The organism is Streptomyces chengmaiensis, from assembly GCF_029846775.1.
GTDB classification, from domain to species: Bacteria; Actinomycetota; Actinomycetes; order Streptomycetales; family Streptomycetaceae; genus Streptomyces; species Streptomyces chengmaiensis.
Genome location: NZ_JARWBG010000045.1, coordinates 1 through 55,989 on the forward strand (window position 1 = coordinate 1; position 55,989 = coordinate 55,989).

Consider the following 55,989-nt stretch of genomic DNA (forward strand, 5'->3'; position numbering starts at 1 on the left):
CTCCTACCGCGACTACCTCGAACTCCACGGACTGTCCGTCCAACTCGCCGAAGCCCTCGCCGAATACTGGCACGCCCGCGTCCGCGCCGAACTGGGCTTCGCAGGCGAGGACCCCGCCGATGTGGAGGACATGTTCGCGCTGAAGTACCGTGGCGCACGCTTCTCGCTCGGTTACGGAGCGTGTCCGGATCTGGAGGACCGGGCGAAGATCGCCGACCTGCTGGAGCCCGAGCGGATCGGCGTCGAGCTGTCCGAGGAGTTCCAGCTCCACCCCGAGCAGTCCACCGACGCTCTGATCACCCACCACCCCGAGGCGAGCTACTTCAGCACAGGAGGGTCTCGNCCCCGAGCAGTCCACCGACGCCATCGTCATCCACCACCCGGAAGCAAAATACTTCAACGCGCGTTAGCCGTTCGCGACGTACACTGGTCGGTCCAGTGCAGGCCGGTCACCTGTCCCGCCGGGGGAGACTCGTGGGATGGGGTGACCGGCCTCTTCGTCCCTTACGGAGGTGTGCCGGATGACCAGCACGGTCCCCGCGTCCTTGACCCGCATGGCCGAAGGATCCGCCCTGCAGGCGGTCTTCCTCGACATGGACGGCACCCTCGTCGACACCGAGGGCTTCTGGTGGGATGTGGAAGTCGAGGTCTTCGCCGACCTCGGCCATCGGCTGGACGAGGCCTGGCGGGACGTGGTGGTCGGCGGCCCCATGACGCGCAGCGCCGGCTATCTCATCGAGGCCACCGGCGCCGACATCACCCTCGAAGAGCTGACCGTGCTGCTCAACGAGCGCTTCGAGGGCCGCATCGCGCGCGGCGTGCCGATGATGCCCGGTGCGGCCCGGCTGCTGGCGGAGCTGGCCAGGCACAACGTGCCCACCGCGCTGGTGTCCGCCTCCCACCGGCGCATCATCGACCGTGTCCTCGCCTCGCTCGGCCATGAGCACTTCGCGCTCTCGGTCGCGGGCGACGAGGTGCTGCGGACGAAGCCGCACCCCGAGCCGTACCTCACCGCGGCCCAGGGCCTGGGCGCGGAACCCGCGAGATGCGCAGTCATCGAGGACACGGCCACCGGCGTGGCAGCCGCGGAGGCGGCGGGATGCCGGGTGGTGGCCGTACCGTCCGTGGCCCCCATCGCACCGGGCGACGGACGAGTGATCGTCCGCTCACTCGAAGACGTCGACCTGCGCTTTCTTCGCACGCTGATCACCTCGCCGCACTGAAAGCGGGTGGCCTTCCCTACTCCGCGTGAGCTTCGTCACGCTGAGTGCTGCCCGGGTGTTCCGCTTACGTCCGTTCCGGTTCGTCGGACCCTTGTCGAGGGCGACATTGTGTCCGGATTTGTAGAGCCGTGTGTGGATCATTCCGCAGCATGACCATCCGCTCTTCGGCATCACTGATCACTCAGCGGATACATCCCAACTCCGGCCTGGTCATGACCTCCTGGCGACACGACTAGTCTCGTGGCGAGAACTTCGCCGCGTCACCAAGGGGTTCGGACGGCCACCATGCCGCCGGGCGCCGAGGACCGATCGCACTGACCGTCCCGGCCCGATCGCACTGCCCCGACCGGGCGGAAGCGGCGAGGCGTCCACAGGCACGGCCGCAACGCCGTGTCCCGGTGCCGGATGAGGGAGAACGTCCAGGATGAACCGTAAGACTCTGGTGCTGCCGGCCGTGGTCGGCCTGCTCGCCCCCGTGCTCGTCGCCTGCGGCGATGCGAACGGCGGGTCCGGCGGCGGTGATGCCATTGTCGTGGGGACCACGGACCAGTTCACCGCGACGGCGGACGCTCCCGCGCCTCTCGACCCGGCGTACGCCTACGACACCGGGGCCTGGAACGTACTCCGCCAGACCCTCCAGACGCTGATGCACACCCCGCGCGGCGGCGGCGAACCCGCCCCCGAGGCGGCCGAGTCGTGCACTTTCACCGACAACGCCAGCGAAAGCTATCGCTGTACGCTGCGAGACGGCCTCACCTTCGCGGACGGCGCCCCCGTCACCGCCGAAGACGTGAAGTTCTCCATAGAGCGTGTGCTGAACATCGACGCGGACAACGGCACCGCCGGTCTGCTGTCGAACATCGACACCATCGAGACCAAGGGGGAGAAGGAGGTCGTCTTCCACCTCTCCACGCCCGACGCCACCTTCCCGTACAAGCTCTCCACCCCGGCCGCGGGCATCGTCAGCAAGAAGCACTACGCGGCGGACAAGCTCCGCGAGGGCTTCCAGGTGGACGGCTCCGGCCCGTACACCATGAGGGCCGAGACGCGCGACGACAACGTCGTCAGCTTCGTCTTCACCAAGAACGACAAGTACAAGGGCGATCTGACGGTCAACAACGACAAGGTCGAGCTGCGCCCGTTCGCGGACTCCGGCGCCATGGGCCAGGCGCTCGAGGCACGGGACATCGATCTGATGACCCGTACGATGGCGCCCGGGCAGATCAAGGGCCTCAAGGAGAACCCGAAGGAGGGCATCGAACTGACCGAGGTGCCCGGCCTTGAGATCCGCTACCTCGGCTTCAACACCGAAGCCGCGCCCGTGAAGGACAAGGCCGTCCGCCGGGCCATCGCGTCCGTCGTCGACCGCGGCGAGATCGCCGGGAAGGTGTACGGCGTGAGCGCCGAGCCGCTGTACTCGCTCATCCCGTCGAGCATCGCCGCACACACCAACTCCTTCTACAACGAGTACGGCGAGCCCAGCCGGGACAAGGCCGAGCAGATCCTCGCCAAGGCGGGCGTCGAGACCCCGGTGAAGCTCACGCTGAACTTCACCACCGACAAGTACGGAGCGGGCACCGAGAAGGAGTTCGAGGTGCTGCGCGACCAGCTCAACGCCTCCAAGCTCTTCGACGTCTCCATCAAGGGCGTCGAGTGGTCGGCGTTCCGCCCGGCCCAGAAGCGCGGCGACTACGCGGTCTACGGGCTCGGCTGGTTCCCGGACTTCCCGGACCCCGACAACTACACCGCACCGTTCCTCGACAAGGACAACTTCCTCAACTCCCCCTACGTCAATGACAGGGTGCGTGAGCTGATCCCGCAGTCGCGCCGTGAAGCCGACCGGACCGCGGCGTCCGCGGCCTTCACGGAGGTGCAGGAGATCGTCGCCGCCGACGTCCCCGTGCTCCCGCTGTGGCAGGGCAGGCAGCACGTGGCTGCCCGCGACAACATCCGCGGCGTCGAATGGGTCCTCAACGCCAGCTCGGACCTCCAGCTGTGGGAGCTGAGCCGCGGCGACGTCTGACCGCCGCCCCGGTCGGCCGCCGGCACACCGCGTCCGCCGACGGCTGACGCCGACGTCGAACGGCCCCTGATGGCAGATCACCTGCCCTCAGGGGCCGTTCGCCTTCCTCCCGGGTCCGCTCCGCCCGCTACTGCGCGCCCGGGCGCACCAGCCCGCTCTCGTACGCGTACACCGCGGCTTGCACCCGGTCGCGCAGGCCCAGCTTGGTGAGCACATGGCCCACATGCGTCTTGACGGTGGTCTCGCTGACGAAGAGATCCGCCGCGATCTCCGCATTGGACAGCCCGCGCGCCACCAGCTTGAGCACCTCCACTTCGCGCTCGGTCAGCGTGGTCAGCGTGTCGGGGACCGGCTCCTCGCCGGACGGCAGATGATCCGCGTACTTGTCCAGCAGCCGACGGGTGATGCTGGGCGCCAGCATCGCCTCACCCGCCGCCACGACCCGGATGGCCTGCACCAGCTCCTGCGCGGGCGCGTCCTTGAGCAGAAAGCCGCTCGCCCCCGCCTTGAGCGCCTCCACCACATACTCGTCAAGGTCGAAGGTGGTCAGCACCAGCACCTTCGCCGGGCCGTCCCGGCCGGGACCGGTGATCTGCCGCGTCGCCTCCACACCGTCCATCCGCGGCATCCGGATGTCCATCAGCACCACGTCGGGCTGCAGCGCCCGCACCTGATCCAGCGCCTGGAGGCCGTCCCCGGCCTCGCCGACGACCGCGATGTCCTGCTCCGCCTCCAGGATCATCCGGAAGCCGGTACGCAGCAGCGGTTGATCGTCGACCAGTAGCACGCGGATGGCCACGGCAGCTCCTCACATCTAGACCGGGCCCATTCTGCCCTGGCCATCCTCCGCCGACGCGGCCGGGGAAACGCTCAGCGGATACACCGGGGGAGTGCCACCGAATTCGGGACAGAACGACTGATGGTCGCACCAGCCGCACAGCTTCGTCGGCCGCGGCCGCCAGTCACCCGTGCGAGTGGCCCGGCCGATGGCCTCCCACAGCGCCAGCAGCTTGCGCTCCATCCGCTCCAGATCGCCCGGCGCCGGGTCATAGGTGAGCACCTCGCCGCTGCCCAGATACACCAGCTGCAGCCGACGCGGCAGCACCCGCTTCAGCCGCCAGATCACCAGGGCGTAGAACTTCATCTGGAACAGTGCGCCCTCGCTGTACTCCGGGCGCGGGGCCTTGCCGGTCTTGTAGTCGACCAGCCGCACCTCACCCGTCGGCGCCACGTCCACCCGGTCGATGACCCCGCGCAGCCGCAGCCCCGAGTCCAGCTCCGTCTCCACGAACAGCTCACGTTCGGCCGGCTCCAGACGGGTCGGATCCTCCAGCGAGAACCACCGCTCGACCAGCCGCTCCGCCTCGCTCAGCCAGCGCGCCAGCCGCTCGCCCTGCGCATCCTCGGCGAACAGCTCGCCCAGCTCGGGACGCTCCTGGAGCAGCCGGTCCCACTGGGCGGGAACCATGGACCTGGCGCGCACCGCCGTACGGTCCGTCGCGGGGTCGTCGAAGAGCCGCTCCAGCACCGCATGCACCAGCGTGCCCCGCGTCGCCGCCTCACTCGGCTTCTCGGGCAGCCTGTCGATCACCCGGAACCGGTACAGCAGGGGACACTGCATGAAGTCGCTCGCCCGCGAAGGCGACAGCGAATCGGGCCGCTGGCTCTCACTCATGACTCAAGACCCTACGACCCGCCACTGACAGCGATCGGCATACCATCGACGACAGACCTCCGCGCACTGCATGATCGGGCGAACGGGCCGCGCGCCCGCAGCCGTCACCCGGCATCGTCGCAGTCGCGACCGCAACGAAGGGACCCCGTGAACCAGGACGACAGCAGCGGCGAGCGCCGACGGCCGCAGTCCGAGAAAACGGGCGCAGCGGACTCCGACGGCGGCACGTCCCGACGCCCCGACGAGCCCGGCGGCGGCATCCTCATGGGCCGCCCCTTCGGCGTGCCCGTCTATGTCGCCCCCAGCTGGTTCATCGTCGCCGCCCTGATCACCTGGGTCTTCGGCGGCCAGCTCGACCGGGTGCTGCCCGAACTCGGCGGCTTCCGCTACCTGGTCTCCCTCTTCTTCGCCGTCGCCTTCTACGCCTCCGTCCTCGTCCACGAACTGGCGCACACCGTAGCCGCACTCCGCTACAAGCTGCCCGTGCGCCGCATCCAGCTCCAGTTCTTCGGCGGCGTCTCCGAGATCGAGAAGGAGTCCGAGACCCCCGGCCGCGAGTTCATCCTCGCCTTCGTCGGCCCGCTGCTCTCCCTGGTCCTGGCGGGCGTCTTCTACCTCGGCATGCAGGCCGTCGAACCGGGCACGATCCCCGGCGTCCTGCTCGCCGGTCTGATGATCTCCAATCTGATCGTGGCGGCGTTCAATCTGCTGCCCGGGCTGCCGCTCGACGGCGGGCGGATGCTGCGCGCCGTCGTGTGGAAGATCACAGGCCGGCCGATGGCCGGCACCGTCGCCGCCGCCTGGGTCGGCCGGGCCCTCGCCGTCGCCGTCCTGATCGGCCTCCCCCTGCTCACCCACACCGGCGCCCTGGGCAACGCCACCGAGGACATCGGCGGCATGGAGACCGTCACCGACGCCCTGCTGGCCGCGATCCTCGCCGCGATCATCTGGACCGGCGCAGGCAACAGCCTGCGCATGGCCCGTCTGCGCGAGCACCTCCCCCAGCTGGAAGCCCGCACCCTGACCCGGCGGGCCGTGCCCGTGCAGGCCGACACCCCCCTCTCCGAGGCCCTGCGCCGCGCCAACGAGGCCGGCGCCCGCGCGCTCGTCGTCGTCGACGGCCATGGCCAGCCGACCGCTCTCGTCCGCGAGACGGCCATCGTCGCCGTGCCCGAGCACCGCCGGCCCTGGGTGGCCGTCAGCGGTCTCGCACAGGACCTCACCGACGGCATGAAGGTCTCCGCGGAGCTGGCCGGCGAAGCCCTCCTCGACCGGCTGCGGGCCTGGCCCTCGACCGAGTATCTGGTCCTGGAGGAGACCGGCGAGATCTACGGCGTCCTGGCCACGGCCGATGTGGAGCGGGCCTTCGTGCAGGCCATGGCGCGGCCGTCCACCTGACCGCAGGTACTCTGGTCCCATGTCCGAACCGACCGGTGCCGCCCGCCGTCGCGGGCCCTTCAAGGTCGGGGACCAGGTCCAGCTCACCGACCCCAAGGGACGCCACTACACGTTCACGCTCGAGGCCGGGAAGAACTTCCACACCCACAAGGGTTCCTTCCCGCACGACGAGCTGATCGGCGCTCCTGAGGGCAGTGTCGTCCGTACCACGGGAAACGTCGCCTACCTCGCGCTGCGCCCCCTGCTCCCCGACTATGTCCTGTCCATGCCCCGCGGAGCCGCGGTGGTCTACCCGAAGGACGCGGGGCAGATCCTCGCCTTCGCCGACATCTTCCCCGGTGCGCGGGTCGTCGAGGCGGGTGTGGGCTCAGGCTCGCTCAGCGCCTTCCTGCTGCGCGCCATCGGCGACGAGGGCATGCTGCACTCCTATGAGCGGCGTGCCGACTTCGCCGAGATCGCCCAGCAGAACGTGGAACGCTACTTCGGCGGACCGCACCCGGCCTGGCAGCTCACCGTCGGCGACCTCCAGGACAACCTGAGCGACTCCGACGTTGACCGGGTCATCCTGGACATGCTCGCCCCCTGGGAGTGCCTGGAGGCCGTCTCCAAGGCCCTCGTGCCCGGCGGCATCCTCTGCTGCTACGTGGCCACGACCACCCAGCTGGCGCGGACCGTGGAGTCCATCCGCGAGATCGGCTGCTTCGCCGAGCCGCAGCCCTGGGAGTCGATGATCCGCAACTGGCATGTGGAAGGGCTGGCCGTCCGCCCCGACCACCGGATGATCGGCCACACCGGCTTCCTGGTCACCGCCCGCCGCCTCGCCGACGGCGTGGAGCCGCCGATGCGCCGCCGCCGCCCGGCGAAGGGCGCGTACGGCGAGGACTACGTCGGTTGGGGCGGAGGGAAAGAAGGAGCCCCCAGCAAGGGTTGACTGCCGCACAGACGGGGGCTGAACGCCCGGCCGACGCCCCCTGACCCACAACGCCTCGACGCCGCCGCACAGTTCCCGGACGTCATCGGAGAACTGCGCGGCGGCCTCTTTGCGTTCGCAGCGCCAGATGCTTACCGAGCTGTTGCCGACCCTCCTGTTCCCGCCCGCTGTGACCTGTGGCACCATGCTGGCCACCCCCACTGGCACAGCCCTCACAGGAGACCCCTCGCGTGCAGACCTCCGACCTCCCGGACCTCGCGCACACCCACGCCGGCCCGATGCACTGGCTCGCCACGGCGGTGGCGATGGCGGCGGTCGTGGCGGCCGCGGGCGTGTTGCAGCCGGATGCGGCGACCGCCTCACAGCCCGGCGACCAGCCGCGTACCGCGGTGGCAGCCCCCGGGCCCGCCCCGGACGTGGCTGCGGCAGAGCTTCCGCTGCAGTGCGGCGCCGTGCAGAGCGTGGTCACCGAGGAGGCCGCCGGCGACCTCGACGGCGACGGCAGGCCGGAGACCGTGGCGGCCGCCCGCTGTGACGCGGGCTCCGGCACCCCGCCCAGCGCGGTCTATGTGCTGACCGCGGGCCCGGGGAAGGCGCCGCGTGTCGTGGCGACGTTGCTGCTGCCCACGCAGGGACAGAGCGTCGGTGAGCTCGCCGTCCGTGACGGCGCGGTCACCGCGACGCTCCTCGGCTACTCCTCCGCCGACGTGCCGAGCTGCTGCCCCGATCTGCGTGAGAGGGTCGAATGGCGTTGGCAGGGCGGGAAGTTCGTCCGCTCGCCGCAGGCCGCGGCGCTGGGTGTGTGATCCGTCACTCGGCGTCGGGGCCGTAGACCTCGACCCTGTCCGAAACCCGGCGTACGTGGATGCAGTCGCCGGGACACTCCTTCGCGGAGTCCACGACGTCCCGCAGCAGCGGCAACGGCACCGGCGTGGTCGCCCCCGGCTCCTGCAGCAGCTGGTCGTCCCCGCTCTTCACATAGGCGAGTCCGTCGATGTCGAGCTCGAAGACCTCGGGGGCGTACTGGGCGCAGATCCCGTCCCCCGTGCAGAGGTCCTGGTCGATCCACACCTCCAGGGCCTCGCCGCCTTCGGTGGGGACCTTGTGCTGCGCGGTCATATCTCCTGCCGTTTCCTTCGCCGGTGACGCCAGGAGAAGCAAGTCGTGCCAGCCCTGACGGGTGTTGAACGCCTCGACGATACAACCGCCCGCTTTCCGATGTTGTTGGGTGGGTATTCCCCTGAGGTGAGGGAGAGCGCAAGGGTGAAGATCGGACACGCCCCTACCGTCTTTGTGATCTAGGGGTTTCAATCACCCCCCGCCCAGGTAGGGTCAGGAAGCGTCCAGCTCCCCTTGGAGGAGGTGAGGACCGTGGCAGCCCACGACGACGACATCAACCGCGGCATCCGGCCGGGGCGGGGGTCTGAGGACCCAGCCGGCCAGGTTGCCTATCTCGAGCAGGAAATCGCCGTCCTGCGCCGCAAGCTCGCCGACTCTCCGCGTCATACGAGGATTCTCGAAGAGCGGATCGTCGAGCTGCAGACGAACCTGGCCGGCGTGTCCGCACAGAACGAGCGACTGGCGAACACGCTCCGTGAGGCCCGTGACCAGATCGTGGCCCTCAAGGAGGAGGTCGACCGGCTCGCGCAGCCGCCGGCCGGCTTCGGTGTCTTCCTGCAGGCGAACGAGGACGGCACATGCGACATCTTCACCGGGGGCCGCAAGCTCCGGGTGAACGTCAGCCCCAGCGTCGAGCTCGACGAGTTGCGGCGCGGCCAGGAAGTGATGCTCAACGAAGCGCTCAACGTGGTCGAGGCCATGGAGTTCGAGAGCGCCGGGGACATCGTCACCCTCAAGGAGATCCTCGAGGACGGCGAGCGCGCCCTGGTGATCGGGCACACCGACGAGGAGCGGGTGGTCAGGCTCGCCGAGCCGCTGCTGGACATCAACGTGCGTCCCGGCGACGCCCTGCTGCTCGAACCGCGCTCCGGTTACGTCTACGAGGTGATCCCCAAGAGCGAGGTCGAAGAGCTCGTCCTGGAAGAGGTCCCGGACGTCGACTACGACAAGATCGGCGGTCTGGGCAACCAGATCGAGCTGATCCGCGACGCGGTCGAGCTGCCCTACCTCTACCCGGACCTCTTCAAGGAGCACGAACTGCGTCCGCCGAAGGGCATCCTGCTCTACGGCCCGCCGGGCTGCGGCAAGACGCTGATCGCCAAGGCCGTCGCCAACTCCCTCGCCAAGAAGGTCGCCGAGGTGACCGGTCAGCCCGCGGGGAAGAGCTACTTCCTGAACATCAAGGGCCCCGAACTCCTCAACAAGTACGTCGGCGAGACCGAGCGGCATATCCGCCTCGTCTTCCAGCGTGCCCGGGAGAAGGCCGGTGAGGGCACCCCCGTCATCGTCTTCTTCGACGAGATGGAGTCGCTCTTCCGCACCCGCGGCTCCGGCGTCAGCTCGGACGTGGAGAACACCATCGTCCCGCAGCTGCTCGCCGAGATCGACGGCGTCGAGGGCCTGGAAAACGTGATCGTCATCGGCGCCTCCAACCGCGAGGACATGATCGACCCGGCGATCCTCCGGCCGGGCCGGCTCGACGTCAAGATCAAGATCGAGCGTCCGGACGCGGAGGCCGCCAAGGACATCTTCGCCAAGTACCTCACATCCTCGCTCCCGCTGCACGCGGACGACCTCGCCGAGCACAGCGGATCGAAGGTGGTGGCCGCCGAGGCCATGATCCAGTCGGTCGTGGAGCAGATGTACGCGGAGTCCGAGGAGAACCGCTTCCTCGAGGTCACCTACGCGAACGGAGACAAGGAAGTCCTCTACTTCAAGGACTTCAACTCCGGCGCCATGATCCAGAACATTGTGGACCGGGCGAAGAAGATGGCCATCAAGGCCTTCCTCGACCACAACCAGAAGGGCATCCGGGTCTCCCACCTGCTCCAGGCGTGCGTGGACGAGTTCAAGGAGAACGAGGACCTGCCCAACACCACCAACCCGGACGACTGGGCCCGGATCTCCGGCAAGAAGGGTGAACGGATCGTCTTCATCCGCACCCTCGTCACCGGAAAGCAGGGCGCGGACACCGGACGCTCCATCGACACGGTGGCGAACACCGGACAGTACCTGTAATACGCAATCCGGCTGCGGATGCCCGCCCGGCATCCGCAGCCGGATGCTTTCCCGACAGCTCCGGGCACACCCGAGCAATTGACGGAATTGATCTCCCCGCCAGCGCGGAGGCGTTCTAGGCTCGTCGGTACCGCCGCGTAGCGCAGTGCGGGGACGGGCACCGCACTGCGCCACCGGAGAGACCGCGGTACTTGAGCGCCGTTCCCACCGGGGAACGCCGCCGGGCAAGGAGGGCCGCATGACCGTACGGCGAGTAATGGGCATCGAGACGGAGTACGGAATCTCCATCCCCGGCCACCCGAACGCCAATGCCATGCTCACCTCATCCCAGATCGTCAACGCCTACGCGGCTGCGATGCACCGGGCGCGCCGCGCCCGCTGGGACTTCGAGGAGGAGAATCCGCTGCGGGACGCCCGCGGCTTTGACCTCGCCCGCGAGGCCGCCGATGCCAGCCAGCTCACGGACGAGGACATCGGCCTGGCCAATGTGATCCTCACCAATGGCGCCCGGCTGTACGTCGACCACGCCCATCCGGAGTACAGCTCCCCGGAAGTGACCAATCCGCTGGACGCGGTCCTGTGGGACAAGGCCGGCGAGCGGATCATGGCCGAGGCCGCGGAGCGCGCCGCCCAGCTTCCCGGCGCCCAGCCGATCCACCTCTACAAGAACAACACCGACAACAAGGGCGCCTCCTACGGGACGCACGAGAACTACCTGATGAAGCGCGAGACCCCGTTCTCGGACATCGTGCGCCATCTGACGCCGTTCTTCGTCTCCCGACAGGTGGTGACCGGCGCCGGACGGGTCGGAATCGGCCAGGACGGCCATGAGCACGGCTTCCAGATCAGTCAGCGGGCCGACTACTTCGAGGTGGAGGTCGGCCTGGAGACGACGCTCAAGCGCCCCATCATCAACACCCGCGACGAGCCGCACTCCGACGCCGAGAAGTACCGCAGGCTCCACGTGATCATCGGCGACGCGAATCTGTCGGAGACCTCCACATACCTCAAGCTGGGCACGACCGCCCTGGTCCTGTCCATGATCGAGGACGGCTTCATCGCCGTCGACCTCGCCGTGGACCAGCCGGTGCGCACCCTGCACCAGATCTCCCACGACCCGGACCTGGGGCGTCTGATCACGCTCCGCAGCGGCCGCACACTCACCGCGGTCCAGCTGCAGATGGAGTACTTCGAGCTGGCCAGGAAGTACGTCGACGAGCGCTTCGGGGCCGACGCCGACGAGCAGACCAAGGACGTCCTGGTCCGCTGGGAGGACACCCTCAACCGGCTGGAGAACAACCCGATGAGCCTCGCGGGGGAGCTCGACTGGATCGCCAAGCGCGAGCTCCTGGAGGGCTACCGCAGGCGCGACGGCCTCGACTGGGACGCCGCCCGGCTGCACCTGGTGGACCTGCAGTACGCGGACGTACGCCCCGAGAAGGGCCTGTACAACCGTCTCGCGGCTCGTGGGAAGATGAAGCGTCTCCTGGCTGAAGCCGATGTGGAACGGGCCGAGAACCAGCCTCCGGAGGACACCCGGGCCTACTTCCGCGGCCGCTGCCTGGACCAGTACGCGGACGACGTGGCCGCGGCCTCCTGGGACTCGGTGATCTTCGATCTGCCGGGCCGTGACTCTCTGCAGCGGGTCCCCACCCTGGAGCCGCTGCGGGGCACCCGCAACCACGTCAAAGAGCTGCTGGACCGCTGCCGCACCGCGGAGGACCTGGTCCGGGTGCTGTCCGGCGGCTGAAATGCCTCCCGTCCGGGAATCATGGGAGTGGTGCCCGGATGTTGTAGCAACTGCAGGGCCGATGTCAGACCCGCCTTGTAGGGTCTGATCTTGACAGACAGACCCAACCGAGCGGGCCGATTCGAGCGGGGTGAGGGATATGGCGACCAAGGACACCGGCGGCGGACAGCAGAAGGCCACACGCTCCACGGAGGAGGTCGAGGAGCAGGCGCAGGACGCGCAGGCTGCGGAGGACCTCAAGGAGCGCCAGGAGAAGCTGAGCGACGACGTCGACTCGGTGCTGGACGAGATCGACGATGTTCTCGAAGAGAACGCCGAAGATTTCGTGAGGTCCTTCGTTCAGAAGGGCGGCCAGTAGGTCGGCCTTGCCTTCGAACCGAAGGCTTGCGGAGGGGGTGGGGTTGATCGGGAGTGATGCCCCGAAGCACTGCCCGCGGTGCGGGGAGCACAGACCGCGGGGAGCCTTCGCCGGCAGTGGGCCGGCCCGTCACGGGTTGCGGGCTCACTGTCGAAAGAGAATCCGGCCGCGCGTGGAGGGGCCCGACGGGCATATGCCCTGCCGGAGCCTTGGAGAGGTCGAGCCGCGGAGCGAGCGGTTTCACGGAGACCGAGCGGGACGAGACGATCTTCTCGCCGGCAGGTGTCTGCGCGATCTGCCCGTCTGCTCCGGCAGAGCATGTGGATCACTGGAGTAAGACGGGTAGGGTCCGTGGCGTACTGTGCTTCAACTGCAATTCGGCCATCGGCAAGTTGGGAGACGATCCCGACACTGTCGGTCGGGCTGCCGCCTATTCGGAAGGAAACGCGTGGAAGCCAACACTCGTAGCACCGGGCGTCTGCCGGCTGCCTTCCTGACGCCGGGCTCGTCCTCGTTCATGGACTTTCTGGGCGAGCACGCCCCCGACCTGCTGCCCGGAAAGCGCTCCCTGCCGCCCGTGCAGGGCGTCGTCGAGGCGCCGCACGGCACGACCATCGTCGCCGCGACGTTCCCCGGCGGCGTGGTGCTCGCCGGCGACCGCAGGGCGACGATGGGCAACATGATCGCCCAGCGCGACATCGAGAAGGTCTTCCCGGCCGACGAGTACTCGGCCGTGGGCATCGCGGGCACCGCAGGCCTCGCGGTCGAGATGGTCAAGCTCTTCCAGCTCGAGCTGGAGCACTTCGAGAAGGTCGAAGGCGTCCAACTCTCCCTGGAGGGCAAGGCCAACCGCCTCTCCACGATGATCCGCAGCAACCTCGGCATGGCCATGCAGGGCCTGGCCGTGGTTCCGCTCTTCGCCGGCTGGGACGTCGACCGGGAGAAGGGCCGCATCTTCTCGTACGACGTCACAGGCGGCCGCTCCGAGGAGCACGGGTACGCGGCGACCGGCTCCGGCTCCCTGTTCGCCCGCGGCGCGATGAAGAAGCTCTACCGTGAGGACCTGACCGAGCAGCAGGCCATCACCCTGGTGGTGCAGGCGCTCTACGACGCGGCCGACGACGACTCGGCGACCGGCGGGCCCGATGTGGCGCGGCGCATCTACCCGATCGTCACCGTCATCAGCGACGAGGGCTTCCGCAGGCTCACCGAAGCGGAGTCCTCCGACACCGCCCGCTCCATTCTGGAGCGCCGCCTCGAACAGCCCGACGGCCCCCGCGCCGCGCTGCTCTGATCCACACCTCACTGACAGAAAGGGACGGATAGCCGGTGACGACGCCGTTCTATGTCTCGCCCGCACAGGCCATGCAGGACCGGGCGGAATACGCCCGGAAGGGCATCGCCCGGGGCCGCAGTCTGGTCGTGATGCAGTATGCCGACGGCATCGTCTTCGTCGGCGAGAACCCGTCCCGCGCGCTGCATAAATTCAGCGAGATCTACGACCGGATCGGCTTCGCCGCGGCCGGTAAGTACAACGAGTACGAGAATCTGCGGATCGGCGGGGTCCGCTATGCGGATCTGCGGGGCTATACATACGACCGCGACGATGTGACCGCCCGCGGGCTGGCCAATGTGTACGCCCAGACGCTGGGCACGATCTTCTCCAGCGCGGCCGAGAAGCCGTACGAGGTGGAGCTGGTCGTCGCCGAGGTGGGCGAGACGCCCGAGGGGGACCAGATCTACCGGCTGCCGCACGACGGCTCGATCGTGGACGAGCACGGCTCGGTCGCGGTCGGCGGCAGCGCGGAGCAGATCAGCAGCTTCCTCGACCAGCGCCATCGCGACGGAATGTCGCTGGCGGAGGCGCTGAGGCTGGCGGTGCAGGCCCTGTCCACCCAGTCCAACGGCACGGAGCGGGAAATTCCGGCGGACCGGCTGGAGGTGGCGGTGCTGGACCGGACCCGCCCGCAGCAGCGGAAGTTCAAGCGGATCGTGGGGCGTCAGCTGGCGCGGCTGCTGGAGGCGGAAGCGCCGGAGGCCACCCCCACGGACACACCTTCCGACGAGGAGCCGGAGGAGTAATCCCCCGGCGCCCCCGCCCTTCGGGCGGGCCACTCGCGCCGTGCGTCCGTGGGCGGTCGCCCCTTCCACCCGCGTGGGACCCCCACGGGCCCGGGGCCGCCGCCCGGGCCCGTGGCGCTGGGCCCGGGCGCCCGTGCCTGTGGCGCAGGGGCCCGCGGCCCGTGCCCGTCGTGCCGGTGGGCGGCGGGAACTCGGGGACGTGCGCGGCAAAGGCCCCCGAATGTCGGGGGATCAACGGGGTGCCCGGGCCGTTGACGCGCGGGGGATCAGGCTGACCGGGAGGTCGGGAGCCTCGAAGCTCCGGCCGTCGAGCACGGCGAGCAGCGCGGCCATGCCCTGCTCGCCCACCCGCTCCGCCGGCAGCCGCACCGTCGTCAGCTCCGGCTCCACCGCCGTCGCCAGCGCCAGGTCGTCGAAGCCGGTGACCGACACGTCATCCGGGACCCGCCGCCCCAGCCGCCGTACCGCCTTGTACGCGCCCGCCGCCAGGATGTCGTCGTCGCAGACGAGGGCGGTGGCGTCAGGCCCGCCGCCGGACGTCTCAGGGGACGTGAGAGCCCGCTCCGCCGCCTCCCGTGCCGCATCGGCGTTCAGCGGCGCGGAGACCGTCCGCAGGGACGTTCCGGGCACCTGGCGCAGCGCCTCCCGCAGCGCTCGCGCCCGCACCTCGAACGTCCAGGACGGGACCGCCGAGGCCAGATGGACGAAGCGGCGGTGGCCCAGGCCCAGCAGATGCGCCGCGACCTGCCGCATGCCGTCCGCGATGTCCACGTTCACCCACGCCGCCGGGACCGGATCGTCCGGGTCGCTGTCGAGCATCACCAGCGGCAGGTCACTGCCCCGGATCGCCCCCAGCGCCTGCGCGGCCATGGACGAGGCGATCACCCCGTCCAGCGCGGCCCGCGCCGATGCGAAGGGGTCCCTCGCCGGCCCCACACCCTCCGGCGAGGGGTAGAGCACCACGCCAAAGCCGTGCTCGGCTGCCATGCCCGCCGCGCCCGTGTAGACGCGGGCGAAGAACTCGTTCGTCAGCGCGGGCACCACGAGAAGCGCCGTCCGGGTGCGTCCAAGCCTCAGATGACGGGCCGCGAGATTCGGGCGGTAGCCCAGCTCCCTGGCCGTGTCCCGCACCAGGCCCGCGGTCCGCTCCGAGACCCGGCCGCGCCATTTGTCCCCGAGGACCAGCGACACCGTGGCCTGTGAGACCCCCGCGGCCTGCGCCACGTCCCGGCTGGTGGGCCGGTGTGCCATCGCTGCCGTCCTTGTCGTCTTCATCGCCGTCGTCTTCATCGCGGTGTCCGGCACGTCCGCCGTCGTCCGCCCCGGTCGTCCGTTCCGTTTGCCCGGTCGTGCGTCCCGTCTGCCCGGTCGTGCCCGCCCTGCTTGCGGCGGGGGCTCACTGGACCCCGAGGTTGCCGACATGGTACGTATGAGCCACTAAGTTATACGTAACACGACGACGAAGGGCGACACATGGCCGCCGGGTACGCCGACATACTCAGGGCCCCGCACGCCGCCAGGCTGCTCGCGGGGACGCTCGTCGGCCGGCTCCCCAACGCCACCGGGCATATCGCGATCGTGCTCTTCACCCGTGCGGAGGGCGGCAGCTACACCCTGGCCGGGGCGCTCGCCGCCGTATACGGGCTGGCCACCGCCGTGGGACAGCCTCTGCTCGGCCGCGCCGTGGATCTGTGCGGACAGCCCCGCGTGCAGTTCCCGGCCGCCGTCGTCTCGGCGCTCGGGATGCTCCTCCTGGCCCTCACGGGACTCTCCTCGCTCCCGCTCGCCTACGCGGCCGCGGCGCTCGCGGGCCTGTCCACTCCTCCCCTGGAGGGCGGTCTGCGCGCCCTGTGGCCCAGCGTGCTCGACGGGCGCGAGGAGCGCGTCCACCGGGCGTACGCCATGGACGCGGTCGCGCAGGAGATCATGTTCACCGTCGGCCCGCTGCTGGTGACGCTGCTCGTGGCGCTCGCCTCACCCGCCGCCGCCCTGCTCGTCATCAACGCCGTCGGCGTGCTCGGCGCCCTCTCGGTCGTCCTCTCCGAGCCCTCCCGAGCCTGGCGCAGCGCCCCGCGCGAAGCGCACTGGCTGGGTGCGCTCCGCTCACCCGGGCTGCTCGCGCTGCTCGGGTCCTTCTTCTTCGTCGGTCTCGCCCTGGGGTCGATCACCGTCGCGGGCGTGGCCTACGCCGACGACCACGGCGGCGAGGCCGTCTACGGCTGGCTGATGGCCGCGCTCGGCCTCGGCGCACTGATCGGCGGGGTCTACTACGGGGCCCGCCAGTGGGCGGGCCCCGCCGAGCGGCGGCTGCGCGTCATCGTCGCCCTCCTCGCTCTCGGCTATCTCCCGCTGACCCTCACCCCCGACCCGCTCGCCATGACCGGGCTCGCCGCCGTCGCCGGGCTCTTCCTCGCCCCGGCCATCGCCTGCGCCTTTATCGTCGTCGACCGCCACGCCCCGCGCGGCACGGTCACCGAGGCCTTCTCCTGGCTGGTCACCACCTTCGGCGTGGGCGCGGCCGTCGGCACGGCCGCGGCCGGACCGGCCATCGAGCTGGGCGGCACGGCGTGGGGCTTCGCCGTCGCCGGCGCCGGAGGCCTCGCCGCGCTGCTGGTCCTGACGGCCACTCAGCGGGTGCTCGCGGCTCCTTCCCCCGCCGGGGACCCTGCGGGCCCTCTCGCGGGCTCAGCCGAAAATGATCGCAGCGGGGCGGCCGAACCCGGTTTCAGCTCAGGCTGTGAGGCGTAATGTTCAGTCATGGACCGCCGCATTTTCGGGCTGGAGAACGAGTACGGCGTCACATGCACGTTCAGGGGACAGCGCCGACTGTCTCCGGACGAAGTGGCGCGGTACCTCTTCCGCCGTGTCGTGTCATGGGGCCGCAGCAGCAATGTCTTCCTGCGGAATGGCGCCCGGTTGTATCTCGACGTGGGCTCGCATCCGGAATACGCCACTCCAGAGTGTGACAACGTGACCGAGCTGGTCACCCACGACAAGGCCGGCGAGCGCATTCTCGAAGGCCTGCTCGTCGACGCGGAGCGCCGTCTGCACGAGGAGGGAATCGCGGGCGACGTCTATCTCTTCAAGAACAACACGGACTCGGCGGGAAACTCCTACGGCTGCCATGAGAACTATCTCGTGGCGCGCCACGGCGAGTTCTCCCGGCTGGCGGACATCCTGATCCCCTTCCTCGTCACCCGCCAGCTGCTGTGCGGCGCGGGCAAGGTGCTGCAGACCCCGCGCGGCGCGGTCTACTGCGTCAGCCAGCGCGCCGAGCACATCTGGGAGGGCGTCAGCTCCGCCACCACCCGCTCCCGCCCGATCATCAACACCCGCGACGAGCCCCACGCGGACGCCGAGCGGTACCGCCGCCTCCATGTCATCGTCGGCGACTCGAACATGTCGGAGACGACGATGCTGCTCAAGGTCGGCGCGACCGATCTGGTGCTGCGCATGATCGAGGCGGGCACCGTGATGCGCGACCTCACGCTGGAGAACCCCATCCGGGCCATCCGCGAGGTGAGCCATGACATCACCGGGCAGCGCAAGGTGCGCCTGGCCAGCGGACGCGAGGCGTCCGCTCTGGAGGTGCAGCGGGAGTACTACGAGAAGGCCGTGGACTTCGTCGACCGGCGCGGCATCCGCACGGGCATGGTCGAGCAGGTGATAGAGCTCTGGGGCCGTGCCCTGGAGGCCATCGAGTCGGAGGATCTCGACCGGATCGGCACCGAGATCGACTGGGTGATGAAGTACAAGCTCCTCGAGCGGTACCGCGCCAAGCACAACATGACCATGTCGCATCCCCGGGTCGCCCAGATAGACCTCGCGTACCACGACATCCACCGCCAGCGTGGCCTCTACTACCTCCTGGAACGCAAGGGGCAGGCGGCCCGGATCTGCAACGACCTCAAGATCTTCGAGGCCAAGTCGGTGCCCCCGCAGACCACCCGCGCACGGCTGCGCGGCGACTTCATCCGCAGGGCGCAGGAGCAGCGCCGGGACTTCACCGTCGACTGGGTGCACCTCAAGCTCAATGACCAGGCGCAGCGGACCGTGCTGTGCAAGGACCCCTTCCGGTCGGTCGACGACCGGGTGGAAAAGCTGATCGCCGGTATGTAGGGCCGCCGCGTCAGCCGGGTGGCGGCAGGGAACGCCCATCGGGCCCCGTGCGTTTCTCGTGCGGGGCCCTCGGCACGCCATAGAGTGTCGGGCACCCAAATCGCCGACTGAGATCTGAGGAACACGTGCGCCGACTTGCCGGCCTGATCGTCGTCCCGCTGCTGCTGCTGTCGACAGCGGCCTGCGGCAGCGATGTCAAGGACTCCGACTCCGCCCCGTCCAAGAACGGACTGCCCGCGATCACCGCCGGCGCCGCGTTCGGCGAGAAGCCGACCCTGGCCAAGGGTGAGGGCGACCCGCCCAAGGAGCTCAAGGTCGACGTCATCAGCGAGGGCGACGGCGCGGAGGTCAAGGACGGCGACTACATCGAGGTCAACTATCTCGGCCAGGCGTGGGACTCCGACGAGCCCTTCGACAACAGCTTCGACCGAGGGGAGCCGTTCAAGCTCACCCTGGGCGCCGGCCAGGTCATCAAGGGCTGGGACGAGGGGCTGAAGGGCCAGAAGGTCGGCAGCAGGGTCGAGCTCGGCATCCCGCCGGAGCTCGGTTACGGGGAGCAGGGCCAGGGCGACATCAAGCCCAACGCCACCCTGGTGTTCGTCGTGGACGTGCTGAAGTCCACCTCGGTCCCCAAGGCCGCCGCGGGTGCCGAGGTGGCCCAGGACGACGCCGCTCTTCCGAAGGTCGGCGTGAACACCGACGGCAAGGCCCCCAAGATCACCATCCCCAAGACCGACCCGCCGAAGAAGCTGGTCTCCAACTACATCCTGGAGAGCGACGGCGAGAAGGTCACCGCCAAGGACTCGGTGATCGTGGCCTATGAGGCCTACCTGTGGAAGGACGCCAAGAAGTTCGACAGCACCTACGACCTGGGCAAGACCCAGACCTTCCCGCTGGAGCAGCTCACGCTCAAGGGCCTCAAGGACGGGCTTGTGGGCAAGAAGATCGGCAGCCGGGTGCTGCTCGTCATCCCGCCGGACCAGGCCTTCGGCGAGCAGGAGCAGCAGGGCATTCCGAAGAACTCCACGCTGGTCTTCTCCGTGGACATCCTCGCGAAGGCCTGAGCCGCGAAGGTGCAAGACTGTCCCTTTGCCCCCGTTCACGATTTTGAGGAGCAGTTCAGTGAACATCGACAAGCCCGAGATCGACTTCCCGGACGGGCCGGCCCCCGCCGACCTGGAGATCGTCGACATCTGGGAGGGCGACGGGCCGGAGGCCAAGGCGGGCGACACCGTCAAGGTCCACTACGTGGGCGTGGCCTTCTCCACGGGCGAGGAGTTCGACGCGTCCTGGAACCGCGGCACGCCGCTGCAGTTCCAGCTGGGCGCCGGCCAGGTCATCGCGGGCTGGGACCGGGGCGTGCAGGGCATGAAGGTCGGCGGCCGCCGCAAGCTGACGATCCCCGCCCACCTCGCCTACGGCGACCGCGGCGCGGGCGGTGGACGGATCGCCCCCGGTGAGACGCTGATCTTCGTCTGCGATCTGGTCTCCGTCTGATCTGACTGAATCGCGTCCGTTTCCGGACGCTTTCATAGGGTAACGAGGGCCCATGCCTGGGGGCATGGGTCCTCGGCTTGGGTCCGCGCACCCCGGAGCGGTACGGTCGACAGTCGGGAGCGACTCGGGCGGACCGATCTGCCGGATGGTCTGAAGATCAAAAAGAGGTGCGGGGCGTCGATGGCCATTGCCAAGGCCGAGCGGCTGATGAATCTGGCGCTGTGCCTGCTGGGGACACGTCGGCCGTTGAGCAAGCGTGAGCTGCGCGGCTCCATCGAGGCCTATCTCGAGGCCGGGTCCGATGAGTCCTTCAACCGCATGTTCGAGCGAGACAAGGACGACCTGCGCGAACTCGGCCTGGTCATCGAGACGGTGGAGAACCTCGAGGGCGAGACCGGCTATCTGGCGCGCCGTGACTCCAACCGGCTGCCGCCCATCACGCTCGACGCCGAGGAGGCCGCGGCCCTCGGGCTGGCGGCCAAGGTATGGCAGCAGGCCCGGCTCGCCGGCGCGGCCAGCGGCGCACTGCAGAAGCTCCGCGCGGCCGGTATGCCGGAGGCTGAGGACGCGTACGAGGCCCAGCACAGCGCCCTCGAACCGCGCATCCCGGTGCACGAGGCGGCCTTTGAACCCCTGATGCTCGCCTGTCGCGACCGCCGCCCCGTGCTCTTCGAGTACCGCAAGGCGAACGCGGCCCGCCCCGAGCAGCGCCATGTGGAGCCCTGGACGCTGGAGTGCTGGCGCGGCCACTGGTACCTCGCGGGCTTCGACCGGGACCGCGGCGCGGAACGCGTCTTCCGGCTCTCCCGCATCACGGGCCGCGTCCGGTCGCGCGCGGGCGCCTTCACCGCGCCCGTGCCCGATGTCGTGACCGTACGGGAGACCGTCGAGACCTGGGCGGGGGAGACCGCCACCCGCACCGCGCGCATCCGGCTCCGCACAGGCTGCGGCTACCCGCTGCGCGCCCGGGCCGGCTCCGTCAGGGAACTCGGCGACGGCTGGGACGAGTTGGAGATTCCGTACGGCCACGGCCTGGACGCCTGGCTGGTGGAGTTCGGCCCGGACGTCGTCGTACTGGAGCCCGCCGATCTGCGGGCCGATGTGGTGGACCGGCTGCGCGCCGTGGCCAAAGGCTGAGGGGGACTCGTACGACCATGGCCGCGAACGCCATCGACCAGACCCGGCGGATGCTCTCGCTGGTGACCTATCTGCGGGAGCGCCCCGGCGCGCGCGTCGGGGACGTCGCCCGCGCCTTCGGGATCACCGAGGACGAGCTGATCTCCGACCTCGATGTGCTGCCGATGTGCGGCACGAGCTTCCGCGGCGGCGACCTGCTGGACATCGACACGGACGGCGACCGTATCTGGTGGCACAATCCGGACGATGTGGCGGAGCCGCTGCGGCTCGCCGCGGACGAGGCGACCGCCCTGCTGGTCGCCGCTCGTGCCGTCGCCACCCTGCCCGGGCTGCGCGAGAGCGACCGCGAAGCGCTGCTGCGGGCCACCGCCAAGCTGGAGGCCGCGGCGGGGGAGGCGGCCGGGGCGAGCGCGCGTCTTTCGGTCACGTTCGAGTCCGAGGGCGGGGTCTTCGCCGATGTCGACCGGGCCATCTCGGAGCGCCGCCGGCTGTGGCTGAAGTACTACTCACCGGCCCGCGACGAGCTCACGGAGCGTGAGGTCGACCCCATCCGGCTCTTCGCCGTCGGCCACACCTATATGGAGGCCTGGTGCCGGCTCTCCGAGGCGCGCCGCACTTTCCGGCTCGACCGGGTCGCCGAGATCCGGCTCCTCGACGCACCGGCCGCGGCACCCGAGATCGAGCTGCGGGACCTGTCGGAGGGACTGGTCCAGCCGTCCGCGGACGATCCCGAGGTGGTGATCGAGGTGGGCCCCGGCGGACGCTGGGTGGCCGAGTACTACCCGCACGACAGCGCGGAGGAACTGCCCGACGGCGGCCTGCGCATCACGCTGCGCACGCCGGTGCCCGCCTCCCTGAGGCGGCTGGCGCTGCGACTCGGCCGGGACGGGCGGATCGCCTCTCCCCAGGACCTGGCCGCGAGCGCCCGCGACGCGGCACGGGAAGCCCTCGCGGCCTACGACGAGCGATGACACGTGTCCGGTACGCCGGCCCCGGGCTAGGGCGCGACCGCGGACGCCCGGCCGGCCGGGGCGGGCCGGGAAGCCGGGCAACTCGGTGACAAGGAGTTCAGCGTCAATGTCTCTGCCGCCAGGAATCGCGGCCCAGCCGGGCCCCGCAGATGTCGCGGCGCCCGCGCGGCCCGTGGTCTTCAAGGCCGCGTGTCCCGAGTGCCGAGGCCGCTTCGAGCTGGCGGCGGGGGCGCTGCGGCTGGCCATCGGCGCAAGCAGGCGGACCACCTTCTACTCCTTCACCTGCCCCGAGTGCGGTCAGGCCGTCCGCAAGCCGGCCGGGGAGCGCATCGTCGAACTGCTCACCGGCGGCGGGGTGCGGACCCTGCGGCTCCACTCGACCTAGCGCCCCGCTCGACCCAGCGCTCACTCGACCCGGCGCCCCGGCCGGGCAGAGCCTCCCGGACGGGGCACTAACCTTTTCACGCCACTCCACCGCCGTCCGTCCAGAGGGGTACGGTCCCAGCACATGTTCTGGCCCATGCTCGCCATTGCCCTTGGCTTCCTGGGGATCGCCGTCCTCGGCGTCCTCGGCGTCCGCGTCTTCATCGAGGCCCAGCGGCTGGGCCGTGAAGTCGCCCGCACCACGGAGCGGATCAACCGGGCCGCAGAGGACCTGGAGCGGGCCGCGACGGGCCTGGCCAGGACCGAGTGACCGCTGCTCGCGCCCGCGCGCCATGGCCCCCGCGGGTACGCGCGGGGATTGCCGGACGTTTACTCGCGAGGGTTACGATGACTGTTCGTGCGCACGGTGAACTCCCATCCACGCGCACCTGCCGCTCGCTATTCATATGACCTCGGGTCAGAAGGTAGGCAAATCATGGGTCAGGTTGGTGTCTGGCAGCTGGCCATCATCCTCGGGATCGTCGTGCTTCTTTTCGGAGCGAAGAAGCTTCCCGAGATGGCGCGCTCGCTGGGCAAGTCCGCCCGGATTCTGAAGAGCGAGGCCGCCGCCATGAAGAACGACGGCCCTGCTGCGGACGACGCCCAGAAGGGTTCCGGCACCGCGGAGCAGCCCGTCGCCCCCAAGACCATCCAGGCGGCGCCCGGCGATGTGACCTCCGCTCGGCCTGTCGACGAGCCCAAGCGCACCTCCCAGGGCTGAGCCCCCGGGTCATCACCACAGGCAAGCGGCGGTCGTCCGGTCGGGCGGCTGCCCTCGAGATGAGGACGTGGGTTGCTCAAGTCTGCCCGCAACAAGGCGAAGGACCCCGAGGGGCGGATGCCTCTGGTCGAGCATCTGCGAGAGCTGCGTAACCGGCTGGTCAAGGCGCTGCTGGCCATCGTTCCGCTGACCATCGTCGCGCTGTTCTTCGCCAAGGACATCGCCGAATTCCTGAGTTCCCCCGTGCCCCGGTGCCTCAGCGAGCAGGATCCTGCCGCGCAGGCCGGGAAGTGCGCCGTGCTCTCCCAGATCGGCATCACGTCCCCGTTCACCACCTATGTCAAGGTGGCCATCATGGCCGCGCTGGTGGCGGCCGCTCCCGTGTGGCTCTACCAGCTGTGGGCCTTCATCGCCCCCGGACTGCACAAGAACGAGAAGAAGTACGCGCTGTCCACGGTCGCGGTGGGCACCCCGCTGTTCCTCCTCGGCGGCTGTCTGGCCTACTGGATCCTGCCGCATGCCGTCCCCGTGATGCTGAGCTTCAGCGTCGAGGGCTCGGTCAACTACATCACCGTCGACGACATGATCGGCATGTCCGTCAAGCTCGTCCTCGCCTTCGGTCTGGCCTTCCAGCTGCCGCTGCTGCTCGCCCTGCTCAACGCGGGCGGTGTGATCAGCGGAGCGCGGATGCTGGGGTGGTGGCGCGGCATGGTGATGGGCATCTCCGTGTTCTCGGCGCTCGTCACGCCCACAGATCCACTGTCCATGATCGCTCTTGCGGTGCCGATGACCGCCCTCTACTTCGGGGCTGTCGGGTTCGCGCTGCTCAACGACCGCCGCAAGGGTCTGCGACAGGGACCGGAGCTGAGTGACGACGAGGCGTCCGATCTTGATCTGGCGCCGGAGGCCGTGGGTCCCGCCGAGCCTGTTTCCGCCGCCCGGGTGCTGCCCGAGCAGGCGAGCCGGGAGAGCGACGGCACTCGTGCCCACCGGGTGAACGGTTACGACGACATCACCTGACCGGTCACGGCCCGAGGGGGCGCGGCAGCCCGAGCCCGCCCCCGTACCCACCGGTCGGATAAAGATCGCGCCTGCTGTCCGAGGCGGCGGGTAGGCTCGAAGACAAGATGACCGAGGACCTCTCACCCGCCGAGCGCTATGCGGCGGCCCGCCTGAGGGCTGCCGAGGAGGCCACAGCTCTGGCCCCCTTCCGCGCGATGTACGAGTTCGATCTGGACCCGTTCCAGATAGACGCCTGCAAGGCGCTGGAGGCGGGCAAGGGCGTGCTCGTCGCAGCGCCCACCGGCTCCGGCAAGACCATCGTCGGCGAGTTCGCCGTACACCTGGCCCTGGAGCAGGGCCGCAAGTGCTTCTACACCACGCCCATCAAGGCGCTGTCCAACCAGAAGTACGCCGATCTCTGCAAGCGGTACGGCCCGGGGAAGGTCGGCCTGCTGACCGGCGACAACAGCGTCAACTCAGAGGCCCCGGTGGTCGTGATGACCACCGAGGTGCTGCGCAACATGCTCTATGCCGGCTCGCAGTCGCTGCTCGGGCTCGGCTATGTGGTGATGGACGAGGTGCACTACCTCTCCGACCGCTTCCGCGGGGCCGTCTGGGAGGAAGTGATCATCCACCTTCCGGAGTCGGTGACGCTGGTGTCACTGTCCGCGACCGTGTCCAACGCCGAGGAGTTCGGCGACTGGCTGGACACCGTGCGCGGCGACACCGAGGTCATCGTCTCCGAGGACCGGCCCGTGCCGCTGTGGCAGCACGTCCTGGCCGGCCGGAGGATGTACGACCTCTTCGAGGAGGAGACCGACCACGGCGGGCGCGGCGTTGCCCGGCGTGAGGTCAACCCCGACCTGGTGCGGCTGGCCCGGATGGAGAACCAGCGCACGTACAACCCCCGCGACCGCCGACGCGGCAAGATGGTGCGCGAGGCCGACCGCGAGCGGGAGCGCCGGCAGCGCAGCAGGATCTGGACGCCGGGCCGGCCCGAGGTCATCGAGCGCCTCGACGCGGAGGGGCTGCTGCCCGCGATCACCTTCATCTTCAGCCGGGCCGGCTGCGAGGCCGCCGTGCAGCAGTGCCTGTATGCGGGGCTGCGGCTCAACGACGAGGACGCACGGCGGCGGGTGCGGGAGATCGTCGAGGAGCGCACCGAGTCCATCCCCGGTGAGGACCTGCACGTCCTCGGCTACTACGAGTGGCTCGAAGGGCTGGAGCGGGGCATCGCCGCCCACCACGCGGGCATGCTGCCGACCTTCAAGGAGGTCGTCGAAGAACTCTTCGTACGCGGCCTGGTGAAGGCGGTGTTCGCCACCGAGACGCTGGCGCTCGGCATCAACATGCCCGCCCGGACGGTCGTGTTGGAGAAGCTGGTCAAGTGGAACGGCGAGCAGCACGCCGACATCACGCCCGGCGAGTACACCCAGCTGACCGGCCGGGCCGGCCGACGCGGCATCGACGTCGAGGGCCATGCGGTGGTCCTGTGGCAGCGGGCCATGGACCCGGCGGCGCTCGCCGGGCTCGCGGGCACCCGCACCTATCCGCTGCGTTCCAGTTTCAAACCGTCGTACAACATGGCGGTCAATCTGGTCGAGCAGTTCGGCAGGCACCGCTCGCGGGAACTGCTGGAGACGTCGTTCGCGCAGTTCCAGGCGGACAAGTCCGTCGTCGGCATCTCCCGCCAGGTGCAGCGCAACGAAGAGGGCATGCAGGGCTACCGCGAGGGCATGACCTGCCACCTCGGGGACTTCGAGGAGTACGCGCAGCTGCGCCGCGACCTCAAGGACCGGGAGACCGAGCTGGCCAAGCAGGGTGCGGCGCAGCGCAGGGCGGCGGCGGCCGCGGCGCTGGAGAAGCTCAAGCCCGGCGACGTCATCCATGTGCCGACGGGCAAGTTCGCCGGACTGGCCCTGGTGCTGGACCCCGGCGTCGCCGCGGGGCGGACCAACGGCCACCGGGGCTTCGAGCACCACGACGGCCCGCGGCCGCTGGTCCTGACCGCGGAGCGGCAGGTCAAGCGGCTGGCGTCGATCGACTTCCCGGTGCCGGTGGAGCCGCTGGAGCGGATGCGCATCCCCAGGTCCTTCAACCCGCGCTCGCCGCAGTCGCGCAGGGACCTGGCGTCCGCGCTGCGCACCAAGGCCGGGCACATCGCCCCCGAGCGGCACCGCAGGCAGCGTGCCGCGGCGGCGGACGACCGGGAGATCGCCCGGCTCCGCGCCGCGCTGCGGGCGCACCCCTGCCACGGGTGCGACGAACGCGAGGACCATGCGCGGTGGGCCGAGCGCTATCACCGGCTGCAGCGCGACACCCGGCAGTTGGAGCGGCGTATCGAGGGCCGCACCAACACCATCGCGCGCACCTTCGACCGGATCGTGGCGTTGCTGACCGAGCTGGACTATCTGCGCGGCGACGAGGTGACCGAGCACGGCAAGCGGCTCGCCCGGCTGTACGGGGAGCTGGACCTGCTGGCGAGCGAATGCCTGCGCGAGCGCGTGTGGGAGGGGCTGAGCCCGGCGGAACTGGCCGCGTGCGTCTCCGCGTTGGTGTACGAGGCGCGTCAGTCGGACGACGCGCTGCCGCCGAAGGTCCCCGGCGGGAAGGCGAAGGCCGCGCTCGGTGAGATGGTGCGGATCTGGGGCCGGCTGGACGCGCTGGAGGAGGAGTTCCGCATCAACCAGACGGAGGGCGTGGGCCAGCGGGAGCCCGACCTCGGCTTCGCCTGGGCAGCGCACCAGTGGGCGTCCGACCGCAGTCTGGACGAGGTGCTCCGCGAGGCGGAGATGCCTGCGGGTGACTTCGTCCGCTGGTGCAAGCAGGTCATCGACGTCCTGGGCCAGATCGCGGCGGCGGCCCCCGCGGAGCACAGCACCGTGCCGCGTGCGGCGCGGCGGGCGGTGGACGCGCTGCTGAGGGGCGTGGTGGCGTACAGCTCGGTCGGCTGAGGCGGGCGCGAAACGGTCCCTGCACGCACTCCTTCTGTGTCCTGCGGGCCCGGGAGGCACCCCCACGCTGCGTCGGCCGGAAGCCCGAGCAGCTCTGCTGCGAGGGCTTCCGGCCGTTGCGATCTCCCCCGCGGCTCTTCGGCGCGGGGGCGCCCCCGGCGCCGGACGACGCTCCTCGACGGGCAGACGCTGCCGGTCGCCTAGCCGACCGATGCGAGCACGGCACGGCGAGTCCTGATGATGCGCAGGGTGAGGAAGAGCAGCAGGCCGATCGGCGAGAGCAGGACCGTCAGGACCAGCAACGGACCCGTGGCCAAGGGATGCAGGGACAGTCTGCGGGCCTCGAGGAACATCCACTGGCCGATCAGCAGGTCCCAGGCGATCACCTGGGCCCACAGCGCGCCCGCGCCGTCGGCGAGGGCGGTCAGGTCGCGGAAGGCGTCGAGGTCGGGATCGATGACGGCGGTCCACAGCTCAGGGAACACCGGGATCGCGAGCCCGAGGTAGACCAGCAGGATCGGTACGACGGTCACCGGCGTCGCGGCGATCCGGGCGGTCCCGCTCCAGCGCGGTGCGAAGATCATCAGCAGCCATACGGGGGCGGCCAGCCAGAAGGAGAGCTCGAAGAGGAAGCCGGTCATGCCGCGAGCTCCTTGGCGGTGGGGTCCTTCGGCGAGGGCGCGGGCGGCGCCGGACAGGTGCGCAGCGCGGCGATGACGCCGATGGCGCAGACCGTGAGCGTCACCGCAGCCGCGGTGAGGGTCGCGCCGTCGGGGTGCAGCAGCGGCTGGCCGCGCAGCGCCTGCCAGGTGACCAGGGCCAGGACGGCGGCGTATGCGGCCGCACCTGCCAGCACCAGGCGCAGCCGTACCCGCTCGTCCCGCAGCCTGGCGATGCGCGGCGCGAGCAGCGTCAGGGCGAGCAGCAGGAACGGCAGCAGCTGCAGGGCGTGCATGCCGAAGAAGTGCGGGATACGCAGATCGCCGCCGGTGGCAGACCAGCCGGTGAACGGCATCTGCGGCCCTCCGTCCGGCACTCCCACGCTGTGCGCGCCGACCGTCGGCGACCCGCCGCGTCCGCCGGCCGCCTGCTGCTCGGCGGTCGGACGCGTCATCAGAAAGCCCAGGGCCGCTCCCACGAGGGCGATCAGCGCGCCGAGCCGGATCGCCCATGCGGACGCGCGGTCCGCGATCCGCGCGCGGAACAGCAGGATCGCGATGACCAGAGCTCCGGACCACAGCACGACCACGGTCACGGCCATCAGGTCGAAGACGGCGGAGTCGAACGGGGTTTCATGGTTGAAGTGGCTGCGTTTGCCGCGGATGGCCTGCCCGACGATGGCGATCATCTCGACGGCGCCGGCCGCCGCGACGACCGTGCCCGCCCACCAGCCGGCCCGCCGGGCCCGGGTGAGCAGCGAGAGCATCCATGAGAGCGACAGACCGTACGCGGTGAACGAGAGCGAGAATTTGAGCGGCTTGGCCCAGATGGGCGCGCCCGTCAGCGTCCGGTCGTCCACGGCCAGGCCGATTGCCGTGAAGACGGTGACTGCGGCCATGGAGGCCGAGAAGACGAGCAACGGGCGGTGCCAGGTCGCCCAGACGGATGGTGCACGGACAGGCATGGAGAATCCCCCCACTGGTTATTATGGATAGCAGCACTCTCCGCTATCCGATAGCTGCACTATCTATGATGGGGGCTGTGTATGCAAGAGTGATGAGGTGAACGCGCGGTGCGCATCGGCGAGTTGAGTCGCAGGACCGGGGTGCCGGTGCCGACGATCAAGTACTACGTACGGGAGGGTCTTCTCCCGGCGGGTGAGTTGACCAGCCCGAACCAGGCGAGTTACGGAGTCGCCCACGAGCGCAGGCTGCGGCTGATCCGTGCGCTGCTGGACGTCGGGGGCCTGTCGGTCGCCGCGATCAGGGAGGTGCTGTCCGCGGTGGACGCGCCGGGCGAGTCGGTGCACAAGGTGCTGGGCGCGGCGGCGGACCGCATGGTGCCGGGGTACGGGCCGGGTGGCACGGGTGCAGATGAGAGTGAGGGCGAGCCCGACGCCGAACTGGAGGCGGCACGCGAAGACGTACGGGAACTCATCGCGCGCCGCGGGTGGGACGTCGACGACCGCTGCCCGGCAGCGGAGGCCCTTGCCGGCGCGGTGGCGGCGCTGGATCGTGTCGGGCAGTCGGGTTACGCCGAGGTGCTCGACGCCTTTGCCGAGGCCGCGGAGAAGGTTGCGCAGGCGGACATCGCGTATGTGAAACGGCGTGTGGCGCTGGACGACCTGGTGGAGAGCGTGGTGATCGGCACGGTGGTGGGGGACGCGATGTTCGCGGCGTTGCGGAGGCTCGCGCATGTGGACGCCTCGGCACGCGAGTTCGCACATATCCGGACGCACGACTGAGGTTCCCCCCGGGTCTGGGGGCAAGCTCCCAGACCCCTTCGGGGGAGGATCACGCGGGGACCGGACCCCGTGGCCCGCGCCGCGAAGCGGGTCAGGCGGCCTCCTGCTCGCGTTCCACCTGCTCGTTCCAGTCGCGCTTGATCGCGCGCCATGCCTCGTCCGTCTTGCCCTGGCGCCAGTACCCCGAGATGGACAGACTTTCGCGCGGAACGCCGCGCTCCAGCCGGAGGTGGCGGCGGAGCTCCTTCACAAAGCCCGCCTCGCCGTGGACAAAGGCGCAGACCTCGCCCTCGGGGAAGTCGAGGGCGGCGACCGCGGCCAGCAGCGCCTCGCCCACGGGGCGCCCGCCCCGGTGCAGCCAGGTGACGGCCACCCCGTCGGGCGTGACGGTCTTCTGCTCCTCCTCGGGGCCCGCCACCTCGACCAGCGCGTGCACCAGCGCACCCGCCGGCATCCGCTCCAGCGACGCCGCGATCGCGGGCAGCGCGCTCTCGTCGCCGACGAGCAGATGCCAGTCCGCCGCCGGATCGGGGGCGTATCCCCCGCCGGGCCCGAGGAACCGCACGACCTCGCCCGATCGGGCCCGGGCCGCCCAGGGCCCGGCCAGGCCTTCGTCGCCGTGGACCACGAAGTCGATCGCCAGCTCCCGCGCGACCGGGTCCCAGCTGCGCACCGTGTAGGTGCGGTTGGCGGGCCACTGCTCGCGCGGGAGCTCCTCGCGGATGCGCTGCATGTCGAACGGCTCCGGATAGCGCACACCGTCCACGGGAAAGACCAGCTTCACATAGTGGTCGGTGAACTCGCCCGCCTCGAAGGCCCGCAGGCAGCCCTCGCCGCCCAGCACGACCCGCACCATGTGCGGAGTGATCTGCTCCGTGCGGACGACTCGCGCTTCATGGAGCGTCGGCGCTTTGCGGTTCGGTCCCTCGGCCACGGCGGTCTCCCCGAAGTCTTCGATCTCTAGATTAGGCTTACCTAAGTTAACACCTCACCGGGGGAGTGTCGCCAGCAGTCTGGACAGCGCGCCGCCCAGCCCCCACCGGGCCGCCAGTTCCGCCAGCCGCTCCGGATCGCGCGGCTCCGCCGGGAGGGCCGGGTCGAACTCCGGCAGCGGGACGTCCGGGGCGACCCGTACGACCTTCGGCGCGACCGCCAGATAGCCCCGCGCCTCGTCCAGCCGCTTGCGCTGCGCGGGCGTCAGCTTCGAGCGGGGGTCGTCGACCGCCGCCATGATCCCCGCGAGATCCCCGTACGCCTCCAGCAGCTTCGCCGCCGTCTTCTCGCCGACCCCGGGCACCCCCGGGAGCCCGTCGCTGGGGTCCCCCCGCAGCAGTGCGAGGTCGGCGTATCCGGGCCCGTCCACCCCGTACTTCTGACGCAGCCACGCCTCGTCCGTGACCTGCAGCGTGCCCACGCCCTTGAGCGGATACAGCACCCGCCGCCGCCGTGCGTCGTCCACCAGCTGGAACAGGTCGCGGTCCCCGGTCACGATGTCCACCGGGCCCTCGGCGCGACCGGCCAGGGTGCCGATCACATCGTCTGCCTCGTAGCCGTCGGCGCCGACGCGGGCGATCCCGAGCGCCTCGAGCACCTCCTCGATGACCGGGACCTGCGGGGAGAGGGTGTCCGGCACCTCTTCCTCGTCCGGGTCGTCCCCGGCGGTTTCGACGGCGACGCGATGCGCCTTGTACGAAGGAATCAGCTCCACCCGCCAGTGCGGCCGCCAGTCGTTGTCCCAGCAGGCCACAAGGTCGTCAGGGCGGTGGTCCTGGATCAGCCGCCCGATGAAGTCGAGCAGCCCGCGCACGGCGTTGACCGGGGTGCCGTCCGGGGCGCGCACCGAGTCGGGCACCCCGAAGTAGGCGCGGAAGTACAGGGAGGCGGAGTCGAGGAGCATCAGGCGTCGCGTCGTCACAACCCGATGATGCCCCACGCCGCTGACACCCCGTGAAGCAGATCACTGTTGCGTTTCTTCGCCCGGGGACCTCAGCCGCCCAGGCCCCGCGCCCCGGCCCCCGTCTCCGGGTTCCGTCGCCGGTGCGCTGCCGGTGGGCGGGCTGGACCGGACCTGGACCGGCGCTGCACCGGAGCGGGGCCGGAGCAGGACTGGCGCTGCACCGGAGCAGGGCCGGAGCGGGACTGGAGCGGGACTGGAGCGGGACCGGAGCAGGACCGGAGCAGGACCGGAGCAGGACTGGAGCGGGACTGGAGCAGCGATCCCGTGGAAAAGGGGTGGGCAGCGGGCGTGGAGGCGGCCGCCCACCCCTTTCAGCCGTGGCGCATATGTCATGTGCGCGCGATTCCGGAGGCGGAAGCTGCGTAAGGTTGGGACAGAACCAGGAAGGGGAGTCCGCCCGATGGACGCGAAGGACCTGGACGACCGCAAGGACCCGAAGGGCAAAGAGCCTCTTCGGGTGGGCGCGGCCGTGCGTCGGCGCCGCCGGGCCCTGGGGCTCACCCTCGCCGCGGTCGCCGCCCGCAGCGGACTGTCCGTGCCGTTTCTCAGCCAGGTCGAGAACGAGCGGGCCCGCCCCAGCGCCCGTTCGCTGCAGCGGGTCGCCGACGCCCTGGAGACCACCCCGGCCCGGCTGCTGGCCGCCTCCGACACCGCCCGGACCGTGGAGCTGGTGCAGGACGTCCGTGGCCCCGACGGCGGGGACCGGTCGGCGGAGCGGCGCGTGCGCCCCCTGGTCCACGGCCGTCATCAGCTGCAGGCGCTGGAGTTCACCGGAGACCATGATCCGGGCCGGGAGTTCCAGCACCGCAACGACGAGCTGATGTACGTCGCGGAGGGCTCGGTCGACGTGGAGGCCGAAGGCCGCGCCTACCGGCTGGCGCGCGGCGACAGCCTCTTCCTGTCCGGCGGCGTACGGCACCGCTGGCGGGCCACCGCCCCGGACACCCGCATCGTCGTGGTCGCCGTCGCGGACCACGTCGAGACGTCCGACTCCTGAGCGGGGCCGCATGCGCGTCGTCTCCCTGGTGCCGTCCCTGACGGAAGCCGTCGCGGTGAGCGCTCCGGGCGCGCTGGTCGCCGTCACCGACTGGTGCACCCACCCCGCCCGCCTCGACCCCGGAGTCATACGGATCAAGGGCACCAAGAACCCCGACGTTCCGGCCATCCTCCGGCTGCGCCCCGATCTGGTGATCGCCAACGAGGAGGAGAACCGGCCCGCCGACCTCGCAGAGCTGCGCAACGCCGGTCTGGAGGTGCTGGTCACCGAGGTGCGCACACTCGATCAGGCCTTCGCCGAACTGGAGCGTGTGCTGGCGGCCGTCGGCGGGTCCGCCCCGCCCCGCTGGCTGGACGAAGCCCGGGCCGCCTGGGCGGCCGCCGAGCCCGTCGGCTCGCTGTCCGCCGTGGTGCCCGTCTGGCGGCGGCCCTGGATGGTGCTCGGCCGCGACACCTTCGCCGGCGACCTGCTGGCGCGGCTCGGCGTCGTCAACGTCCACGCCGGCCACGCCGACCGCTATCCGCGCATCCCCCTCGACGAGCTGCGCGCCGCCGGGGCGGATCTGGCGGTGCTGCCCGACGAGCCGTACCGCTTCACCGCCGACGACGGCCCCGAGGCGTTCCCCGGGACACCCGCCGCCCTCGTCAGCGGCCGCCATCTCACCTGGTACGGGCCTTCACTGGCCGAGGCGCCCGCGGTCATCGGCGCGGCGCTGCGAGCAGCTCTCCGCTGACCAGCCCGAGTACCGTGCGCACCGCGGCGACCGCCCACGCCGCTGCCAGCAGGACGTACAGTCCGGCCGCCAGCCAGGCGAAGGCGGTAAGACGGGTGTGCGCCGCCAGGCTCGCCGCCCCGGTCACACACGTGCCGACGGGGAAGGTGAACGCCCACCACGTCATCGCGAACGGCATCCCGGCACGCATCGCGCGCACCGTCATCGTGCCGGCGAGCGCCAGCCACAGCAGAGCGAAGCCCATCGCCGGAACGCCGTACACCACGGCGAAGGCCGCGAAGCCGGACCGGTAAGGGTCCGGTACGGCCAGGGGAGCCGCATCGGCCAGCTTGCCCACGGCAGTGGCGGACTGGCCCAGCGGGCCGAGCACCAGGAAGAGCGCCGGGGTCAGCGCGACCGGCAGCGGGCCGTGGTGCACCAGCCGGGCGAAGACCGCCGGGAGGATCACCAGCGTCGCGAGCAGGCTCACACCGAACAGCGCATAGCTCGCCAACAGCAACGACTCCCGCCACTGCCCCGCGGGCAGCTGCGGGATCAGCAGCGGCCCGAACGCGGCGGAGACCATCGGCGGCACGACGGGCAGCAGCCACACGGGGGAGGCGCTGCCGGGCAGCACCTCATGCCGTACGACCATCAGATACGGGATCGTCACGGAGGCGGCCAGCCCGATGACGGTGCCCGAGCCGTACAGCGCGGCCGCGGCCGCCGTGGCCGGCCCTACGCCGATGACGTCCGCGCCCACCGTGAGCGTGCCGACGCCCACGGCCAGCAGCGCCATCGCCAGACAGCCGTAGAACGGCGCGACGGCAGGGTCGTGGAGATGGGCCCGCGCCTGATCCCGATGGTGCAGCAGATGCCCAGCCCGAGCCGTCAGCAACACGGCGAGCAGCGCCGCGGACAGCGCCCACACCGCCGTGCACACGGTACGCAGTCCGGGGACGCCGAAGGGCAGAACCGGCGGCAGCGCCGCGCCCGCGTTGGCGACGATGGCGGTGCCCATGACGGTCGCATACCAGTTCGGCCCGAGGTGCCTTAGCGACGGCAGCCGCGCCGGAGCGGGCACGGGGGCGGGCGGCGCGTCGGGGCTTGGGTGGACTGCGGTGGCCATGTCCCCACTCTCCGGTGGGGCCCACCGCCCCCACCAGGTACTACCTCTCTATGCCCCCATAAACTGGGCTTATGAGCGATGGGGATGGCGGCAGCGGGGCCGGGCGCGGGCCGCTCGCTCACCGGGTGCCGGACCTGGGAGCGCTGGAGCTGCTGCTCGCCGTCGCCCGGCACGGCAGCCTCGGCCGGGCGGCCCGTGAGCTGGGCATCACCCAGCCCGCCGCGAGCAGCCGCATCCGGGCGATGGAACGACAGCTCGGCGTGGGTCTGGTGGACCGCTCGCCGCGCGGCTCCCGGCTGACCGACGCGGGCGCCCTCGTCACCGACTGGGCGCGGCGGGTCGTGGAGGCGGCGGAGGCGTTCGACGCGGGAGCGCAGGCGCTGCGCGGTCGCCGCGACTCCCGGCTGCGGGTGGCGGCCTCCATGACCATCGCCGAGTATCTGCTCCCCGGCTGGCTGATCGCGCTGCGCGCGCAGCGGCCGGACACGGCCGTCTCGCTGCACGCCGGAAACTCCGCCGAAGTGGCCCGGCGGCTGCTCGACGGCGAGGCGGAGCTGGGCTTTGTGGAGGGTCTCGCGGTGCCGGAGGGGCTGGACGGGGTGATCGTCGGCCACGACCGGCTGCTGGTGGTGGCGGCCCCCGGCCATGCCTGGGCCCGCCGCCGGACTCCGCTCACGGCCGCCGAACTGGCCGGGGCCCCGCTGATCCTGCGTGAACGCGGCTCAGGGACCCGGCAGGTGCTTGACGCGGCGCTCACCGACGGCGGGAACGGGGGTCTCGCCGAGCCGCTGCTGGAGCTCGCCTCCACCACCGCGGTGAAGGCGGCCGCGGTCAGCGGGGCGGGTCCAGCGGTGCTCAGCGAACTGGCGGTCACCGAGGAGCTGGCGGCCCGTCGGCTGGTCGCGGTCCCCGTCGAGCGGGTTCGCCTGGCCCGCGCCCTGCGGGCGGTGTGGCCGCGGGGGCGTCGACCGGCGGGGCCGGCGCGGGATCTGCTGTCGCTGACGCGGCGGGGCTGAGGCGGCGCTGCATATGGCCCCGCCGCGTCATCGCCGTGCCGCCTCCACCAGCGCCCGCATGACCCGCAGGTCCTGCCCCATCTCCGGGTGCCACTGCACGCCCAGCACCCATCCCCGCCCCTCCCCGGCGGGTTCGAGCGCCTCGACGGTGCCGTCCTCGGCGTAGGCGCTGGGGACGAGCCCCTCGCCGACCCGGTCCACCGACTGGTGGTGGTACGTCGGCACCCCGGAGTCCTCAGGCACGATCGACGCGTACCGCGTGCCCGGCACCGGCTTCACGGTGTGCTCCGCGAACACGCCCGTCGCGCCCAGATGGCCCTCCAGGTGCTGCACCAGTGTCCCGCCCAGGGCGACGTTCAGAAGCTGCATCCCCCGGCAGATGCCCAGCAGGGGAGTGCCGGACGCCAACGCCGCCCGGATCAGGGCGAGCTCCCAGGCGTCCCGCTCCCGCGCGGGCGGGCCCGTACGGGGGTGGGGCTCGGCCCCGTACCGTACGGGCTCGACGTCCGGGCCGCCCGCGATGACCACGCCGTCGAGCCGGGCGACGGCGGCTTCGGCCAGGGCGGGGTCGTCCGGCGGGACCATTGCGGCGAGGCCGCCCGCCGCCTGCACCAGCCGGGGGTAACCGGCGGGCAGCAGGGCGGCGGGAAGATCCCACACCCCCCATCGGGCCGATGCCTCGAGATAGGTGCTGACCCCAATGAGCGGCTTGGACACGGTGACGGCTCCGTCCTTCACAGGCGCTGTGGGCGCTTGACTCGCGGTGTCTGACATGCGGCGGTGCTTGGTTCGCGGCGGTGCTTCACTTGCGTTCGAGTTCGGCCTCGGCCTCGGCCAGCGCGGCGAACTCCTCCTCCGGCGCCTGCGCCACCAGGCGGTGCCGGCTGTAGAAGGCGAAGTAGGCGAGGGCCACGGCATAGACGAGCAGGGCGATCAGCGCCGCGTCCTTGTCCACCAGGAACGTCGCCACCAGCGCGGAGAGCGCCAGCACGAACGCGGTGGACGAGGTCAGCACTCCGCCGGGCGTGCGGTACGGCCGGTGCAGGCCGGGTTCGCGGCGGCGCAGCACGATGTGCGACAGCGCCATCATCGCGTAGGAGATGGTCGCGCCGAACACCGCGATGTTCAGCATCCGCGCGCCGTTGCCGGTGCCGGCCGCCAGGGCGAAGCCGATGGCCCCGGGGATCAGCAGCCCCAGGTACGGGGACTTGCGACGGCTTGTCAGGGACAGGAACCGCGGCAGGTATCCGGCGCGGGACAGCGCGAACAGCTGCCGGGAGCCCGCGTAGATGAGGGAGAAGAAGGACGCGACGAGACCGGCGAGCCCCGCGTAGTTGACGAAGCGGCTGAGCGCCGTGGGGCCGCCGTCCCCCTGGAGCGCCACGACCAGGGGGTTGCCGGCCTCCTGGATGGCGGCGGAGCCGCGGGCGCCGGTCGCGGCGAAGAACGTCAGCACCGCCAGCAGGACCAGGATCGACATGGAGATGGCCAGCGCGCGGGGCATGGAGCGCACAGGGTCCTTGGCCTCCTCCGCGGCCAGCGGCACCCCTTCGACGCCGAGGAAGAACCACATGCCGAACGGGAACGCCGCCCAGATGCCGAGCAGGCCGAACGGCAGCCAGGAGTTGGAGCCGAGTGCCGCGGGGTCGACGGGGATGTCGTCGAGGCCGTCCGCGTTGAACTCGGTGAACGCGCCGAAGGCGAAGATGAGCAGGGCGGCGACCGCGATGGCGGTCACGATCAGACTGAAGCGGAGGGCCTCGCCGACGCCCCAGAGGTGGATGCCGATGAAGACGGCGAAGCAGGCGAGGTAGACCGGCCAGCCGGACTCCAGGCCGAACAGACCCAGGGATTCGACATAGTCGCCGATGAAGATGGAGATCGCGGCCGGGGCGAGGATGTACTCGATGAGGATCGCGGTGCCGGTGAGGAAGCCGCCCCAGGTGCCGAGCGCGCGGCGGGCGAAGCCGTAGCCGCCGCCGGCGGTGGGCAGGATCGCGGACAGCTCGGCGAGGGCGAAGACCAGGCAGGCGTACATCACGCCCATCAGCACGGTGGCGGCGGCGAGACCGCCGAAGCCGCCCTTGGACAGTCCGATGTTCCAGCCGGAGAAGTCCCCGGACACGACGTAGGCGACGCCGAGCCCGGTCAGCAGCAGCCACCCGGCGCTGCCGCGGCGCAGGGTCCGCCGGTTCAGATAGGCGTCGCCGTCGGCGGATCTCGAGGGGGCGGGGGGTGCGGTGCGCGAGGTGGTGCCGTCGGCCATGAGTCGCTCCTGGCAGAGGTCCAATGGTTTGGGACGACACCATTGCGGTCCCTGTGGCTGCGGCGCAAGCCCTGTGCGTAAACCTGACGTTACGTGTCCACGCCCACGGATTCCGGTGACCGGCCCGGGCGGCGGTTTCTTCCCCGCCTGCCCGCCTCATGGATGCGGGGGGCGAGTCCCCACGCTCGCTGGGGCCGCCCGGCGCTTGGTGCGGGCGGAGGGTGAGCGCCGGCTTGCCCTTGGCCCGGCGCGCCTGCGCCCGGCGGCGTCGACCCCGGCGGCGTCGACCCCGGCAAAGCGCCCGGCGACCGCGCTCCGGGGGTGACGCCCGGCACCCGCAAGGCGGGCGGGGAGGGCTGAGCCGGCTACGCCAGGAAGCCCCGCAGCAGCGCCGCCGTGCCCTCGCAGTGCTCCCGCATCACTTCGCGCGCCCCGTCCGCGTCCTGCTCCAGCACCGCCTCCACCAGCGCCGCGTGCTGCTGCTGCGAGTGCTCCAGATTCCTCACCAGCAGCGGGATGCAGTCCAGCAGGTCGTTCACCCCCGCCCGCACCGCCGCGTACTGCGCGGTGAGCGACGCCGACCCGGACAGCTCCGCAAGCGTCAGATGGAGCAGCGTGTCCAGCCGCCGGTACTCCGTCAGCGGCGCGTCCTGCGTGGCGGCCAGCGCCGCCCGCAGCCGGGCCGTGCCCTCGTCGGTCAGCCCGTGCGCCGCGCACAGCCCCGCCGCGCCAACCTCCAGCACCTCGCGGAACCGCAGTGTGTCCTCGAGGTTCACACCCGCCAGACGCCGCCGCAGCTCGTCCTCGACCGGGCTGCCGGGGCCGCCGGGGCCGGGGCGGGGCAGCACGAACGTGCCCCCGTACCGGCCCCGCCGGCTCTCCACCAGGCCCTGCTCGCCGAGCACCTTCAGCACCTCCCGCAGCGTGACCCGGCTGATGCCCATCCGCTCGGCCAGCTCCCGCTCCGCCGGCAGCCGCTCGCCCGCCGGGACCAGCCCCAGGCGCAGCAGCTGGAGGATCTGCTCCAGCGCCTCCTCGAAGCCGTTTCCCGCGCGGACCGGCCGCAGCACCGGCGTCAGCGCATCCTCCGGCACGGACTTCTTCGCCACCTTGCGGTTTCCCCTTCCCAAGCAATGGTCTTCAGCAATACCTTATGGCTTCCGGCTGACCCAAGGAGGCGTAATCCGTGGCAGACCGCAAACCCCCGCTCTCCGTAGAGGAGCTGCGTGCACTCGTCGCGAGCGGTGAGATCGACACAGTCGTCCTGGCCTTCCCCGACATGCAGGGACGGCTCCAGGGCAAGCGGTTCGCCGCACCCTTCTTTCTGGACGAGGTCCTGGAGCACGGCACCGAGGGCTGCAACTACCTCCTCGCCGTCGACGCGGACATGAACACCGTCGACGGCTATGAGATGTCCTCCTGGGACAGGGGCTACGGCGACTTCGCCATGCACCCCGACACGGCGACCCTCCGCCGCGTCCCCTGGAACGAGGGCACCGCGCTGCTCGTGGCCGACCTCGCCTGGAGCGACGGCGCACCCGTCGCCGCCGCACCCCGCCAGATCCTGCGCCGTCAGCTGGAGCGCCTGGCCGAGCACGGCTACACCGCTCACGTCGGCACCGAGCTGGAGTTCATCGTCTTCAGGGACACCTACGAGCAGGCCTGGGACCGCGGCTACCAGAGGCTCACCCCGGCGAACCAGTACAACATCGACTACTCCGTCCTCGGCACCGGCCGCATCGAGCCCCTGCTGCGCCGCATCCGCAACGAGATGGCCGCCGCCGGGCTCACCGTGGAGTCCGCCAAGGGCGAGTGCAACCCCGGGCAGCACGAGATCGCCTTCAAGTACGACGAAGCCCTGGTCACCTGCGACCAGCACGCCGTCTACAAGACCGGCGCCAAGGAGATCGCCGCCCAGGAGGGCTGCTCGCTCACCTTCATGGCCAAGTACAACGAGCGCGAGGGCAACTCCTGTCATATCCACCTCTCGCTCCAGTCCCTCGCCGAGCCCGGGCGCAATGTCATGGCCGGGGACGGCCCCGGAGGCATGTCGCCCGTCATGCGGCACTTCCTCGCCGGACAGCTGGCCGCCCTGCGAGACTTCTCCCTTCTCTACGCCCCGAACATCAATTCGTACAAGCGCTTCCAGCCGGGCTCTTTCGCCCCCACCGCCGTCGCCTGGGGCCACGACAACCGGACCTGCGCGCTCAGAGTCGTCGGCCACGGCCGCTCGATGAGATTCGAGAACCGCCTCCCCGGAGGTGACGTCAATCCGCATCTGGCCGTCGCCGGGCTCGTCGCCGCCGGACTCCACGGCATCGAGCAGCAGCTGGAGCTGCCCGACGCCTGCCCCGGCAACGCCTACACCGGCGACTACGCACATGTCCCCGCCACCCTGCGCGAAGCCGCCGAACTCTGGGAGACCAGCCCCATCGCCAAGGCGGCATTCGGCGACGAGGTCGTAGCCCACTACCGCAACATGGCGCGCGTCGAGCTGGCAGCCTTTGACGCCGTGGTGACCGACTGGGAGCTCCGCCGCTCCTTCGAACGCATGTGAGGAACCGCGTGTCACACCCGCACGAACCGTACGCACTGGATGTTCTCAACCCCGCCACCGAGGAGGTCGTGGCCACCGTCCCCGGCGCCACGGCGGCGGACGTCGACCGCGCCGTAGCCGTCGCCGCGCGCGCCCAGCGCACCTGGGCCGCCGCCGCGCCCGCCGACCGGGCCCGGCTGCTGCGCCGCTTCGCGGCCGCCGTCGACGACCATCTCGGGGAACTCGCCCGCCTGGAGGTCCGCGAGGCCGGGCACACCATCGGAAACGCCCGCTGGGAGGCCGGCAACGTCCGCGATCTGCTCGACTACGCGGCCGGGGGAGCAGAGCGGCTCTCCGGCCGCCAGATCCCGGTCCCCGGCGGCCTGGACGTCACTCTCCTCGAACCGCTCGGCGTCATCGGCGTCATCGCGCCCTGGAACTTCCCCATGCCGATCGCCGCGTGGGGCACGGCCCCGGCGCTCGCCGCCGGCAACGCCGTCATCCTCAAGCCCGCGGAGACCACCCCGCTCACCGCGCTGCGGCTGGCCGAACTCGCCCTCGAAGCCGGGCTGCCGGAGGGGCTGTTCCAGGTGCTGCCCGGCCGCGGCGACGTCGCCGGCGACGCCCTCGTACGCCACCACGGCATCGCCAAGATCGTGTTCACCGGCTCCACACGCGTCGGCAAGCAGATCATGTCGCTGTGCGCCGAGCGCGTGAAGCGCGTCACCCTGGAACTCGGCGGCAAGAGCCCCAATGTCGTCTTCGCCGACGCAGACCTGGACGCCGCCGTCGCCGCCGCCCCCATGTCGTTCCTGGACAACTCCGGCCAGGACTGCTGCGCCCGCACCCGGATCCTCGTCGAGCGCTCCGTCCACGACCGCTTCCTCGAACTCCTCGCCCCCGCGATCGAGTCCGTCGTCGTCGGCGACCCGGCCGACGAGAAGACCCAGATGGGTCCGCTGATCTCCAAGACGCAGCTGGAACGGGTGCGTTCGTACGTCCCCGAGGACACGCCTGCCCTGCGCGGCAGCGCCCCCGAGGGACCGGGCTTCTGGTTCCCGCCCACCGTCCTCACCGGGCTCGCGCCCGACGCCCCCTGCGCCGTCGACGAGGTCTTCGGGCCCGTGGCCGTCGTGCTCCCCTTCGACGACGAGGAGGATGCGATCCGGCTGGCCAACGCCACCGAGTACGGGCTCTCCGGCTCCATCTGGACCAGGGACGTCGGCCGCGCGATCCGCGTCTCCCGCGCCGTCGCCGCCGGCAACCTCTCCGTCAACTCCCATGCCAGCGTCCGCTACTGGACTCCGTTCGGCGGCTACAAGCAGTCCGGCCTCGGCCGGGAGCTGGGCCCTGACGCCCTGACCGCCTTCACCGAAACCAAGAACGTCTTCATCAGCACGGAGGCCTGAGCACCCATGTCCGACACCACGTCCAAGACCGAGAACATCTGCCGCCGTCTCGTCGGCCGCACCGCCGTCATCACCGGCGCCGGCAGCGGCATCGGCCTCGCAGCGGCACGCCGGCTCGCCTCCGAGGGGGCGAACGTCGTCTGCGGCGACATCGACGAGGCCGCGGGCAAGGCGGCCGCCGAGGAGGTCGGCGGCGCCTTCGCACGGGTCGACGTCACCGACCCCGAACAGGTCGAGGCCCTGTTCCAGACCGCGTACGACACCTACGGAAGCGTCGACGTGGCGTTCAACAACGCGGGCATCTCGCCGCCCGACGACGACTCCATCCTGGACACCGGCCTGGAGGCGTGGAGGCGCGTCCAGGAGGTCAACCTCACCTCCGTCTACCTGTGCTGCAAGGCCGCCATTCCCCATATGCGGCGGCAGGGCAGGGGCTCCATCATCAACACCGCGTCGTTCGTGGCCGTCATGGGTGCGGCGACCTCCCAGATCTCCTACACCGCTTCCAAGGGCGGCGTGCTCGCCATGTCCCGCGAGCTGGGCGTGCAGTTCGCCCGCGACGGCATCCGCGTCAACGCGCTGTGTCCCGGGCCGGTCAACACCCCGCTGCTCCAGGAGCTGTTCGCCAAGGACCCGGAGCGCGCGGCCCGTCGTCTGGTGCACATCCCCGCCGGCCGGTTCGCCGAGGCCGAGGAGATCGCCGCCGCCGTCGCCTTCCTCGCCAGCGACGACTCGTCGTTCGTCAACGCCACCGACTTCCTGGTCGACGGCGGGATCTCGGGGGCGTACGTCACCCCCGTCTAGGGTGTGCGCATGAGCATGACGACCCCGCCCGGCTGGTACCCGGACCCGAACACGCCCGGCGCCGAGCGCTGGTGGGACGGCGTCGCCTGGGCCGCGCACACCCGCGCGGCCCAGGCGACGCCGGCGCAGCCCGCCGCTCCCCCCACCGTGCCGATGCACCTCTCGCCGCCGTCACCCGGAGGCGGCCGGCCTGGTCGGCGGCGCGGGCGACTCGTCGCCTTCAGCGCGGCGGGAGTCCTGCTCCTGGCGGCGGCCGTCGCGGTCGTCCTCGTGATGGCGCGCGGCGGCAGCGAACCCCTCCCCGGAGATGCGCAGGCCGCGCCGAACGCCCCCGAAGCCGCGGCCACGACTTCCCCGGCTGCCCCCGAGACCTCCGAGGCCGCTGTGGACCCCGAGAGCGCCACCGTCCTCGAAGACCAGCTCAACGGCATCGCCATACCCATCCCGGACGGCTGGACCAAGTCCGACAGGTCCTCGGACATCGGCGCGACGATGGTCACGGACGACAGCTACGACTGCCCCGCCGGAACCTCCTCCCTCTGCCGCCATGGCCGCGTCACCTCCTTCACCGCCGACGCAGGAGCCAAGTCGCCCGAGGAGGCGGCCAGAAGGGACATCCCGCAGGCCGTGGACAAGGCATACGGGGAGGAGATCCTCGGCAACCAGCCCTACGGCGGCATCGCCTCCCACGCCGAGGTCAAGGCACAGTCCATCGCGGTGGCCGGCCGAGCCGGCTATCTGGTCCGCTGGCGCGTCCTCACCGAAGAGGGCCCCGGAGGCCATGTCCAGTCCGTCGCCTTCCCCTCCACCGTCGGCACCGAAGCCATGGTCGTCGTCCGCCTCTCCTTCGACGCGGGGCCCGAAGGGCCGCCGCTCGCGGGCATGGACGCGATCGTCTCGAGCATCCGGCCTCTCGGGGGCGGGGCGGCGAAGGACGCGGGTGTGGGGGGCGGGATCACACGGGATCCGCGGACGGGGCAGTCGTAACCGGGGCTCCGCCCCACGCCCCTAGGGCGTAGGGGGAGGGGCACCGGAAAACGCCCCGCAGGGCTACAGAAACGTCCGGCCCTCGCCCCGGTACGTCGGCGCCGCACCCACCACCCCTTCCCCCTCCACCAGATGCAGCGCGTCGAACCGCTCACACAGTTCCCCCGCCTTCGCATGCCGGAACCACACCCTGTCCCCGACCAGGAGATCGTCCGCGGGCGCGCCCAGCAGCGGCGTCTGCACCTCGCCCGCGCCCTCCCGAGGGTCGTAGCGCAGGCCTTCGGGCAGATACGGGACCGGCAGCCGGTCCGCGCCCGGTGCGCCCGAGGCGGGGTAGCCGCCGCCGAGCACCGTCACCGCGCCGACGCCGGGGCGGCGCACCACCGGCTGGGCGAACAGCGCGGCCGGACGGCCCGTGAACGACGTGTAGTCGTCGAAGAGCCGCGGCATATACAGACCGGACCCTGCGGCGACCTCCGTCACCACGTCCTCCGCTGCCGTGTGCTGCACGCTGCCCGTGCCGCCGCCGTTGACAAACTCCAGCCCCGGCGTCACCGCCCGTACCGCCCGCACCACGGCCGCACGGCGCTCGGCCAACTCCCTGCGGGCCGCACGCTGCATCAGCCGCACCGCCCGAGACCGCACCGGCCGCCCCGCGATGCTGTCGCCCACGCCCGCCACATGTCCCTCGTACGCCATCAGCCCAACCAGCCGGAAGCCCGGGCGGCGGGCGATCGACCGCGCCAGCTCGGCGAGCTCCGCGGGCTCGCGCAGCGGGGAGCGGCGTGCCCCGATCCGCAGCCGGCCGCCAAGCAGCAGGAGCGCCGTGTCGAGTTCCAGACAGAGCCGGATCTCCTCCCGCCCGCGGCCGCGTGAGCGGTCGATCAGATCGAGCTGCGCGGGGTCGTCGACCATCACGGTCACCGCGGCGGCCAGCTTGGGATCGGCGGCCAGCTCCGCGAACCCGGCCCGGTCCGCGGACGGATACGCCAGCAGGACGTCCTCGAAGCCCGCACGCGCCAGCCACAGCGACTCGCCGAGCGTGAACGACATGATCCCGGCGAAGCCGTCGCGCGCCAGCACCCGCTCCAGAAGCGCCCGGCAGCGCACCGACTTGCTGGCCACCCGCACCGGTTTGCCTCCCGCGCGGCGCACGAGATCCCCTGCGTTGGCGTCGAACGCCTCCAGATCGACGATCGCGAGCGGGGCGTCGAGATGCGCGGTGGCCCGGTCGTACCGGGCCCGGTCAGCGGCACGCGGAGTCATGGCCTGAGCTTGTCAGAGAGGTTTACCCGAGGGTAGGGGGGATGTTCTGGGCAGATGCCTCGGAGCGACGGTCTCGTTGCCGCCCTGTGCGGAGCAGCCCGTAGAGTGACCACACACGGTGACGAACAGGGTTGCCCTGGAGGGCGATCCACCGGTGTACGCAGGCACGTGACGATGGGGGCGGGATGAGCACGGAACCACACCGCCCTGCTGCCCGTCCCGCCTCCCGCATCGACTCCCTGCTCCCTCCGGACCCGCGCGCCCCGCTCCCCGAAGCCGCAGGTCCCCGCGGTTCCATACGCCCGTCCCCGCCCGGCGACGTCCCGGCCCAGCGTGCCCAACGGGCCCAGCACTCCCAGCACTCCCAGCACTCCCAGCACCCCGAGCCCTCGCGGCGTCCCGACGGCCCCGACGGCGCGGCGACCGGACGGCAGCCCGACCCGTCGGCCGCTCCCGGCGCCGGCGCGGCCCGCCCCGAGCCCTCGCGGCGTCCCGACGGCCCCCCGAACACACCGGCAGCCGCGACGCCTCCGCCCGGCAAGACCACCGGCGCCAGCGCCGCGGGCACTTCACGTCCCGCGCCGGCCGCGGCATCCGCCCCTGCGGCATCCGCCCCCGCGACCCCGGCCCCCACGCGCCCGCCCGGCGACGCACGCCCCGCACCCCACGTCGGGACCGGGGACATCCCGGACTGCGACGTCACCACCCGGCTGCGCCCCCTCGGTCCCCTCGGCGCCCCCCGCACCGCGCAGACGCCCGATGCGCCACCGCGGAGCGCCGCCCCCGCGCCCGTCACCCCTCCCGCACCGCCTGGGCACAGGCCCGTCGGCGCCGTCGACCTCTCGCCACGGCCCGGCGCGACGCCGCGCGCCGCGCACCAAGGGGCGCAGTACCACCTGTGGGCGCCGCCCGAGCATCCCGCCGAGATGACCACGCGGCTGCGCCCCATCCGCCCGCGTCGGCCCGGCAGAACCGCCGCGGCGGTCGTCTGCGCCGTCCTGGGGATCGGGCTCCTCGGCGGCGCGGCCGCCGGGGCATGGCTCATCGGCGACGCGAACGCCGACCCGGCGGCCCGCAGCGGCTACGCACAGGCCCGCGACCTGTGGCACAGCGTCCCCGTGGACACCCTCTTCCCCCGCACGCTCGACGGCGGCCGCGCAGGTCCGGGCGGCGCCGACCGTGCGTGGAAACGGATAGCCGTCGCCCCCGACAGCGGCTGCGCCGAGGCCCTCGACCCGCTGCTCGACCAGACGCTGCGGACGGTGGGCTGCGGCCGGCTGGTGCGGGCCACCTACACGGACACCACCGCCACCAGCGTCATCACCGTCGGCCTTGTCTTCACGGAGGCCGACGAGCAGGGGATGCGCGCGCTGAAGGCCCGCTTCGCCCGTGAAGGGCTGGGCGAGCGAACCGACCTGATGCCGCGCGCCCAGTCCGCTGCCGGCACCGTCGCCGCCGGATTCGGCGATCCGCAGCGGGCGAGCTGGACCGTGAACGTCCTCACCGACGCGCCCGTCGTCGTCTACGCCGTCTCCGGCTTCGCCGACGGCCGCGCGGTGGACAACCCCGAGCCGGCGGCCGAGGCGACCGCCGAGGGCGCGACCTCCGCACCCGCGCAGTCCGGCCTCGGCCATGAGGCGGCAGGGGTCGCGGAGGCCGTCGAGCGGGCCCTGCGCGCCACCGTCCGCCCGTCAGCGGAGGACCGCACATGACCGACTGCGCCCAGCGGCCCCGCGACCACCGGCCACCGGACCACCGGCCCTCCGCACACCGCGCCCGCGGACAGCGCTTCCGCGGACGGCACGCGGGCGGACAGCACGTCCACGGAAACCGCGACCGCGCGCCGCGCACACAGCCCGCACACCGGGCCCCCGCACACCGCGGAAGCCGTCTTGCCGCCGTCTTCGCCGCGGCCGTCCTCGCGCTGCTCCCCGCCGTTCCCGCCCGCGCCGACGGCATCCGCGCCCAGCAGTGGGGCCTCGACGCCCTGCACACAGAAGAGGCGTGGCGGACCGCCAAGGGCGAGGGCATCACCGTCGCCGTCCTCGACACCGGGGTCGACGACCGCCACCCCGACCTCGAAGGCTCCGTCCTGCCCGGCAAGGACTTCATCGGCTTCGGCGCCGAGCGGGGCGACCGGGCCTGGGCCCGCCACGGGACCGCCATGGCCGGCATCATCGCCGCCCACGGGCACGGCCCGGACGGCGGGTCCGGAGTGATCGGCATCGCTCCCGAAGCGAAGATCCTTCCCGTCCGGGTGATCCTCGAAGGCAGCGACAAGGCCCGCGAGAAGGCCCGGACCTCCCGCGGCAGCGCTCTCGCCCAGGGCATCCGGTGGGCCGCCGACCAGGGCGCGGACGTCATCAACCTCTCGCTCGGCGACGACAGCGAGTCGGCCCACCCGGAAGCGGGAGAGGACGCCGCGGTCCAGTACGCCCTGTCCAAGGGCGCCGTCGTCGTCGCGTCCGCCGGCAACGGCGGCGAGAAGGGCGACCACATCTCCTACCCGGCCGCCTACCCCGGAGTGATCGCGGTGACCGCCGTCGACCGCGCGGGCACCCACGCCTCCTTCTCCACCAGACGCTGGTACGCCACCGTCAGCGCGCCCGGCGACGACATCGTCATCATCGATCCCGACCGCAAGTACTACGAGGGCTGGGGCACCAGCGCGGCCGCCGCATTCGTCTCGGGGGCCGTCGCCCTGGTGCGCTCCGCGTATCCGGACCTCACGCCCGCCCAGATCAAACGGCTTCTCGTCGACACCGCCCGCGACGCGCCCGACGGGGGTCGCGACGACGCCAGGGGATACGGGCTCGTCGACCCCGCCGCGGCGATCGAGGCGGGCGCCCGGCTGCGCCCCGCCGACCCCGCGGCGGCGGCCTCGGGCTACGACCGCCGCTACTTCGGGCCCGGCCCGACCCCCGAACCCGAACCGGAGGAGGCCGCCGGCCGGCTCGCCCCCGCCGCCGCGGGCCTCGGCGCGCTGGCGCTGGCCGGTGCGGTCGTGCTGTGGCGCACGGGCCGCCCGCGGTATCTGTGACGGCCGGTCGGGCAGCGGCCGTGCGGAGCGGTCGGGGCTGCGCCCGGCCCGGCGGTCGGCGTACCGGGCGCAGGAGGGCCGTACCCGGACGTTAGGCTCTTCGGGTGGCGCTCAAGAACATCCCCGACCCCGGTTTCTCCGACGACGACGGCACCGCCGACCCGAGGCTCGAGGCGGCCCTCGCCGCATGGGCCGAGGACAGGGCGGCCGAACCCCGCCTCCTGGAAGCCCTCAAGGACGCCCGGCTGCTCGTGCCGGTCGTCGCCGTCCTCGGAGACGTCGAGGAGGACGCGCGGACCGGGCTGCGCCGCGAGAAGACCAGCGACATGGCGGTGCCCACGCTGACGGCGGGCGACCGGCGGGCTCTGCCCGCCTTCACCTCCATCGCCTCGCTGGCCCGCTGGAACCCCGAGGCCAGACCCGTCGCCGTCCCGCTGCACCAGGCGCTTCGGGCGGTGGCCCACGAGAAGGCCGACACCCTGGTCCTCGACCTCGCGGGCCCCGTCCCGTACCAGCTCACCGGCCCCGCCCTGCTCGCGCTCGCCGAGGGGCGCACCAGCGCCGATCCGCTCGACGACCCCGCGGTCGCCGAGGCGGTGCGCGCCGTCGTGGCAGCCGAGCCCGCCGTGGTCCGCGCCCACCTCGGCAGAGGCCGCGCCGACGGAACCCTCGCCCTGGCCTTCGCCCCGGACGCGGCGCCCGCCGAGGCGGCCCGGAGGGTGGCCGAGGCGCTCGCGGCCGACGAAGTGCTCAGGGCCCGCCTGGTGCGGGGCCTCGACCTGGCGGTGGTGCCGGCCGAGGCCGCCGTGCCGGGCGAGCCCCTGTTCGTACGCGAAGCGCGCGGCTGAGATCGGCCGGCAAGCGGCTGAGAGCGGGTGGGCAGCGGCCGCGCGGGCGGGGAGGCGGGAGGGTCAGCCGAAGACCGGGCCCGTGTACTTCTCGCCCGGTCCCTTGCCCGGCTCGTCCGGCACCAGGGACGCTTCGCGGAAGGCGAGCTGCAGCGACTTCAGCCCGTCGCGCAGCGGCGCCGCGTGGAAGGAGCTGATCTCCGTCGCGCTCGCGTCCAGCAGCCCCGCCAGGGCGTGCACGAGCTTCCGGGCCTCGTCCAGGTCCTTGTGCTCCGCGCCGTCCTCGGTGAGCCCGAGCTTCACGGCGGCCGCGCTCATCAGATTCACCGCGACCGTGACGATCACCTCGACGGCGGGCACCTCCGCGATGTCGCGGGTCATGGCGTCAAAGTCGGGGGCGGCAGCCGAGGAGGCCGCCGGTTCATTGGGGGAGGTCGCGTCACTCATGACGCACACGATATGCCCCGCCCTCCGCGCCGCCGCCGCCCCCGCCGGTTAGCCGCATCACCCGGGAGCTGCTAACCTTGTGTGACAACCGGCCGGATGCCGTGTGTGCTCACACGGATCCAGCCCACAAGTGGAGGCTCCGTTCTCCCACCTTGCCGTCCTTGGGGCGGCGGGTCACCGGTCAGGCGGCGCCCATCGTTCCGTACGGACGATGGAAGTCGCCCGATGCGCGCCCCGCGGCACACCGCGGCGGTGCTCCGGTAGTGATGGAGCAGCCGCCTGTGTACCGTCCGGGGCATTTTTCGTGCTCCGGTGTGGTTGGTCCTACTTAAGACAGATGTTGCTCGGCTGTCCGCCGGATGGCCGTGTGGTGCTACTGAGGAGGATCCATCAGCGCCGAGCCCCGCATCAACGACCGGATTCGCGTTCCCGAGGTGCGACTTGTCGGTCCCAGCGGCGAGCAGGTCGGGATTGTTCCGCTTGCCAAGGCCCTGGAGCTTGCGCAGGAGTACGACCTCGACCTCGTCGAGGTCGCGGCGAACGCTCGTCCGCCCGTGTGCAAGCTCATGGACTACGGGAAGTTCAAGTACGAGTCGGCCATGAAGGCCCGTGAGGCGCGCAAGAACCAGGCGCACACGGTCATCAAGGAGATGAAGCTCCGGCCGAAGATCGACCCGCACGACTATGACACCAAGAAGGGTCATGTCGTCCGGTTCCTCAAGCAGGGCGACAAGGTCAAGATCACGATCATGTTCCGTGGTCGTGAGCAGTCCCGCCCCGAGCTTGGCTTCCGTCTGCTGCAGCGTCTCGCCGCGGACGTGGAGGAACTCGGCTTCATCGAGTCGAACCCGAAGCAGGACGGCCGGAACATGATCATGGTTCTTGGCCCCCACAAGAAGAAGACCGAGGCCATGGCCGAGGCGCGTGAGGCCCAGGCCGCACGCAAGGCGGGGCGCCAGGGCTCGCAGGAGGGCCGCGCGGAGAACGCTCCGGCCGACACATCCTCCGAGGCGTGACCTGAGGGGCTGCCGGCACGGCAGCCCCGGGTCAGCCCGGAACCACACACTGAGGACTGACGCTCCCGCTGACCGGTGCCCGCACCGGGGGAGCGCCACTGACGAGGAGAGAACGGCGCGATGCCGAAGAACAAGACGCACAGCGGTGCCAAGAAGCGCTTCAAGATCACCGGCTCCGGCAAGGTGCTCCGTGAGCGCGCCGGCAAGCGCCACCTGCTCGAGCACAAGTCGTCCAAGCTGACGCGTCGCCTCACCGGCAACGCCGAGATGGCCCCGGGCGACGCCGCGAAGATCAAGAAGCTTCTCGGCAAGTGACGTCCGCCGTCCCCGACGAACCGGGGACGGGACGCCGAGACCGGGACCTATTCGTTTCCGGGCCGTGTGAGGACACACCACGGCCCCGCTACAAGGAGTTAACAAGTGGCACGCGTCAAGCGGGCAGTCAACGCCCACAAGAAGCGCCGGGCGATCCTCGAGCAGGCCAGCGGCTACCGCGGCCAGCGGTCGCGCCTGTACCGCAAGGCCAAGGAGCAGGTCACCCACTCGCTGGTCTACAACTACAACGACCGCAAGAAGCGCAAGGGCGACTTCCGTCAGCTGTGGATCCAGCGCATCAACGCCGCTGCCCGCGCCAACGGCATGACGTACAACCGCCTCATCCAGGGTCTGAAGGCCGCCAACATCGAGGTGGACCGCAAGATGCTGGCCGAGCTGGCGGTCAACGACGCGAACGCGTTCGCATCGCTCGTCGAGGTCGCGCAGAAGGCGCTGCCGAGCGACGTCAACGCCCCGAAGGCCGCGTCGGCGGCCTGACGGCCGCAGCACCGCGCCCCTCGGACGCCCCGGACCCGCAGGCCTCTGGCCTGCGGGTCCGCGCATGTCGCCCCCGGGGTCCGTTCCGCCGCCCGCCGCACCGAACCGCACACGGCGCGCAGAACCCGCGCGCCCCTAGACGAAGTGAGTGCATCCCGCATGGGCACCGCCGACCAGGCCACACCCGAGCTGATCTCGCCGCGGTCGCCGCGCGTCGCCGCGGCGCGCAGGCTCGCCAAGCGCAACTTCCGGGGCAAGGACCGGCTGTTCCTCGCCGAGGGGCCGCAGGCCGTGCGGGAGGCCGCCAGCCATCGGGGGCCCGACGGCCGGCCCACGCTGGTGGAGCTGTTCACCACCGTCGAGGCCGCGGAGCGCTACGGGGAGATCATCGCGGCCGCCCGCGCCTCCGGCGCCCGTGTCCACCACGCCTCGTCGGATGTGCTCGCCGAGGTCTCGCAGACCGTCACCCCGCAGGGCCTCGTCGGCGTCTGCCGCTTCCTGGACTCGCCGTTCGAGCAGATCCTCGCCGCGCGGCCGAAGCTCGTCGCCGTCCTCGCCCACGTACGCGACCCGGGCAACGCCGGCACCGTGCTGCGCTGCGCCGACGCCGCCGGAGCCGACGCCGTCGTGCTCACCGACGCCTCGGTCGACCTCTACAACCCCAAGTCGGTGCGCGCCTCCGTCGGCTCCCACTTCCATCTGCCCGTCGCGGTCGGCGTCCCGGTCGAGCAGGCCGTGCAGGGGCTGAAGGCCGCCGGAGTGCGGGTGCTCGCCGCCGACGGGGCGGGCGAGGACGACCTCGACGACCAGCTCGACGCCGGGGCGATGGGCGGCCCCACCGCATGGATCTTCGGCAACGAGGCCTGGGGCCTGCCCGAGGAGACCCGCGCCCTAACCGACGCCGTCGTCCGTGTGCCGATCCACGGAAAAGCCGAGTCGCTGAACCTCGCGACCGCCGCAGCCGTATGTCTCTACGCCTCCGCGCGCGCCCAGCGCGTCGGGCGCGCCCGCTGAGTGGGCGGTCTCCTCGCCGAGGGGGTCCGCGCCGTCACATCCAGCTAGTAGGGTGGCGGGCTCGGGGGCCATACGCCTGGGGAGAGGGTGGGGTACGGGGATGGCTGTCCGGACGAGCGGAGCCGCACACACGGACGCGTCCGTGCTGCGCCGCTGCGACGGATCCGAACTGTTCGGGGTCGACCCCGACGATCTGCCCGACGGCCTGGTCGTCGCGGATGAGACGGGCCGGGTGATCTGCTTCAACGCCGCCGCGGCGAAGATCACGGCGGTTTCCAAGGCGGAGGCGCTCGGCGCCCCCCTGGAGCGCGCCCTGCCGCTGGAGGACCTCAAAGGCCGGCGCTGGTGGAGGCTGACCGACCCGTACGGGGGCATAGCCACCCGCGTCGGCCAGCCCGAGCGCAATCTGCTGCTGCCCGGCGGCCGCGAGGTACTGGTCTCCGCCCGCTATGTGCGCGAGCGCCCGACCGGGCCGATACGGCGGCTGGTGGTCTCGCTGCGCGGCACAGAGGCCCGCCGCCGCACCGAGCGCAGCCACGCCGAGCTGATCGCCACCGTCGCGCACGAACTGCGCTCCCCGCTCACCTCCGTCCAGGGGTTCACCGCGACGCTGCTCGCCAAGTGGGAGCGGTTCACCGACGACCAGAAGCGGCTGATGCTGGAGACCGTCGACGCCGACGCGCACCGCGTCACCCGTCTGATCGCCGAACTGCTCGACATCTCCCGCATCGACTCGGGCCGGCTGGAGGTGCGCCGACAGCTCGTCGACATCGCGGCCGCCGTCGGCCGGCACATCCAGGCGCATATGGCGGGCGGCCAGTCGCCCGACCGGTTCCTCGTCCGCATCCAGCAGCCGCTGCCCGACCTGTGGGCCGATCCGGACAAGATCGATCAGGTGTTGGGAAACCTGTTGGAAAATGCGGTGCGCCACGGTGAGGGAACGGTCACCATTGAGGTGGCGCCCGCCTCGGCGCACGACGAGCAGAAAGGGACGGCTGTCACCGTGAGCGACGAAGGCCCCGGCATCCCCGAGGAGTCGATGGGCCGTGTCTTCACCCGTTTCTGGCGGGGAAGCAAGCGCGGCGGCACCGGCCTGGGCCTCTATATCGTCAAGGGCATCGTCGAAGCGCACGGAGGCACGATCGCCGTCGGCCGCGGGCCGGGCGGCGGCGCCCAGTTCCGATTTATCCTGCCCGTCGGCGCCCCCGCGTATCTCAGCTGACGGTTCCCGGACCCCTCCGGGGCCGGAGCTGATATGCACCAGGGCCGCCCACGGGCGCATTCGCGACTCCCCACCCCGTTAGACTCGGCCTTTGGCACCTTTGCGTCCTCGGTCGTCGAGCGGGGGCCAGCCACCCCATCGGAAGCACGGGAAGAGATGTCGGCACCCAACAAGTCGTATGACCCGGTCGAGGTCGAGGCACTGAAACCGGAAGAGATCGAGCGCATGCGCGACGAGGCGCTCGCCGCCTTCGCCGCCGCGGGCGACCTCGAGGCGCTCGCCGCCGCGAAGGTGGCCCACGCCGGCGGCGCCTCGCCGCTCGCGCTCGCCAACCGGGAGATCGGCGCGCTGCCGCCGCACGCCAAGGCGGAGGCAGGCAAGCGCGTGGGCCAGGCCCGCGGAGCGGTCAACAAGGCGCTCGCCGCCCGCCAGGCCGAGCTGGAGGCGGAGCGCGACGCCCGCGTGCTGGTCGAGGAGGCGGTGGATGTCACACTGCCGTACGACCGTGTCCCGGGCGGCGCCCGCCACCCGCTGACCACGCTGTCGGAGCGCATCGAGGACATCTTCACGGCCATGGGCTACGAGGTCGCCGAAGGCCCCGAGGTCGAGTCCGAATGGCTGAACTTCGATGCGCTGAACATCGCCGCCGACCATCCGGCGCGCGGCGAGCACGACACGTTCTTCGTCCAGGGCCGTGAGGCGGACCAGGACTCGGGCGTCGTGCTGCGCACCCACACCTCGCCCGTGCAGGTCCGCTCCCTGCTGGACCGCGAGCCGCCGGTGTACGTCATCTGCCCTGGCCGCGTCTACCGCACCGACGACCTGGACGCCACGCACACGCCGGTCTTCCACCAGGTCGAGCTGCTCGCCGTGGACGAGGGCCTGACCATGGCCGACCTCAAGGGCACCCTCGACCACATGGTCCAGGCGCTGTTCGGCGGCGAGGGCATGAAGACCCGGCTGCGGCCGAACTTCTTCCCCTTCACCGAGCCGTCCGCCGAGATGGACATGGTCTGCTACGTGTGCCGCGGCGAGTCCGTGGGCAACCCGGACCGGCCCTGCCGCACCTGCTCCAGCGAGGGCTGGATCGAGCTCGGCGGCTGCGGCATGGTCAACCCCAAGGTGCTCGTCGCCTGCGGCGTCGACCCCGCCAAGTACAGCGGATTCGCCTTCGGGTTCGGCATCGAGCGGATGCTGATGTTCCGCCACAACGTCGAAGACATGCGAGACATGGTCGAGGGCGACGTCCGGTTCACCCGGCCGTTCGGGATGGAGATCTGATGCGGGTCCCGCTTTCCTGGCTGCGGGAGTACGTCGACCTGCCGGCGACGGAGACCGGCCGTGACGTGCAGGCCAAGCTCATCTCCGCGGGGCTCGAGGTCGAGAGCGTCGAACAGCTCGGCGCCGGGCTCAAGGGCCCGCTCGTCGTCGGCAAGGTCCTCACCGTCGAGGAGCTGACGGAGTTCAAGAAGCCCATCCGCTTCTGCACCGTCGACGTCGGTGGGGCTGGGGGCGCCTCCCAGGCCGGAGGCTCCGGGGAAGGCGCGGGCGAGCCGCAGGAGATCATCTGCGGCGCCCGCAACTTCGCCGAGGGCGACAAGGTCGTCGTCGCGCTGCCCGGCGCCGTCCTGCCCGGCGACTTCAAGATCGCCGAGCGCAAGACATACGGCCGGGTGTCCCGCGGCATGATCTGCTCCGGCGACGAGCTGGGCATGGGGGACGACGGCGGCCACGGCATCATCGTGCTGCCGCCGGAGCTCGAGGTCGGCGCCGACGCGGTCGAACTGCTCCAGCTGCACGACGAGGTCCTGGACATCGCCGTCACCCCCGACCGCGGCTACTGCCTCTCCATGCGCGGCGTCGCCCGCGAGACCGCCACCGCGTACGGCCTGCCGCTGCGCGACCCGGCGCTGCTCGACGTGCCCGCCCCGAACTCCTTCGGCCACACGGTCAAGATCTCCGACCCGAGGGGCTGCGACCGCTTCACCGCGCGCACCGTCGTCGGACTCGACCCCGAGGCCCGCTCCCCGATCTGGCTGCAGCGCCGCCTCCAGAAGGCCGGCATGCGCCCGATCTCCCTGGCCGTCGACATCACCAACTACGTGATGCTCGAGATCGGCCAGCCGCTGCACGCCTACGACCGCTCCCTGATCGACGGGCCCATCGGCGTGCGCCGTGCCGAGCCCGGCGAGAAGCTCACCACCCTCGACGGCGTCCAGCGCACCCTGGACCCCGAGGACCTGGTGATCACCGACAACCGCGGGCCGATCGGCCTCGCGGGCGTCATGGGCGGCGCCGACACCGAGATCGCCGACACCGTCCGCGACCCCGGAACCGGGCAGGCCAACGGCACCACCGAGGTCGTCATCGAGGCCGCGCACTTCGACGCCGTCTCCATCGCCCGGGCCGCCCGCCGCCACAAGCTCGGCTCGGAGGCGTCCCGGCGCTTCGAGCGCGGCGTCGATCCCCAGGCCACGGCCGCAGCGGCCCAGCGCACCGTCGACCTGCTGGTGCTGCTCGCCGGCGGCACCGCGGAGGGCGGCGTCACCGAGATCATCGCGCCGTCCGCGCCGCGCACCATCACCATGGCCGCCGACCACCCCGACCGGGTCGCCGGCATGACATACGGCCGTGAGGCCGTCGTACGCCGCCTCCAGGAGGTCGGCTGCGACGTCTACGGCCAGGACGAGCTCGTCGTCACCGT

54 protein-coding genes and 1 pseudogene (1 of these 55 only partly in view) are annotated in these 55,989 nt (G+C 71.4%); 41 read left to right on the forward strand and 14 right to left on the reverse strand.

The features are described from left to right. The 3 genes and pseudogenes from QCN29_RS28235 to QCN29_RS28245 form a co-directional block, all read left to right on the forward strand. Positions 1-328 (forward strand): annotated as a pseudogene (locus QCN29_RS28235) (vitamin B12 dependent-methionine synthase activation domain-containing protein); the annotation flags it as partial. A gap of 193 nt (positions 329-521) precedes the next feature. After that, positions 522-1,223, forward strand: a complete 702-nt coding sequence (locus tag QCN29_RS28240; RefSeq protein WP_279931725.1) for an HAD family hydrolase — start codon at positions 522-524, stop codon at positions 1,221-1,223. A gap of 424 nt (positions 1,224-1,647) precedes the next feature. Further along, positions 1,648-3,246, forward strand: coding sequence for an ABC transporter substrate-binding protein (locus QCN29_RS28245; RefSeq protein ID WP_279931727.1), 1,599 nt, complete (start codon positions 1,648-1,650; stop codon positions 3,244-3,246). 127 nt (positions 3,247-3,373) lie between these two features. Here QCN29_RS28245 and QCN29_RS28250 read toward each other — a convergent pair whose 3' ends face one another. Then, positions 3,374-4,045, reverse strand: coding sequence for a response regulator (locus tag QCN29_RS28250; protein WP_240137379.1), 672 nt, complete (start codon positions 4,043-4,045; stop codon positions 3,374-3,376). A 15-nt stretch (positions 4,046-4,060) separates the two neighbouring features. Beyond that, on the reverse strand, positions 4,061-4,921 hold the full coding sequence (locus tag QCN29_RS28255) for a RecB family exonuclease (RefSeq protein ID WP_279931729.1): 861 nt from the start codon (positions 4,919-4,921) through the stop codon (positions 4,061-4,063). Between the two features lie 147 nt (positions 4,922-5,068). Here QCN29_RS28255 and QCN29_RS28260 point away from each other — a divergent pair, with 147 nt between their 5' ends. From QCN29_RS28260 to QCN29_RS28270, 3 genes are all read left to right on the forward strand, one after another. Beyond that, on the forward strand, positions 5,069-6,319 hold the full coding sequence (locus QCN29_RS28260; RefSeq protein WP_279931730.1) for a site-2 protease family protein: 1,251 nt from the start codon (positions 5,069-5,071) through the stop codon (positions 6,317-6,319). 19 nt (positions 6,320-6,338) lie between these two features. Continuing rightward, complete coding sequence (locus QCN29_RS28265; protein WP_279931732.1) at positions 6,339-7,250, forward strand: tRNA (adenine-N1)-methyltransferase; 912 nt, start codon at positions 6,339-6,341, stop codon at positions 7,248-7,250. Between the two features lie 230 nt (positions 7,251-7,480). Beyond that, positions 7,481-8,056, forward strand: a complete 576-nt coding sequence (locus QCN29_RS28270; protein WP_279931733.1) for a hypothetical protein — start codon at positions 7,481-7,483, stop codon at positions 8,054-8,056. Positions 8,057-8,060: 4 nt separating this feature from the next. Here QCN29_RS28270 and QCN29_RS28275 read toward each other — a convergent pair whose 3' ends face one another. Next, on the reverse strand, positions 8,061-8,369 hold the full coding sequence (locus QCN29_RS28275; protein ID WP_279931735.1) for a ferredoxin: 309 nt from the start codon (positions 8,367-8,369) through the stop codon (positions 8,061-8,063). Between the two features lie 252 nt (positions 8,370-8,621). Here QCN29_RS28275 and arc point away from each other — a divergent pair, with 252 nt between their 5' ends. The 6 genes from arc to prcA all read left to right on the forward strand — a co-directional run bounded on the left by arc (position 8,622) and on the right by prcA (position 14,578). After that, complete coding sequence (gene arc, locus QCN29_RS28280; protein WP_279931737.1) at positions 8,622-10,388, forward strand: proteasome ATPase; 1,767 nt, start codon at positions 8,622-8,624, stop codon at positions 10,386-10,388. A 238-nt stretch (positions 10,389-10,626) separates the two neighbouring features. Continuing rightward, positions 10,627-12,138, forward strand: coding sequence for a depupylase/deamidase Dop (gene dop, locus QCN29_RS28285; RefSeq protein WP_279931739.1), 1,512 nt, complete (start codon positions 10,627-10,629; stop codon positions 12,136-12,138). Between the two features lie 139 nt (positions 12,139-12,277). Further along, positions 12,278-12,496, forward strand: coding sequence for a ubiquitin-like protein Pup (locus QCN29_RS28290; protein ID WP_018848997.1), 219 nt, complete (start codon positions 12,278-12,280; stop codon positions 12,494-12,496). A 56-nt stretch (positions 12,497-12,552) separates the two neighbouring features. Continuing rightward, positions 12,553-12,993 carry an endonuclease domain-containing protein gene (locus QCN29_RS28295; protein ID WP_318036747.1) on the forward strand — a complete coding sequence of 147 codons (441 nt, stop codon included), beginning with the start codon at positions 12,553-12,555 and terminating at the stop codon, positions 12,991-12,993. After that, entirely contained in the window at positions 12,945-13,790 is an 846-nt protein-coding gene (prcB, locus tag QCN29_RS28300; RefSeq protein ID WP_240137372.1) for a proteasome subunit beta, read from the forward strand. Before QCN29_RS28295 ends, prcB begins: the two co-directional genes overlap by 49 nt. Before the next feature lie 35 nt (positions 13,791-13,825). Then, positions 13,826-14,578: a proteasome subunit alpha gene (gene prcA / locus QCN29_RS28305; protein ID WP_279931741.1), complete on the forward strand. Its 753-nt coding sequence runs from the start codon at positions 13,826-13,828 to the stop codon at positions 14,576-14,578. 231 nt (positions 14,579-14,809) lie between these two features. On the opposite strand, the gene QCN29_RS28310 is transcribed toward prcA, so the two are convergent. After that, the gene (locus QCN29_RS28310; RefSeq protein WP_279931742.1) at positions 14,810-15,829 is read right to left on the reverse strand and encodes a LacI family DNA-binding transcriptional regulator; all 1,020 of its coding nucleotides are present in this window, start codon (positions 15,827-15,829) and stop codon (positions 14,810-14,812) included. 222 nt (positions 15,830-16,051) lie between these two features. On the opposite strand from QCN29_RS28310, the gene QCN29_RS28315 reads away from it, so the two are divergent. The 11 genes from QCN29_RS28315 to QCN29_RS28365 all read left to right on the forward strand — a co-directional run bounded on the left by QCN29_RS28315 (position 16,052) and on the right by QCN29_RS28365 (position 27,402). Continuing rightward, positions 16,052-17,326, forward strand: a complete 1,275-nt coding sequence (locus QCN29_RS28315) for an MFS transporter (protein WP_279931743.1) — start codon at positions 16,052-16,054, stop codon at positions 17,324-17,326. 9 nt (positions 17,327-17,335) lie between these two features. Beyond that, positions 17,336-18,697, forward strand: coding sequence for a Pup--protein ligase (gene pafA / locus QCN29_RS28320; RefSeq protein WP_240137368.1), 1,362 nt, complete (start codon positions 17,336-17,338; stop codon positions 18,695-18,697). A gap of 125 nt (positions 18,698-18,822) precedes the next feature. After that, entirely contained in the window at positions 18,823-19,761 is a 939-nt protein-coding gene (locus QCN29_RS28325; RefSeq protein ID WP_279931746.1) for an FKBP-type peptidyl-prolyl cis-trans isomerase, read from the forward strand. Between the two features lie 58 nt (positions 19,762-19,819). After that, a complete protein-coding gene (locus QCN29_RS28330; RefSeq protein WP_240137366.1) occupies positions 19,820-20,194 on the forward strand; it encodes an FKBP-type peptidyl-prolyl cis-trans isomerase in 375 nt (124 codons plus the stop codon). 180 nt (positions 20,195-20,374) lie between these two features. Beyond that, positions 20,375-21,331: a helix-turn-helix transcriptional regulator gene (locus QCN29_RS28335; RefSeq protein ID WP_279931747.1), complete on the forward strand. Its 957-nt coding sequence runs from the start codon at positions 20,375-20,377 to the stop codon at positions 21,329-21,331. Between the two features lie 17 nt (positions 21,332-21,348). After that, on the forward strand, positions 21,349-22,302 hold the full coding sequence (locus QCN29_RS28340; protein WP_279931748.1) for a helix-turn-helix transcriptional regulator: 954 nt from the start codon (positions 21,349-21,351) through the stop codon (positions 22,300-22,302). A 106-nt stretch (positions 22,303-22,408) separates the two neighbouring features. Next, positions 22,409-22,687, forward strand: a complete 279-nt coding sequence (locus QCN29_RS28345; RefSeq protein WP_240137363.1) for a CpXC domain-containing protein — start codon at positions 22,409-22,411, stop codon at positions 22,685-22,687. Positions 22,688-22,810: 123 nt separating this feature from the next. Continuing rightward, on the forward strand, positions 22,811-22,996 hold the full coding sequence (locus tag QCN29_RS28350; protein ID WP_240137362.1) for a hypothetical protein: 186 nt from the start codon (positions 22,811-22,813) through the stop codon (positions 22,994-22,996). A gap of 165 nt (positions 22,997-23,161) precedes the next feature. Next, positions 23,162-23,446: a Sec-independent protein translocase subunit TatA gene (gene tatA / locus QCN29_RS28355; RefSeq protein ID WP_279931749.1), complete on the forward strand. Its 285-nt coding sequence runs from the start codon at positions 23,162-23,164 to the stop codon at positions 23,444-23,446. 72 nt (positions 23,447-23,518) lie between these two features. Then, a complete protein-coding gene (gene tatC / locus QCN29_RS28360; RefSeq protein WP_279931750.1) occupies positions 23,519-24,466 on the forward strand; it encodes a twin-arginine translocase subunit TatC in 948 nt (315 codons plus the stop codon). 107 nt (positions 24,467-24,573) lie between these two features. After that, entirely contained in the window at positions 24,574-27,402 is a 2,829-nt protein-coding gene (locus QCN29_RS28365; protein ID WP_279931752.1) for a DEAD/DEAH box helicase, read from the forward strand. A gap of 200 nt (positions 27,403-27,602) precedes the next feature. On the opposite strand, the gene QCN29_RS28370 is transcribed toward QCN29_RS28365, so the two are convergent. Beyond that, positions 27,603-28,043 carry an ABA4-like family protein gene (locus QCN29_RS28370; protein WP_279931754.1) on the reverse strand — a complete coding sequence of 147 codons (441 nt, stop codon included), beginning with the start codon at positions 28,041-28,043 and terminating at the stop codon, positions 27,603-27,605. Beyond that, the gene (locus QCN29_RS28375) at positions 28,040-28,960 is read right to left on the reverse strand and encodes a hypothetical protein (RefSeq protein WP_279931778.1); all 921 of its coding nucleotides are present in this window, start codon (positions 28,958-28,960) and stop codon (positions 28,040-28,042) included. The genes QCN29_RS28370 and QCN29_RS28375 overlap by 4 nt, the downstream gene beginning before the upstream one ends. A gap of 174 nt (positions 28,961-29,134) precedes the next feature. On the opposite strand from QCN29_RS28375, the gene QCN29_RS28380 reads away from it, so the two are divergent. Next, positions 29,135-29,806 carry a MerR family transcriptional regulator gene (locus QCN29_RS28380; protein WP_279931755.1) on the forward strand — a complete coding sequence of 224 codons (672 nt, stop codon included), beginning with the start codon at positions 29,135-29,137 and terminating at the stop codon, positions 29,804-29,806. 91 nt (positions 29,807-29,897) lie between these two features. Here the strand turns inward: QCN29_RS28380 and QCN29_RS28385 are convergent, their stop codons facing one another. Both QCN29_RS28385 and QCN29_RS28390 read right to left on the reverse strand, forming a co-directional pair. After that, the gene (locus QCN29_RS28385; RefSeq protein ID WP_279931756.1) at positions 29,898-30,740 is read right to left on the reverse strand and encodes a siderophore-interacting protein; all 843 of its coding nucleotides are present in this window, start codon (positions 30,738-30,740) and stop codon (positions 29,898-29,900) included. A gap of 54 nt (positions 30,741-30,794) precedes the next feature. Further along, the gene (locus QCN29_RS28390; protein WP_240137386.1) at positions 30,795-31,703 is read right to left on the reverse strand and encodes a 5'-3' exonuclease; all 909 of its coding nucleotides are present in this window, start codon (positions 31,701-31,703) and stop codon (positions 30,795-30,797) included. A gap of 460 nt (positions 31,704-32,163) precedes the next feature. Here QCN29_RS28390 and QCN29_RS28395 point away from each other — a divergent pair, with 460 nt between their 5' ends. Further along, on the forward strand, positions 32,164-32,760 hold the full coding sequence (locus QCN29_RS28395; protein WP_279931757.1) for a helix-turn-helix domain-containing protein: 597 nt from the start codon (positions 32,164-32,166) through the stop codon (positions 32,758-32,760). 10 nt (positions 32,761-32,770) lie between these two features. Next, complete coding sequence (locus QCN29_RS28400) at positions 32,771-33,493, forward strand: helical backbone metal receptor (RefSeq protein ID WP_279931758.1); 723 nt, start codon at positions 32,771-32,773, stop codon at positions 33,491-33,493. Here the strand turns inward: QCN29_RS28400 and QCN29_RS28405 are convergent. Next, entirely contained in the window at positions 33,459-34,601 is a 1,143-nt protein-coding gene (locus QCN29_RS28405; protein ID WP_279931759.1) for a TDT family transporter, read from the reverse strand. The genes QCN29_RS28400 and QCN29_RS28405 overlap by 35 nt on opposite strands. 71 nt (positions 34,602-34,672) lie before the next feature. Here QCN29_RS28405 and QCN29_RS28410 point away from each other — a divergent pair, with 71 nt between their 5' ends. Further along, on the forward strand, positions 34,673-35,617 hold the full coding sequence (locus tag QCN29_RS28410) for a LysR family transcriptional regulator (RefSeq protein ID WP_279931760.1): 945 nt from the start codon (positions 34,673-34,675) through the stop codon (positions 35,615-35,617). A 27-nt stretch (positions 35,618-35,644) separates the two neighbouring features. Here QCN29_RS28410 and QCN29_RS28415 read toward each other — a convergent pair whose 3' ends face one another. The 3 genes from QCN29_RS28415 to QCN29_RS28425 all read right to left on the reverse strand — a co-directional run bounded on the left by QCN29_RS28415 (position 35,645) and on the right by QCN29_RS28425 (position 38,992). Continuing rightward, positions 35,645-36,334: a gamma-glutamyl-gamma-aminobutyrate hydrolase family protein gene (locus QCN29_RS28415; RefSeq protein WP_279931761.1), complete on the reverse strand. Its 690-nt coding sequence runs from the start codon at positions 36,332-36,334 to the stop codon at positions 35,645-35,647. A gap of 85 nt (positions 36,335-36,419) precedes the next feature. Continuing rightward, complete coding sequence (gene eat / locus QCN29_RS28420; protein WP_279931762.1) at positions 36,420-37,883, reverse strand: ethanolamine permease; 1,464 nt, start codon at positions 37,881-37,883, stop codon at positions 36,420-36,422. A 365-nt stretch (positions 37,884-38,248) separates the two neighbouring features. Then, on the reverse strand, positions 38,249-38,992 hold the full coding sequence (locus tag QCN29_RS28425) for a FadR/GntR family transcriptional regulator (RefSeq protein ID WP_279931763.1): 744 nt from the start codon (positions 38,990-38,992) through the stop codon (positions 38,249-38,251). Positions 38,993-39,069: 77 nt separating this feature from the next. On the opposite strand from QCN29_RS28425, the gene QCN29_RS28430 reads away from it, so the two are divergent. From QCN29_RS28430 to QCN29_RS28445, 4 genes are read left to right on the forward strand one after another with little or no spacing between them, the layout of a single operon-like run. Then, the gene (locus QCN29_RS28430) at positions 39,070-40,440 is read left to right on the forward strand and encodes a glutamine synthetase family protein (RefSeq protein ID WP_279931765.1); all 1,371 of its coding nucleotides are present in this window, start codon (positions 39,070-39,072) and stop codon (positions 40,438-40,440) included. Positions 40,441-40,448: 8 nt separating this feature from the next. Beyond that, the gene (locus QCN29_RS28435) at positions 40,449-41,828 is read left to right on the forward strand and encodes an aldehyde dehydrogenase family protein (RefSeq protein WP_279931767.1); all 1,380 of its coding nucleotides are present in this window, start codon (positions 40,449-40,451) and stop codon (positions 41,826-41,828) included. A 6-nt stretch (positions 41,829-41,834) separates the two neighbouring features. Then, positions 41,835-42,632, forward strand: coding sequence for a 3-oxoacyl-ACP reductase (locus tag QCN29_RS28440; RefSeq protein ID WP_279931768.1), 798 nt, complete (start codon positions 41,835-41,837; stop codon positions 42,630-42,632). 9 nt (positions 42,633-42,641) lie between these two features. Further along, positions 42,642-43,619, forward strand: a complete 978-nt coding sequence (locus QCN29_RS28445; protein WP_279931769.1) for a DUF2510 domain-containing protein — start codon at positions 42,642-42,644, stop codon at positions 43,617-43,619. Between the two features lie 63 nt (positions 43,620-43,682). Here the strand turns inward: QCN29_RS28445 and QCN29_RS28450 are convergent, their stop codons facing one another. Next, positions 43,683-44,885, reverse strand: coding sequence for an amino acid deaminase/aldolase (locus tag QCN29_RS28450; protein ID WP_279931770.1), 1,203 nt, complete (start codon positions 44,883-44,885; stop codon positions 43,683-43,685). A gap of 185 nt (positions 44,886-45,070) precedes the next feature. On the opposite strand from QCN29_RS28450, the gene QCN29_RS28455 reads away from it, so the two are divergent. The 3 genes from QCN29_RS28455 (at position 45,071) to QCN29_RS28465 (ending at position 48,773) form a co-directional block, all read left to right on the forward strand. Beyond that, positions 45,071-46,597 (forward strand): hypothetical protein, encoded by a 1,527-nt coding sequence (locus QCN29_RS28455; RefSeq protein ID WP_279931771.1) that lies wholly within the window; start codon positions 45,071-45,073, stop codon positions 46,595-46,597. Continuing rightward, entirely contained in the window at positions 46,594-47,925 is a 1,332-nt protein-coding gene (mycP, locus tag QCN29_RS28460; protein ID WP_279931772.1) for a type VII secretion-associated serine protease mycosin, read from the forward strand. Before QCN29_RS28455 ends, mycP begins: the two co-directional genes overlap by 4 nt. Positions 47,926-48,029: 104 nt before the next feature. Next, positions 48,030-48,773, forward strand: coding sequence for an SseB family protein (locus QCN29_RS28465; protein ID WP_279931773.1), 744 nt, complete (start codon positions 48,030-48,032; stop codon positions 48,771-48,773). A 63-nt stretch (positions 48,774-48,836) separates the two neighbouring features. Here QCN29_RS28465 and QCN29_RS28470 read toward each other — a convergent pair whose 3' ends face one another. Further along, entirely contained in the window at positions 48,837-49,220 is a 384-nt protein-coding gene (locus tag QCN29_RS28470; RefSeq protein WP_240137343.1) for a DUF1844 domain-containing protein, read from the reverse strand. Between the two features lie 389 nt (positions 49,221-49,609). Between QCN29_RS28470 and infC the strand changes: the two genes are divergently transcribed. The 7 genes from infC to pheT form a co-directional block, all read left to right on the forward strand. Further along, the gene (gene infC, locus QCN29_RS28475) at positions 49,610-50,236 is read left to right on the forward strand and encodes a translation initiation factor IF-3 (RefSeq protein WP_240137384.1); all 627 of its coding nucleotides are present in this window, start codon (positions 49,610-49,612) and stop codon (positions 50,234-50,236) included. 120 nt (positions 50,237-50,356) lie between these two features. Further along, positions 50,357-50,551 (forward strand): 50S ribosomal protein L35, encoded by a 195-nt coding sequence (gene rpmI / locus QCN29_RS28480; protein ID WP_240137342.1) that lies wholly within the window; start codon positions 50,357-50,359, stop codon positions 50,549-50,551. Positions 50,552-50,656: 105 nt separating this feature from the next. Further along, positions 50,657-51,049: a 50S ribosomal protein L20 gene (gene rplT, locus QCN29_RS28485; protein WP_240137341.1), complete on the forward strand. Its 393-nt coding sequence runs from the start codon at positions 50,657-50,659 to the stop codon at positions 51,047-51,049. A 159-nt stretch (positions 51,050-51,208) separates the two neighbouring features. After that, a complete protein-coding gene (locus QCN29_RS28490; protein ID WP_279931779.1) occupies positions 51,209-52,063 on the forward strand; it encodes a TrmH family RNA methyltransferase in 855 nt (284 codons plus the stop codon). Positions 52,064-52,163: 100 nt separating this feature from the next. Next, a complete protein-coding gene (locus QCN29_RS28495) occupies positions 52,164-53,285 on the forward strand; it encodes a sensor histidine kinase (RefSeq protein ID WP_279931774.1) in 1,122 nt (373 codons plus the stop codon). A gap of 156 nt (positions 53,286-53,441) precedes the next feature. Beyond that, positions 53,442-54,566 carry a phenylalanine--tRNA ligase subunit alpha gene (gene pheS / locus QCN29_RS28500; protein WP_279931775.1) on the forward strand — a complete coding sequence of 375 codons (1,125 nt, stop codon included), beginning with the start codon at positions 53,442-53,444 and terminating at the stop codon, positions 54,564-54,566. Then, positions 54,566-55,989: the 5' portion of a phenylalanine--tRNA ligase subunit beta gene (pheT, locus tag QCN29_RS28505; RefSeq protein ID WP_279931776.1), read on the forward strand. Its footprint extends 1,138 nt past the window's final position; only the first 1,424 of its 2,562 coding nucleotides appear in the window; its start codon is at positions 54,566-54,568; its stop codon lies beyond the right edge, outside the window. Before pheS ends, pheT begins: the two co-directional genes overlap by 1 nt.

What these genes read in the sequence shown, in the direction of transcription:
- QCN29_RS28240 (WP_279931725.1), top strand. Translation starts at nt 522, where the DNA reads ATGACCAGCACGGTCCCCGCGTCCTTGACCCGCATGGCCGAAGGATCC.
- QCN29_RS28245 (WP_279931727.1), top strand. Translation starts at nt 1,648, where the DNA reads ATGAACCGTAAGACTCTGGTGCTGCCGGCCGTGGTCGGCCTGCTCGCC.
- QCN29_RS28255 (WP_279931729.1), bottom strand. Translation starts at nt 4,921, where the DNA reads ATGAGTGAGAGCCAGCGGCCCGATTCGCTGTCGCCTTCGCGGGCGAGC.
- QCN29_RS28265 (WP_279931732.1), top strand. Translation starts at nt 6,339, where the DNA reads ATGTCCGAACCGACCGGTGCCGCCCGCCGTCGCGGGCCCTTCAAGGTC.
- QCN29_RS28275 (WP_279931735.1), bottom strand. Translation starts at nt 8,369, where the DNA reads ATGACCGCGCAGCACAAGGTCCCCACCGAAGGCGGCGAGGCCCTGGAG.
- dop (WP_279931739.1), top strand. Translation starts at nt 10,627, where the DNA reads ATGACCGTACGGCGAGTAATGGGCATCGAGACGGAGTACGGAATCTCC.
- QCN29_RS28290 (WP_018848997.1), top strand. Translation starts at nt 12,278, where the DNA reads ATGGCGACCAAGGACACCGGCGGCGGACAGCAGAAGGCCACACGCTCC.
- QCN29_RS28295 (WP_318036747.1), top strand. Translation starts at nt 12,553, where the DNA reads ATGCCCCGAAGCACTGCCCGCGGTGCGGGGAGCACAGACCGCGGGGAG.
- QCN29_RS28310 (WP_279931742.1), bottom strand. Translation starts at nt 15,829, where the DNA reads ATGGCACACCGGCCCACCAGCCGGGACGTGGCGCAGGCCGCGGGGGTC.
- QCN29_RS28315 (WP_279931743.1), top strand. Translation starts at nt 16,052, where the DNA reads ATGGCCGCCGGGTACGCCGACATACTCAGGGCCCCGCACGCCGCCAGG.
- pafA (WP_240137368.1), top strand. Translation starts at nt 17,336, where the DNA reads ATGGACCGCCGCATTTTCGGGCTGGAGAACGAGTACGGCGTCACATGC.
- QCN29_RS28335 (WP_279931747.1), top strand. Translation starts at nt 20,375, where the DNA reads ATGGCCATTGCCAAGGCCGAGCGGCTGATGAATCTGGCGCTGTGCCTG.
- QCN29_RS28340 (WP_279931748.1), top strand. Translation starts at nt 21,349, where the DNA reads ATGGCCGCGAACGCCATCGACCAGACCCGGCGGATGCTCTCGCTGGTG.
- QCN29_RS28345 (WP_240137363.1), top strand. Translation starts at nt 22,409, where the DNA reads ATGTCTCTGCCGCCAGGAATCGCGGCCCAGCCGGGCCCCGCAGATGTC.
- QCN29_RS28350 (WP_240137362.1), top strand. Translation starts at nt 22,811, where the DNA reads ATGTTCTGGCCCATGCTCGCCATTGCCCTTGGCTTCCTGGGGATCGCC.
- tatA (WP_279931749.1), top strand. Translation starts at nt 23,162, where the DNA reads ATGGGTCAGGTTGGTGTCTGGCAGCTGGCCATCATCCTCGGGATCGTC.
- QCN29_RS28365 (WP_279931752.1), top strand. Translation starts at nt 24,574, where the DNA reads ATGACCGAGGACCTCTCACCCGCCGAGCGCTATGCGGCGGCCCGCCTG.
- QCN29_RS28370 (WP_279931754.1), bottom strand. Translation starts at nt 28,043, where the DNA reads ATGACCGGCTTCCTCTTCGAGCTCTCCTTCTGGCTGGCCGCCCCCGTA.
- QCN29_RS28375 (WP_279931778.1), bottom strand. Translation starts at nt 28,960, where the DNA reads ATGGCCGCAGTCACCGTCTTCACGGCAATCGGCCTGGCCGTGGACGAC.
- QCN29_RS28390 (WP_240137386.1), bottom strand. Translation starts at nt 31,703, where the DNA reads ATGCTCCTCGACTCCGCCTCCCTGTACTTCCGCGCCTACTTCGGGGTG.
- QCN29_RS28395 (WP_279931757.1), top strand. Translation starts at nt 32,164, where the DNA reads ATGGACGCGAAGGACCTGGACGACCGCAAGGACCCGAAGGGCAAAGAG.
- QCN29_RS28400 (WP_279931758.1), top strand. Translation starts at nt 32,771, where the DNA reads ATGCGCGTCGTCTCCCTGGTGCCGTCCCTGACGGAAGCCGTCGCGGTG.
- QCN29_RS28405 (WP_279931759.1), bottom strand. Translation starts at nt 34,601, where the DNA reads ATGGCCACCGCAGTCCACCCAAGCCCCGACGCGCCGCCCGCCCCCGTG.
- QCN29_RS28410 (WP_279931760.1), top strand. Translation starts at nt 34,673, where the DNA reads ATGAGCGATGGGGATGGCGGCAGCGGGGCCGGGCGCGGGCCGCTCGCT.
- eat (WP_279931762.1), bottom strand. Translation starts at nt 37,883, where the DNA reads ATGGCCGACGGCACCACCTCGCGCACCGCACCCCCCGCCCCCTCGAGA.
- QCN29_RS28440 (WP_279931768.1), top strand. Translation starts at nt 41,835, where the DNA reads ATGTCCGACACCACGTCCAAGACCGAGAACATCTGCCGCCGTCTCGTC.
- QCN29_RS28445 (WP_279931769.1), top strand. Translation starts at nt 42,642, where the DNA reads ATGAGCATGACGACCCCGCCCGGCTGGTACCCGGACCCGAACACGCCC.
- QCN29_RS28450 (WP_279931770.1), bottom strand. Translation starts at nt 44,885, where the DNA reads ATGACTCCGCGTGCCGCTGACCGGGCCCGGTACGACCGGGCCACCGCG.
- QCN29_RS28455 (WP_279931771.1), top strand. Translation starts at nt 45,071, where the DNA reads ATGAGCACGGAACCACACCGCCCTGCTGCCCGTCCCGCCTCCCGCATC.
- mycP (WP_279931772.1), top strand. Translation starts at nt 46,594, where the DNA reads ATGACCGACTGCGCCCAGCGGCCCCGCGACCACCGGCCACCGGACCAC.
- QCN29_RS28470 (WP_240137343.1), bottom strand. Translation starts at nt 49,220, where the DNA reads ATGAGTGACGCGACCTCCCCCAATGAACCGGCGGCCTCCTCGGCTGCC.
- rpmI (WP_240137342.1), top strand. Translation starts at nt 50,357, where the DNA reads ATGCCGAAGAACAAGACGCACAGCGGTGCCAAGAAGCGCTTCAAGATC.
- QCN29_RS28490 (WP_279931779.1), top strand. Translation starts at nt 51,209, where the DNA reads ATGGGCACCGCCGACCAGGCCACACCCGAGCTGATCTCGCCGCGGTCG.
- QCN29_RS28495 (WP_279931774.1), top strand. Translation starts at nt 52,164, where the DNA reads ATGGCTGTCCGGACGAGCGGAGCCGCACACACGGACGCGTCCGTGCTG.
- pheS (WP_279931775.1), top strand. Translation starts at nt 53,442, where the DNA reads ATGTCGGCACCCAACAAGTCGTATGACCCGGTCGAGGTCGAGGCACTG.